The sequence below is a fragment of the Pseudomonas sp. MWU16-30317 genome, assembly GCF_020515695.1.
GTDB lineage: Bacteria > Pseudomonadota > Gammaproteobacteria > Pseudomonadales > Pseudomonadaceae > Aquipseudomonas.
On record NZ_JAIWJA010000004.1, the window covers coordinates 115,344 to 173,014 of the forward strand.

37 protein-coding genes are annotated in these 57,671 nt (G+C 64.1%); 23 read left to right on the plus strand and 14 right to left on the minus strand.

Annotated elements, in window-relative coordinates; genetic code table 11:
• The first annotated feature begins 80 nt into the window (after positions 1–80).
• From LIX93_RS13520 to LIX93_RS13530, 3 genes are read left to right on the plus strand one after another with little or no spacing between them, the layout of a single operon-like run.
• The gene (locus LIX93_RS13520; RefSeq protein WP_226504560.1) at positions 81–1,607 is read left to right on the plus strand and encodes an MFS transporter; all 1,527 of its coding nucleotides are present in this window, start codon (positions 81–83) and stop codon (positions 1,605–1,607) included.
• 11 nt (positions 1,608–1,618) lie between these two features.
• On the plus strand, positions 1,619–2,647 hold the full coding sequence (locus LIX93_RS13525) for an HlyD family secretion protein (protein WP_226504561.1): 1,029 nt from the start codon (positions 1,619–1,621) through the stop codon (positions 2,645–2,647).
• Between the two features lies 1 nt (position 2,648).
• Positions 2,649–4,052 carry an efflux transporter outer membrane subunit gene (locus LIX93_RS13530; protein ID WP_226504562.1) on the plus strand — a complete coding sequence of 468 codons (1,404 nt, stop codon included), beginning with the start codon at positions 2,649–2,651 and terminating at the stop codon, positions 4,050–4,052.
• A 28-nt stretch (positions 4,053–4,080) separates the two neighbouring features.
• On the opposite strand, the gene LIX93_RS13535 is transcribed toward LIX93_RS13530, so the two are convergent.
• Complete coding sequence (locus LIX93_RS13535; RefSeq protein ID WP_226504563.1) at positions 4,081–5,097, minus strand: LacI family DNA-binding transcriptional regulator; 1,017 nt, start codon at positions 5,095–5,097, stop codon at positions 4,081–4,083.
• A gap of 217 nt (positions 5,098–5,314) precedes the next feature.
• On the opposite strand from LIX93_RS13535, the gene LIX93_RS13540 reads away from it, so the two are divergent.
• Together LIX93_RS13540 and LIX93_RS13545 are read left to right on the plus strand one after the other, a co-directional pair.
• Positions 5,315–5,854 carry a gluconokinase gene (locus LIX93_RS13540; RefSeq protein WP_226504564.1) on the plus strand — a complete coding sequence of 180 codons (540 nt, stop codon included), beginning with the start codon at positions 5,315–5,317 and terminating at the stop codon, positions 5,852–5,854.
• A gap of 88 nt (positions 5,855–5,942) precedes the next feature.
• On the plus strand, positions 5,943–7,295 hold the full coding sequence (locus tag LIX93_RS13545; protein ID WP_226504565.1) for a GntP family permease: 1,353 nt from the start codon (positions 5,943–5,945) through the stop codon (positions 7,293–7,295).
• A gap of 79 nt (positions 7,296–7,374) precedes the next feature.
• On the opposite strand, the gene ilvA is transcribed toward LIX93_RS13545, so the two are convergent.
• The gene (gene ilvA, locus LIX93_RS13550) at positions 7,375–8,895 is read right to left on the minus strand and encodes a threonine ammonia-lyase, biosynthetic (protein ID WP_226504898.1); all 1,521 of its coding nucleotides are present in this window, start codon (positions 8,893–8,895) and stop codon (positions 7,375–7,377) included.
• Positions 8,896–9,238: 343 nt separating this feature from the next.
• On the opposite strand from ilvA, the gene LIX93_RS13555 reads away from it, so the two are divergent.
• The 3 genes from LIX93_RS13555 (at position 9,239) to LIX93_RS13565 (ending at position 10,635) form a co-directional block, all read left to right on the plus strand.
• On the plus strand, positions 9,239–9,565 hold the full coding sequence (locus tag LIX93_RS13555; protein ID WP_226504566.1) for a hypothetical protein: 327 nt from the start codon (positions 9,239–9,241) through the stop codon (positions 9,563–9,565).
• A gap of 17 nt (positions 9,566–9,582) precedes the next feature.
• Positions 9,583–9,831 (plus strand): hypothetical protein, encoded by a 249-nt coding sequence (locus LIX93_RS13560; RefSeq protein ID WP_226504567.1) that lies wholly within the window; start codon positions 9,583–9,585, stop codon positions 9,829–9,831.
• Between the two features lie 216 nt (positions 9,832–10,047).
• Positions 10,048–10,635 carry a LysE family translocator gene (locus LIX93_RS13565; protein ID WP_226504568.1) on the plus strand — a complete coding sequence of 196 codons (588 nt, stop codon included), beginning with the start codon at positions 10,048–10,050 and terminating at the stop codon, positions 10,633–10,635.
• 59 nt (positions 10,636–10,694) lie between these two features.
• Here LIX93_RS13565 and LIX93_RS13570 read toward each other — a convergent pair whose 3' ends face one another.
• Genes LIX93_RS13570 through LIX93_RS13585 form a run of 4 tightly spaced genes read right to left on the minus strand, consistent with a single transcriptional unit; the run spans position 10,695 to position 14,453 of the window.
• On the minus strand, positions 10,695–11,540 hold the full coding sequence (locus LIX93_RS13570) for an AraC family transcriptional regulator (protein WP_226504569.1): 846 nt from the start codon (positions 11,538–11,540) through the stop codon (positions 10,695–10,697).
• A gap of 48 nt (positions 11,541–11,588) precedes the next feature.
• Entirely contained in the window at positions 11,589–13,007 is a 1,419-nt protein-coding gene (locus LIX93_RS13575) for a TIGR00366 family protein (protein ID WP_226504570.1), read from the minus strand.
• Between the two features lie 60 nt (positions 13,008–13,067).
• Positions 13,068–13,724 (minus strand): CoA transferase subunit B, encoded by a 657-nt coding sequence (locus LIX93_RS13580; protein WP_226504571.1) that lies wholly within the window; start codon positions 13,722–13,724, stop codon positions 13,068–13,070.
• 30 nt (positions 13,725–13,754) lie between these two features.
• Positions 13,755–14,453, minus strand: coding sequence for a CoA transferase subunit A (locus LIX93_RS13585; RefSeq protein WP_226504572.1), 699 nt, complete (start codon positions 14,451–14,453; stop codon positions 13,755–13,757).
• A gap of 160 nt (positions 14,454–14,613) precedes the next feature.
• Here LIX93_RS13585 and LIX93_RS13590 point away from each other — a divergent pair, with 160 nt between their 5' ends.
• Together LIX93_RS13590 and LIX93_RS13595 are read left to right on the plus strand one after the other, a co-directional pair.
• Positions 14,614–15,498, plus strand: coding sequence for a LysR family transcriptional regulator (locus tag LIX93_RS13590; RefSeq protein WP_226504573.1), 885 nt, complete (start codon positions 14,614–14,616; stop codon positions 15,496–15,498).
• Between the two features lie 76 nt (positions 15,499–15,574).
• Positions 15,575–16,396 (plus strand): aldo/keto reductase, encoded by an 822-nt coding sequence (locus LIX93_RS13595; RefSeq protein ID WP_226504574.1) that lies wholly within the window; start codon positions 15,575–15,577, stop codon positions 16,394–16,396.
• Between the two features lie 14 nt (positions 16,397–16,410).
• On the opposite strand, the gene LIX93_RS13600 is transcribed toward LIX93_RS13595, so the two are convergent.
• Entirely contained in the window at positions 16,411–17,016 is a 606-nt protein-coding gene (locus LIX93_RS13600) for a LysE family translocator (RefSeq protein ID WP_226504575.1), read from the minus strand.
• 367 nt (positions 17,017–17,383) lie between these two features.
• Here LIX93_RS13600 and LIX93_RS13605 point away from each other — a divergent pair, with 367 nt between their 5' ends.
• The gene (locus LIX93_RS13605; RefSeq protein WP_226504576.1) at positions 17,384–18,385 is read left to right on the plus strand and encodes a spermidine/putrescine ABC transporter substrate-binding protein; all 1,002 of its coding nucleotides are present in this window, start codon (positions 17,384–17,386) and stop codon (positions 18,383–18,385) included.
• Here the strand turns inward: LIX93_RS13605 and LIX93_RS13610 are convergent, their stop codons facing one another.
• The 4 genes from LIX93_RS13610 to LIX93_RS13625 form a co-directional block, all read right to left on the minus strand.
• On the minus strand, positions 18,386–18,793 hold the full coding sequence (locus LIX93_RS13610; RefSeq protein WP_226504577.1) for a response regulator: 408 nt from the start codon (positions 18,791–18,793) through the stop codon (positions 18,386–18,388).
• Between the two features lie 131 nt (positions 18,794–18,924).
• The gene (locus tag LIX93_RS13615; RefSeq protein ID WP_226504578.1) at positions 18,925–19,596 is read right to left on the minus strand and encodes a class I SAM-dependent methyltransferase; all 672 of its coding nucleotides are present in this window, start codon (positions 19,594–19,596) and stop codon (positions 18,925–18,927) included.
• Between the two features lie 107 nt (positions 19,597–19,703).
• Complete coding sequence (locus LIX93_RS13620; RefSeq protein WP_226504579.1) at positions 19,704–21,002, minus strand: HAMP domain-containing sensor histidine kinase; 1,299 nt, start codon at positions 21,000–21,002, stop codon at positions 19,704–19,706.
• 104 nt (positions 21,003–21,106) lie between these two features.
• On the minus strand, positions 21,107–21,808 hold the full coding sequence (locus LIX93_RS13625) for a response regulator transcription factor (protein ID WP_226504580.1): 702 nt from the start codon (positions 21,806–21,808) through the stop codon (positions 21,107–21,109).
• 130 nt (positions 21,809–21,938) lie between these two features.
• Here LIX93_RS13625 and LIX93_RS13630 point away from each other — a divergent pair, with 130 nt between their 5' ends.
• The 3 genes from LIX93_RS13630 to LIX93_RS13640 all read left to right on the plus strand — a co-directional run bounded on the left by LIX93_RS13630 (position 21,939) and on the right by LIX93_RS13640 (position 24,624).
• Complete coding sequence (locus LIX93_RS13630; RefSeq protein WP_226504581.1) at positions 21,939–22,631, plus strand: response regulator transcription factor; 693 nt, start codon at positions 21,939–21,941, stop codon at positions 22,629–22,631.
• The gene (locus LIX93_RS13635; RefSeq protein WP_226504582.1) at positions 22,609–23,976 is read left to right on the plus strand and encodes a HAMP domain-containing sensor histidine kinase; all 1,368 of its coding nucleotides are present in this window, start codon (positions 22,609–22,611) and stop codon (positions 23,974–23,976) included. Before LIX93_RS13630 ends, LIX93_RS13635 begins: the two co-directional genes overlap by 23 nt.
• A 291-nt stretch (positions 23,977–24,267) precedes the next feature.
• On the plus strand, positions 24,268–24,624 hold the full coding sequence (locus tag LIX93_RS13640; protein ID WP_226504583.1) for an NUDIX domain-containing protein: 357 nt from the start codon (positions 24,268–24,270) through the stop codon (positions 24,622–24,624).
• A gap of 60 nt (positions 24,625–24,684) precedes the next feature.
• On the opposite strand, the gene LIX93_RS13645 is transcribed toward LIX93_RS13640, so the two are convergent.
• Complete coding sequence (locus LIX93_RS13645; protein WP_226504584.1) at positions 24,685–24,999, minus strand: EthD family reductase; 315 nt, start codon at positions 24,997–24,999, stop codon at positions 24,685–24,687.
• 362 nt (positions 25,000–25,361) lie between these two features.
• Between LIX93_RS13645 and LIX93_RS13650 the strand changes: the two genes are divergently transcribed.
• The 9 genes from LIX93_RS13650 (at position 25,362) to LIX93_RS13690 (ending at position 54,466) form a co-directional block, all read left to right on the plus strand.
• Positions 25,362–43,502, plus strand: a complete 18,141-nt coding sequence (locus tag LIX93_RS13650; RefSeq protein WP_226504585.1) for an Ig-like domain-containing protein — start codon at positions 25,362–25,364, stop codon at positions 43,500–43,502.
• Positions 43,503–43,916: 414 nt separating this feature from the next.
• A complete protein-coding gene (locus LIX93_RS13655; protein ID WP_226504586.1) occupies positions 43,917–45,500 on the plus strand; it encodes a TolC family protein in 1,584 nt (527 codons plus the stop codon).
• Positions 45,497–46,471, plus strand: coding sequence for an efflux RND transporter periplasmic adaptor subunit (locus LIX93_RS13660; protein ID WP_226504587.1), 975 nt, complete (start codon positions 45,497–45,499; stop codon positions 46,469–46,471). The genes LIX93_RS13655 and LIX93_RS13660 overlap by 4 nt, the downstream gene beginning before the upstream one ends.
• 7 nt (positions 46,472–46,478) lie before the next feature.
• A complete protein-coding gene (locus LIX93_RS13665; protein WP_226504588.1) occupies positions 46,479–47,858 on the plus strand; it encodes an HlyD family efflux transporter periplasmic adaptor subunit in 1,380 nt (459 codons plus the stop codon).
• A gap of 2 nt (positions 47,859–47,860) precedes the next feature.
• Positions 47,861–50,053: an efflux RND transporter periplasmic adaptor subunit gene (locus tag LIX93_RS13670; protein WP_226504589.1), complete on the plus strand. Its 2,193-nt coding sequence runs from the start codon at positions 47,861–47,863 to the stop codon at positions 50,051–50,053.
• A 60-nt stretch (positions 50,054–50,113) separates the two neighbouring features.
• A complete protein-coding gene (locus LIX93_RS13675) occupies positions 50,114–51,094 on the plus strand; it encodes a tripartite tricarboxylate transporter substrate-binding protein (protein ID WP_226504590.1) in 981 nt (326 codons plus the stop codon).
• A gap of 104 nt (positions 51,095–51,198) precedes the next feature.
• Positions 51,199–52,188 carry a tripartite tricarboxylate transporter substrate-binding protein gene (locus tag LIX93_RS13680; RefSeq protein WP_226504591.1) on the plus strand — a complete coding sequence of 330 codons (990 nt, stop codon included), beginning with the start codon at positions 51,199–51,201 and terminating at the stop codon, positions 52,186–52,188.
• A gap of 254 nt (positions 52,189–52,442) precedes the next feature.
• Complete coding sequence (locus LIX93_RS13685; RefSeq protein ID WP_226504592.1) at positions 52,443–53,423, plus strand: tripartite tricarboxylate transporter substrate-binding protein; 981 nt, start codon at positions 52,443–52,445, stop codon at positions 53,421–53,423.
• A gap of 53 nt (positions 53,424–53,476) precedes the next feature.
• Positions 53,477–54,466, plus strand: a complete 990-nt coding sequence (locus tag LIX93_RS13690; RefSeq protein WP_226504593.1) for a tripartite tricarboxylate transporter substrate-binding protein — start codon at positions 53,477–53,479, stop codon at positions 54,464–54,466.
• Positions 54,467–54,509: 43 nt separating this feature from the next.
• Here LIX93_RS13690 and LIX93_RS13695 read toward each other — a convergent pair whose 3' ends face one another.
• Complete coding sequence (locus LIX93_RS13695) at positions 54,510–56,474, minus strand: methyl-accepting chemotaxis protein (RefSeq protein ID WP_226504594.1); 1,965 nt, start codon at positions 56,472–56,474, stop codon at positions 54,510–54,512.
• A 288-nt stretch (positions 56,475–56,762) separates the two neighbouring features.
• Positions 56,763–57,659: a metal ABC transporter substrate-binding protein gene (locus tag LIX93_RS13700; RefSeq protein WP_226504595.1), complete on the minus strand. Its 897-nt coding sequence runs from the start codon at positions 57,657–57,659 to the stop codon at positions 56,763–56,765.
• Positions 57,660–57,671 lie beyond the last annotated feature (12 nt).

Consider the following 57,671-nt stretch of genomic DNA (forward strand, 5'->3'; position numbering starts at 1 on the left):
TCTAGCCCATTTTGTGTTCGGCACTGCCAGTTTATTTCAGCAGGCTGCCTGTCGAGCCCCCTTGCGATGAAACCCCTGTCATGAGTCCGCCCCCTGCTCCGCCCGCCCCTGCGCCTTTTACCTGGCGCCTGGCCCTTGGCCTTGTCGGGGTGCTGATCGCTGCCCTGACCTCAGGCATCAACGACCGCGTCACCGACATCGCGCTGATCGATCTGCTTGGCCATTTCGGCCTGGGCCATGACCAAGGCACGTGGATCAGCACCGCCTACGCCGCCGCTGAAGTCTCGGCGATGCTGCTGGCACCATGGTTTGCGGTGACCTTGTCGCTGCGCCGCTTCGCTATCGTCGTCACCTTGCTGTTCGTCACTTTCGGCATGCTCTGCCCCTTTGCTCCCAACGTCGCCAGCCTGGTGACCTTGCGCGTGCTGCAGGGCCTCGCCGGCGGCGCGCTGCCGCCGCTGTTGATGACGGTGGCGCTGCGCTTTCTGCCTTGGCATATCAAACTGTACGGTTTGTCGGCCTATGCGCTCACCGCCACCTTCGGCCCCAACCTGGCGCTGCCCTTGGCCGCACTGTGGACCGAAGGCGCCGACTGGCGCCTGGTGTTCTGGGAGATCGTACCGGCCGGTTTGCTGGGCGCCGCGTTGATCGCCTTCGGTTTGCCCCAGGACCCGGTCCGCTTTGAACGCTTCAAGCAGTTCGACTGGCGCGGTGCGCTGCTCGGCGCCGGTGGTTTGAGCATGCTGATCGTTGCCCTGACGCAAGGCGAACGCCTCGATTGGCTGGAGTCACCGCTGATCGCCTGGCTGCTGCTGGGAGCTGCGGCGTGCGTGCCACTGTTTGTGCTGAACGAGTGGTTCCATCCGCTGCCGATCTTCAAGATCCAGCTGCTGGAACGGCGCAACTTCGCCTACGGCGTACTGACCCTGATGCTGTTTTTGTTCGTGGGCCTGGCCGGCAGCGCAATTCCGACCGCCTACCTGACGAGCGTGCAGGGCTATCGACCGCTGCAAAGCATGCCGCTGGCACTGAGCATCGGCTTGCCGCAGTTATTGCTGGCGCCGCTGGTGGCGACGCTGATCAACCGCAACTGGGTCGACGCCCGCTACGTGATCGCCACCGGCCTGGTGCTGCTGACGGTCGCCTGCCTGGGCGGCGCGCAGTTGACCGATGACTGGAACCGCGACAATTTCTATTGGCTGCAGGCAATTCATGCGGTAGCGCAGCCCATGATCGTGGTGCCCTTGCTGATGCTGGCCACCGGCGTGATCCATCCGATGGAAGGACCGTTCGCCTCGGCCATGGTCAACAGCATGCGCGGCCTGGCCTCGGTACTGGCCAGCGTCGCCCTGGAAAACTTCATCACTGCCCGTGAACATTTTCATTCCAACGTGCTGCTCGACCAACTCGGTAACCGTCACAGCCTGGTCGCACCGTTGCTGGACAGCAACACCGCACAACTGGCCGCCCGGGTGCATCGCCAGGCCCTGGTGCTGACCTACGCCGACGCGTATATGGCCGTACTTGTAGTGATCGCCCTCCTGGCATTGGTGTTGTTGATCCTGCCCAAGCGCGCCCTTCCCCCGCAACCCCCGATTCCCACGTGAGCCCTCGTCTGATGAAACATAGAACCGCTGTCTCCCTGGTCAGCCTGGCCGTCGTCCTGTGCGTCGGCTATGGCGCCTTCCACCTGCTGCGCAGCGATGCCCGGCAAAGCACCGACGACGCCTATATCAGCGCCGACTCGGTATTGATTGCCCCGCGTATCGCCGGCCAGCTGAGCGAAGTGGCCGTCGAAGACAACCAGCGGGTCAAGGCCGGTGATCTGCTCGCACGCCTGGACGACGGCGATTACCTCGCAGCCCAGGCCGCTGCGGCGGCGACCCTGGCCGGGACCCGCGCCGAGCTCAAAAACCTCGACGCCAGCATTGCCCGTCAGGCCGCAATCATCGATCAGGCCGCGGCGGCCACCCGCGCCAGCAGCGCCTCGCTCAAATACGCCCAGGCCAACGCCCAGCGTTATCGCAACCTGTCGAGCAGCGGTGCCGGCACCCAGCAGGAAAGCCAGCGCTCGGATGCCGAACTGCAAGGCGCCGAAGCCGCCCGTGATCGCGACGCTGCGGCGCAGGTAGCAGCGGCGCGCAGCCTGGATGTGCTCAAGGCCCAGCGCGAAGTGGCCCAGGCCACCGTCGATCACGCTCAGGCCGCGCTGCGCCAGGCTGATCTGAACGTCGGCTACACGCGCATCACCGCGCCGCAGGACGGCATGATTGGCCAGCGCTCGGCCCGGGCGGGTGCCTACGTGCCGGTCGGCACGCCGCTCATGGCAGTGGTTCCGCTGGACGAGATCTACGTGGTGGCCAATTTCCGCGAAACCCAGCTGGCCGACATGCGCGCCAATCAAACCGTGAGCATCCATGCCGACAGCCATCCGGATCAGCTCTTCAAGGGCCATCTGCAAAGCCTGTCGCCTGCCACCGGTTTGAGCTTTTCGGCGATTGCCCCGGACAACGCCACGGGCAACTTCACCAAGATCGCTCAGCGCATTCCGGTGAAAATCATCTTCGAACCCGGTCAGCAGCATATGGATGCCCTGCGCGTGGGCATGTCGGTGGTGGTCGATGTCGACACTCGCGAGGGCCAGTGACATGCGTCGTCTTGCCCTGTTATTGAGTGTCGCCAGCCTCGCCGCGTGCAGCGTCGGGCCGGATTTCGTCAAGCCGACGCCCGCGCTGCCCAGCCAATGGCAGGCCGACAAGGCACAGGCCGCACCAGTGGATCGCCAGTGGTGGCAGCTGTTGGGCGATCCGCAGCTGACGGCGCTGATCGAGCGCGCGGCCAAGGCCAACCTCGATATTCGCACCGCCAGCAACCGCCTGGATCAGAGCCGCAACAGCCGCCAGATCAGCGCGGCGGCGCAGCTGCCAGGGGTGAGTGGCACGGGTAGCTATCAGCGGGCTCGCAACAGTGGGGTGGGCCTCAATGACCCGTCCTTCGAGGATGGCAAGGCGCCCTATGAACTGTGGAACAGCACCGTCGATGCCAGTTGGGAAGTCGATCTGTGGGGCCATGTGCGCCGCAGCCTGGAAGCCGCCGACGCCGAGATCGCCCTCACCCAGGCCGAGCGCGATGGCGTGGTGCTGAGCATTACCGCGCAGATGGCCGATGACTATGTGCGCCTGCGCGGGGTTCAAGCGCGCCTGGACGTGGCCCGGCAAAACCTCGAGATCGCCCGCCAGAACCAGACGCTGACCCAGACGCGCTTTGAAAACGGTGTGACCACCAACCTGGACACCGCCAACGCAGCGGCTGCGGTCGAAACCATCCAAGCGACGCTGCCGATGCTGGAGGCCGAACAAGCGCGCCTGATCAATGCCATGAGCTTCCTGCTGGGGGCCGAGCCCGGCGCCTTGCACGCCCAATTGCAGACCCCCAAGGCGATCCCCCATCCGGCGCCTGACGTGCCCTTGGGCCTGCCCTTGGAGCTGGCGCAGCGGCGCCCCGATATCCAGCGCGCCGAGGCAGCCCTGCACCGCGCCACAGCGGCCATCGGGGTGGCCAAGGCGGACTTCTATCCGCGCATCAGCCTGGGCGCCAGCGTCGGCTTTCAGGCGCTGGACGGCAGTGATCTGGGCGGCTGGAATTCCCGTGACTGGTCCTATGGACCCAGCTTGTATCTGCCGATCTTCCAGGGCGGCCGCCTGACCGGCACCCTGGCCTTGCGCGAGCATCAGCAGCAGGCCGCAGCGATCGATTACCAACGGACGGTCCTGGCCGCCTGGCATGAAGTGGACGACGCGCGCACCGACTACGCCGCCGAGCAGCAGCATTATGCGGCGTTGAATCGCGCGGTCGAGCAAAACCAGCTCGCACTGAGCACCGCTCGCCAGCGCTACAAGGAGGGCGCGATCGACTTTATCAACGTGCTGAATGTGCAACGGGCATTGCTGGAGACGCAAAGCGCACTGGTGGGCAGTGCGACCCAGGCGGCGCTGGATCGAGTGCAGTTGTACAGGGCGCTGGGTGGGGGCTGGCCGCAAGCGTTGCGCTGAGGCTGACGGCCTCTGCGCCACCACCCTCTCAGCTCTCGCGCACCATCAACTCGAACCCCAGGTCCTGCACCTGGGGCTCGCCGGGCTTGTGATCCAGCAGGTCCAGCAGCTTCTGCGCCGCGTGCCGGCCGATGGCGGCCCGCGGCGTACGGATCGAGGTCAGCCGTGGCACCACGTGGGCCGAGGCCGGCAAATCGTTGAAACCGATCATCGCCACCTGCTGCGGCACCGCAACGCCCTGACGCGAGGCTTCATAGATCGCCCCGTGTGCCAGGTCATCGTTGCAAAAGAACAGCCCATCGACCTGCGGGTGCTCGCGCAGCACCCTGGCGAACATCTCGCCGCCCAAGCCAATGGACGATGGCAACGGTGACATGAACTCCAGTGCCGGGTCATAACAGCCGGCATCGCGCAACGTCTGCCGGAAGCCCTCGGCGCGTTGCATCACGCGGGGATCCAGTTGCGCCGCGACGTAGCCGATATGCCGGCGCCCGCGCTCCAACAGATAGCTGGCGGCCACTTGCCCGGCCTGTTGCTGGGAAAACCCCACGCACGGCGCGTCGCTCTGGGCCTGCAACTCCATCATGTGCACACACGGCACCCCGCTGGCCGCCAGCATGCGCCGCGACGCCTCGGTGCGATCGAAGCCGGTCAGCAGAAAACCGCGAGGCTGATACGCCAGGTAGTTGCGGATGAGGTTTTCCTCGGCGCCGACATCGTAGTGGAAATTGCCGATCAGCACTTCCAGGCCACGGCCATGCATGACCTGGTGAATGGCTTCGAGGGTATCGATGAACAGCTGGTTGGACAGCGACGGGATGAGCACCACGATCGATTGGCTCTGGGCGCTGGCCAGCGCGCGCGCCGCCGTGTTGGCCACGTAACCCAGGCTGGCCGCGGCCTGCTGGACCTTGGCCACCAGCTCGGGCGCGACTGTAGGCACGCCACGCAAGGCGCGCGAAGCGGTGATGGGCGAAACGCCAGAGAGCTTGGCCACCTCGCTGAGCGTAGGACGACCGGTGGTACGGGTGCCGATTCGGGTCATGATTTTTGTTTTTTTCGACTTGCAAGGACGGGGAACGGGCACTAAGGTAGCGCTGTCTCAGCGTAGTGGCAATATTGCTTTGTAACGCGCTGCTACGCTGCGCGGATAATCGAATATAACAACGTTGCACAAACTACATTAATAAAATCAAGGGCATGGCGAATCTCGACACCTTTTGCGGTGATCGACGACGGCAATGACCCCCCTGGAGGTACCGATGGTTTCCCCTCTTTCCGCGATCGTGGTCATGGGCGTGTCAGGTTGCGGTAAAAGCAGCGTCGGCGCCGAAATTGCCAAAGTCAGCGGCGGTCACCTGATCGAAGGTGACAGCTTCCACCCTGCTGCCAATATCGAAAAAATGAGTGCTGGCCACCCGCTGGATGACACCGACCGTGCCGGTTGGCTCACCAAGCTGGGCGAAGAGCTCGCGCGCTGCGTCAAAGCCGGTGATCGCCCCATCCTGACCTGCTCGGCATTGAAGAAGTCCTACCGCAAGACACTGCGCGAAGCGGTGCCCAACCTGGGTTTCGTGTTCCTCGAGCTGACGCGCACCGATGCCGCCTACCGTGTGTCGCACCGCCCAGGCCATTTCATGCCCGCCAGCCTGATCGACAGCCAGTTCGCCACGCTCGAGTCACCGACCGGTGAACCCTTGACGCTGACCGTCGACGCGTCAGTGCCTATCCCCGAGATCGCCGTGCAGGTCGACCACTGGATCGACGACCTCGGTGCACCGACCCTGACCCGTACGGCTTGAAACGCGCATGTGTGGGGTTGCAAAGACAGCGCTACCCCACATTGATCGGCCTTGAAAAAAACCACAAACAAGATGAGGCATTGAGTCCATGTTTGGATTAGCGAACGACACGTACCTGCTGCTGGATGCACTGGTCACCATTATTGGCCTGATCCTGCTGATCACCTGGGCCAAGGTTCACCCTTTCGTGGCCTTGACCATCGCCGCCGGCTTTTTGGGCCTGACCTCCGGCATGCCGGTGGCCAAGGTGATGAAATCCTTCCAGGACGGCTTCGGCGGCGTACTGGGCTTTGTCGGTATCGTGCTGGCGCTGGGCACCATGCTCGGCAAGTTGATGGCCGACTCGGGCGGCGCCGACCAGATCGCGCAAACCCTGATCCGCAAGTTCGGCAAGCAGAACATCCATTGGGCAATGATGTTCTCGGCGTTCCTGGTGGGTATCCCGCTGTTCTTCGAAATCGGCTTCGTGCTGCTGATCCCGCTGGTGTTCATCGTCGCGCGGCGCTCAGGCGTATCGCTGGTGAAAATCGGCATTCCGCTGCTCGCCGGCCTTTCCGTAGTCCACGGCCTGGTGCCGCCGCACCCGGGGCCGCTGCTGGCCATCGGGGTGTTCGGTGCCGACATCGGCAAGACCATCCTCTACGGCCTGATCGTCGCCCTGCCGACTGCCATCGTCGCCGGCCCGATCTACGGTAACTGGATTTCCAAGCGCATTCCGGGCAACCCGTCCACCGAACTGATGGACCAGATCGCCAAGGAATCGACCCACGAAAACCTGCCAAGCTTCAGCATCACTCTGATCACCATTCTGTTGCCGGTGTTCCTGATGCTGCTCAAGACCTTCGCCGATATCATCCTGCCGGCCGATCATATCTTCCGGCAGTGGATGGACTTTCTCGGTCACCCGATCACCGCGCTGTTGGCGGCGTTGCTGTTGGCCTTCTACACCTTTGGTTCGGCGCGCGGGTTCAGCCGTCAGGCGATCATGAAGATGCTCGACCAGAGCCTGGCGCCTACCGCAGCCATCGTGCTGATCGTGGGTGCGGGTGGCGGCTTCAAGCAGATGCTGGTGGACACCGGGGTCGGTAACATCATCGGCCACATGGCGGTGCAGGCCGAGATTTCGCCGATCCTGCTGGCGTGGCTGGTGGCTGCGGTGATTCGCGTGGCCACCGGTTCGGCGACCGTAGCGACCATCACGGGCGCCGGTATCGTCGCCCCGGTGGTTGGTTTGATCCCGGGCGTCAACCGCGAACTGCTGGTACTGGCGACCGGCGCCGGCTCGGTGATCCTCTCCCACGTCAACGATGCGGGTTTCTGGCTGGTCAAGCAGTACTTCAACATGACCGTGGCCGAAACGTTCAAGACCTGGAGCATGATGGAGACCATCCTCTCGGTGGTGGGCATCATCCTGATCATGCTGTTGTCGCTGGTGGTCTGATACACCACATCCCCTGTCGGAGGGGGTTCTGCCTGCGAGACCGTTAAAGGCTTTGCAGGCAGAGCCGCTCTCACAGGCATCAGCTGAGAAACATCCGATACGCCGGGTTATCGCTCTCATCCCAATAGCGATAACCCAGTTGGCTCAGCGCCTGCAGCAATTGCCCCCGCGCCCCGGGCGCCACCTGTAACGCCACCAACACCCGCGCATCCGCCGAACCATGATTGCGATAGTGGAACAGGCTGATATTCCAGCGCTCGCCCAATGCCTGCAAGAACGTCAGCAAAGCCCCCGGCCGCTCGGCGAATTCGAAGCGCAGCAAACACTCCTCACCGTTGTGCAGGGCGTGGCCACCCACCGTATGGCGCAGGTGCGCCTTGGCCAGCTCGTCGTCGGTCATGTCCAGCACCGCAAAGCCCTGCTGGCCGAGGCTCTTGAGCAACTGCGCGCGGGGATCGTGCTGGGGGTGGGTCTGCACGCCGACGAACAGATGCGCGGCGCGATCACTGTGATAACGGTAATTGAACTCGGTGATCTGGCGTTTGCCCAACGCTTGGCAGAAGCGCTGGAAGCTGCCGGGGCGCTCGGGGATGGTCACGGCGATGATCGCCTCGCGCTGTTCGCCCACTTCGGCCCGTTCGGCCACATGCCGCAGGCGATCGAAATTGACGTTGGCGCCGGAATCGATAGCCACCAGCGTCCGGCCGGTTACCCCGTAACGCGCCACATAACGCTTGATGCCGGCCACACCCAGCGCGCCTGACGGCTCGGTGATCGAGCGGGTATCGTCATAGATGTCCTTGATGGCCGCGCACAGTTCATCGCTGCTGACCGTGATCACTTCATCCACCAGATGCCGACACAGCGCGAACGGGTGCTCGCCGATCTGCGCCACTGCCACGCCATCGGCAAAGCTGCCGACCTGAGGCAACACCACCCGCTCCCCTGCCGCCATCGCCATCTGCAGGCAATTGGAATCATGGGGCTCGACCCCGATCACTTTGACCTCCGGACGCAGATACTTGACGTACGCGGCGATGCCCGCGATCAAGCCGCCGCCACCCACCGGCACGAAGATCGCGTCCAGCGCGCCAGGCTGCTGGCGCAGGATCTCCATGGCCACGGTGCCCTGGCCGGCAATCACGTCGGCGTCATCGAAGGGCGCGACAAAGGTGTAGCCCTGTTCCGCCAGTTTGAGCGCGTGGGCCAACGCCTGAGGGAAGGCATCGCCTTCGAGCACCACTTGGCCACCGCGTGAACGCACGCCTTCGATCTTGAGCGATGGCGTGGTGGTGGGCATGACGATGATCGCCTCGATACCTAGCTCCCGTGCCGCGAGCGCCACGCCCTGGGCATGGTTACCGGCCGACGCAGTGACCACACCCTGCGCGCACTGCTCGGCGGTCAGTTGCGCCAACTTGTTGTAGGCGCCGCGAATCTTGAAGGAAAACGTGGGCTGCAGGTCTTCGCGCTTGAGCAGCACCTGATTGCCCAGACGTTCAGACAGCGCCGGGGCGGCGTGCAGCGGCGTTTGCACGGCAACGTCATAGACGGGCGCGGCGAGGGTTTTTTTCACGTATTCGGCAAGCAGCGGTGCCAGCGCCGCGGCCGGCACCAGCGCCGGGCGAAAAAGCGGCTGGGATGGCGTCTGGGTGGCGTCTGTGCGGGTGGCGAGGGTGGGCATGCAGGTCTCCGGGTTTCGGTACGCCCAGAGACAGAGAAAAAACCCGCCTCTTGGGCGGGTTGGGTGCAGATGAGCGCTAGCCCGCCAAGTGAGGAATGGCGGTAATAATAATGCTGGCGGCAAACATCGGCGTGTTCAGGTTCATGGCAGGGAAACTAACCCGCCGTATGGGCAGTCGTCAACCACTCGTCGCCTCAATGGCACCTGCGACGCGCGGCGGCAGCCCAACTGCAAGAGACCCTAATAACGGAGATCGACCATGATACGCACTTCGTTCACTGCCCTGACCTTCGCCCTGGTGATGGCGGGCTGCAGCATCGGCGCCCAGGCCGACGACAGCACCGGCCCGACCAATCCGGCGCCCAAGGGCACCAATCCGTCCACTGTCGGTGTGCCTGCCGGTACCAGCCAGGGCATGCCTAACGGTAATACTGATGGTTCGGCGACTACCGGCTCGGCCGGCAGCAGCGGTGCCAACATCACCCCGCAGAAATCCGGCAATCCGGAGGGCAGTTCGATGGGTGGCCAGACGAACAAAGCCAACAGCGCCGGCGATGATGACGACGACGATGACGACGCCAAATAACCGCACGGGAGATCAGCATGAGCACTCAAACGCCAACTCCGAATGAAGACACGCCACGTACGCCCTCCGATCCAGCGGCTGGGCGTAACGACCCGGCGATCGACCCGGATGGCAAGCTGCCTGAGGGTAGCGAGACCACCAGTGGCGCGGGCGACGACAAGGCCAAGGATAATGCCTTCAGCCCAGATTTCGCACCTGAACCCGATCCGGACAAGAGTAAGCCGGGTGTCGCCAAGGATGCCGATATCGATACAGACGGCGGTTAGCCCCAGCCCCCCCGGCTGTGCCCCCAGACCCTGTAGGGAGGGGGCAGCACCTGCGGCGCCGAAAAATCTTCGCCCCACCGGGAATTGCAGGGCGGCAGGGATTTTTCGGGTGTAGCCCCCGTTGCCACACTCTCAGGCACGTCAATTTCCTTCAATACTGCTCTCCTCTCACCTCGCTAAGGTCAGTCCTCCTCTGGCTATCTGGCGATCCCCCGCATGACTCTGTTGCTCTCGATGGCCGCCTTCGCGCTGGTCTCGTCCATCACCCCTGGCCCCGTCAATCTAGTCGCGCTCGGCAGCGGCGCTCGCCACGGCCTGCGCGCCACACTGGCGCATATCACCGGCGCCACGGCCGGGTTCACCTTGCTCTTGGTACTGATAGGTATGGGGCTGTACGAGGTACTCATCCGCTGGCCATTGCTGACTACCGGCATTCGCCTGGCCGGCGTGCTCTACCTGCTCTACCTGGCCTGGAGACTCGCCACTGACAACGGCCGGCTGCAGGCGCAAGGCACCTCGCCGCGCCCTACCTTGCTAGGCGGCGCAGCCATGCAATGGCTCAACCCCAAGGCCTGGCTGGCCAGCGTGGCGGGCATGGGCGCCTTCGCCGCCGATGGCGACAGTGGTACGGTGAGCCGCTTTGCGTTGATCTACTTTGTGGTGTGCTTTGCCTCGATCGCCTGCTGGGCGGTGGCCGGCACCTACCTGCAGCGTCACCTCGACAAGGCGGCGGGTGTGCGCCTGTTCAATCGGGTGATGGCGGTGCTGCTGACGCTGTGTGCGGCGGGGTTGCTGGTGGAGTAGCAGGCGTCCAGTGACAGTGTCGCTGGGTTTCAAGGTCTGTTCACCGCCAACATCGTCCCTCACCGTCCCTGCCGATAATGCCCAGGCGTCGTCGCCAGGCTGCGCTTGAACAACCGCTGCAAGTGCGCCTGGTCGGCAAACCCCGCGGCCTGCGCCGCGTCGGCAATCGCCACGCCATCGCGCAACTGCCGGCGCGCGTGCTGCAGGCGTGCATCGTTGAGCCAGGCATGGGGCGTCATGCCGTAGCGTTGCTTGAAGGCGCGAATCAGGTACGACGGCGACAGCCCCGCCACCTCGCTCATCTGCTCCAGGGTCAATGCCTCGGTGCACCGCGCGCGAATCAAGTCGACTACTCGCTGCAACCGCACACTACCGTCTTGCATCGTGTCATCCACCACGGCGAGCGTGCGCAGCATGACGGTAAAGAATTCCACCGCCATGCGCTCCTTCTCGGCATGGCTGCAGCCGGCGTCGACCAGGCAGGCGTACAGGTCCACCACCCCATCGAACAAAGCCCGATCGCTGGACAGCAACGGCGCCAGCGGCACCCAGTGCGTGCCATCGCCTATGCCCATGCGCCCCTGCAATGCCGCCAGCCAAGGGGTATCGACGTAGAGCATGTGATACGCCCAGGGCTGGTCATCGAGCGGATTACAGGCATGAGCGGCGCCGGGGTTCATCAACACCACGGTGCCCGCCTGGATGTCGCAGCGCAGGTCGCCATTGAGATAGGTGCTCTGCCCGGCTGTGACTGCGCCAATCGAGAAACTCTCGTGGGCATGCAGGGCATGGCTGATCCAGCGGCCGTCGCTGACGTCCCGCGCCTCGATAAACGGCAGCGCCGGGTCACGCCAGAAACGCGAAACAGCCTCGGCTTTCAGCGAGGCAGGCACGAACACGGACATGGCAGTTCCATCCCTAGGACACAGTGCCCAAAGCTTACCCCATCGCCGTCACGGTGACACCGGCGGCACGTAGGCCAACGTCGACCCCAGCGCCCACAGCAGGAACAGCACCAGCGGCGCGTGCACCAGCAGCTGGACGAACGAAAAACCGATCAAGTCCCGCGCCTTGAGCCCCAGCACACCCAGCAGCGGCAGCATATAGAACGGGTTGATCAGGTTGGGCAATGCCTCCGCGGCGTTGTAGATCTGCACCGCCCAGCCCAGGTGATATTGCAGATCCTTGGCCACTTGCATCACATAGGGCGCCTCGATGATCCATTTACCGCCACCGGACGGGATGAAAAAGCCCAGCACCGCCGAGTAGATGCCCATCAGCAAGGCGTAAGTATCGTGGGAGGCGATCTGTACGAAAAAGCTCGAAATGTGATGCGCCAAGGTCTGCCCGTCGCCGCCCTTGACCGTGGTCATGATCGCCGCGATCGAGCCGTACAACGGAAACTGGATCAACACCCCGGTGGTGGTCGGCACCGCACGCGCTACCGCATCGAGGAAGCTGCGCGGCCGCCAATGCAACAACGCCCCCAGCATGATGAATAGAAAGTTGTAGGTGTTGAGGCCCGAGATCGCGGTGATTGCCGGTTTGCTCGAGAACTCGTGGTAGAGCCATCCCGCCGCCATTAGCACCAGCAACAGGGTCAGCAGCGGGCTGTATTCCAGCCATTCGCCAGGGCGTGTGCGCGGCGTGATCGAGGCCACACTCACACCAGGATCGATACCGCAGGCCTTGGCGTCACGGGCACTCTGCGGCCCAGGTGCGGTGGCATAGGCGACCACCAGCGAAACCACCACCAGCACCAGCAGCATGGCCGCCGATTGCCAGAGGAAGATGGTCTGGGTGAACGGGATGACGCCGGTGATCGACAGGATCGACGGCGGCAAGCTCGCCGGGTTGGCCTGCAGCTGCGCGGCCGAAGACGACAGCCCCAGCGCCCAGACTGCGCCCAACCCCAGATAGGCTGCTGCACCGGCGGCGCGATAGTCCATTTTCAAATCGGTGCGGCGAGCCAGCGCCCGCACCAGCAAGCCGCCGAACACCAGCGACAGGCCCCAGTTGAGCAAGGAGGCGACCATCGAAATCACCGCCACCCACGCCACTGCCGAGCGGCCGTTGCGCGGCAGACGCGCGAGCTTGTCGATCAACCGCGCGGCGGGTGGTGAGCTGGCCACCACATAACCGCCAATTACCACAAAGGCCATCTGCAGGGTGAAGATGATCAGGCTCCAGTAGCCGTCACCAAAGGCCGTGGCCGTGGCGGTCGGCGTGCCACCGATGGCCAGGGCGCTGATGGCTACCACCAGCACCGCGACGGCGGCGAAGATATAGGAATCGGGAAACCAGCGTTCCGCCCAGTTGGAACAACGCAGGGCGAACAGGGCGTAACGGCTTTCCTGCAATGAAGCGGCCATCGGGTCATACCTTCGTTGGAATTATTATGGGTACAGCGAGTAAAGCCAGACAGCGTCCCGCTAAAACGTCATTTCCGGCACATGCTCCGGCACGATCAGCTTGCCGGCAGTCTTGGCGACTATCTCCTCGACACTGACCCCCGGCGCCCGCTCGCGCAGAATGAACGCACCGTCTTCGATCTCCAGATAGGCCAGGTCGGTCAGCACCTTGCGAATGCACCCGGCACCCGTCAGCGGCAGGCTGCATCGGCTGAGCAACTTGGACTCGCCATCCTTGGAGGCATGGGTCATGGTGACGATGATGTTATCGGCACCGGCCACCAGATCCATGGCGCCGCCCATGCCCTTGATCAGCTTGCCGGGTATCATCCAGGACGCGATATTGCCCTGCACGTCTACCTCGAAGGCGCCGAGCACGGTGAGGTCGACATGGCCGCCCCTGATCATCGCGAATGACTGCGCCGAATCGAAGATCGATGCACCTTTGCGCGCGGTGACCGTCTGCTTGCCGGCGTTGATCATGTCGGCGTCAATGGTCTGCTCGGTCGGGAACTCGCCCATGCCCAGCAGGCCGTTCTCCGACTGCAGCATGACGTCGATGCCCTCGGGCACATAATTGGCCACCAGGGTCGGAATACCGATGCCCAGGTTCACGTAATAACCGTCCTTGAGCTCGCGCGCCACACGCTGAGCCATCTGTTCGCGGGACAATGCCATGATGAAACCTCTTGTTGTCGTAGGCGGCGATCAGGCCTTGAGAGTACGTTTTTCGATGCGCTTCTCGAAGGTGCCGAGGATCACCCGATCGACGAAGATGCCTGGCGTATGGATCTGACTGGGCTCGAGTTCGCCGGGCTCGACGATCTCTTCGACTTCAACCACGGTGATCCGACCCGCGCTGGCCGCCAGCGGATTGAAGTTCTGCGCCGTGTGGCGGTACACCACGTTGCCGAAATGGTCGGCCTTCCAGCCCTTGACGATGGCAAAGTCGCCGATGATGGCTTCTTCGAGAATGTAGTGGCGACCGTTGAACTCGCGTACTTCCTTGCCGTCGGCCACCGGTGTGCCGTAGCCGGTGGCGGTGAAGAAGGCCGGGATACCGGCACCGCCGGCGCGCATCTTTTCCGCAAGGCTGCCTTGGGGGGTCAGCTCGACTTCCAGCTCGCCGTCGAGCAGCTGGCGCTCGAACAGCGCGTTCTCGCCTACATAGGAGGCAATCATCTTGCGGATCTGCCGGTCTTCCAGCAACACGCCAAGGCCGAAGCCGTCGACGCCGCAGTTGTTGGAGACCACGGTCAGGCCGCGCACGCCCTTGCGCTTGATCTCGGCGATGAGGTTTTCCGGGATGCCGCACAGGCCGAAGCCGCCGGACAGCACCGTCATGTTGTCGGTCAGGCCTTCCAGGGCTTGTTCGAGGGTTGCGACACGTTTGTCGAGTCCCGCCATGCTAAATCCGCCTTTTTGTCGTTATAGAGTCGGCCGCAGGTCGTCGGGGACCCGCGTCATAGAGCGTAGGGCTATATTCCCCTGCGCGCAGTCATTTGATAATTTTGTTTTTCTGATAGATTCATTTAAATACCTTATCAATAATTCATCGAGGCCACCCGTGAACCTCAAGCAATTGCGCGCCTTTCTGGCCGTGGCCCAGCACCTCAGCTTCGTGCAAGCCGGCGAACGCCTGCATTTGTCGCAGCCGGCCCTGAGCCTGGCGATCAAGAGCCTGGAGGATGATCTCGGCGGCGCGCTGCTGACCCGCACTACCCGTAGCGTCGCCCTCACACCCGAGGGAGAAACCCTGCTGCCCTTGGCGCGGCAACTGCTGGCCGACTGGGACAACACCGAGGAACTGCTGCGCCAGCATTTCACCTTGCAGCTGGGCAAGGTGTCGATCGCGGCCATGCCCTCCTTTGCCGGTAACCGCCTGCCCGAGGCACTCAAGCGATTTCGCGACCGTCACCCCAAGGTCAATGTCGCCGTGCACGACGTGATCAATGAACAGGTGCTGGAAATGGTCCGTCACCGCCGGGTCGAACTGGGCATCGGTTTCGAACCTGAATCCACCCAGTCGCTGGTGTTCATACCCTTCTATACCGACCGCTTCGTCGCGGTAGTACCAGCGGATTCGGCGCTGAGCGAGCGGCCACAGGTGACCTGGGCAGAACTGCTCGCGCACGATTTCATCACCCTGCAGCGGCCATCGGCGGTACGCTTGCTGCTGGAGGCCGACCTGCACGAGCAACATGGCAAGCTGGCGGTCGCCTTTGAAAGCCATCAACTGAGCACGGTCGGGCGCATGGTCGCCTGTGGCCTGGGGGTCAGCGCCGTGCCCTCGCTGTGCATCGAGCAGATGCAGGAACTCGGCGCCCGCTGCGTACCCCTTGAAGCCCCGCGCATCGAACGCCGCATTGGCCTGATGCACCTGGCCGATCACAAACTGTCCGCCGCCGCCCAAGCGCTGCAAGAGGTGCTGATCGCTTGCGCATCGGGCTGAACCCGCCCACGCTGCGGCTGCCCAATACAGGAACATTCAATTCGCCACTCATTTGCCAAACGGCAGGAGAACACTGATGAGAACCCTGCAACTCGCCGGCCAATCCGTCCCCGTCATCGGCCAGGGCACCTGGCGCATGGGAGAAGACCCCAGCCAGCGCGCCCAGGAAGTCCGTGCACTGCAACAAGGCCTGGAGCACGGTCTGAGCCTGATCGACACCGCTGAAATGTACGGCGAAGGCGGCGCCGAAGAAGTGGTCGGCCAGGCCATTCGCGGCCAGCGCGACAAGGTCTTTCTGGTCAGCAAGGTGTACCCCCACAACGGCAGCCGCCGAGGCGTGCGCGACGCTTGCGAGCGCAGCCTCAAGCGCCTGGGCACCGAGCACATCGAACTGTATCTGCTGCATTGGCCCGGCAGTGAACCGCTGGAAGAAACGGTCGCAGGCTTCGAATCACTGGTGGCCGACGGCAAGATCGGCCGTTGGGGGGTGTCGAACTTCGACGTTGCCGATATGGAGGAACTGGCCGACACCCGCTGCGCCACCAATCAGGTGCTTTACAACCCGCAAGCCCGCGGCATCGAGTTCGACCTGCTGCCTTGGGCGCAAAAGGCGCAACTGCCGATAATGGCCTACTGCCCGATCGCGCAGGGCGGCGGCGTGTTGCAGCATCCGGCCCTACGCCAGGTCGCCGAGCGCCACCGCATCACCCCGGCCCAGGCGTGCCTGGCCTGGGTGTTACGCCATCCTGGGATGATCGCGATCCCCAAGGCCAGCAGCAGCGCCCATATCACCGAAAACGCCGCTGCAGCGGATCTGCATCTGGACGCCGAAGACTTCGCCTTGATCGACGCGGCGTTCGCGGCGCCCAAGCGCAAGCAGCGCCTATCGATGGTGTAGAACCACGCCCCGGCCTACTTCAACAGCGGATACAACGACGCCACCAGCAGCGCCGCCATCAGGCCATTGAACAGCATCAGCCAGCGGCGCTCCTGCAACACTCGGCGCAAAGCGGTGCCGCAGCCCACCCAGACGCACACGCTGGGCAGGTTGACGACCGCGAACACCAGCGCCACTACAAACACATTAGCGATGTAACCATCGGCCGGCGTGTAGGTGGTAATGGCGCCGATCGCCATGACCCAGGCCTTGGGATTGACCCACTGGAAGGCCGCAGCCGCCAAAAAACTCATGGGCTGGCGCTCGCCGGTGCTACCGTCCGTGCTAATGGGCCCCGACGTGGCGATCCGATAGGCCAGATACAACAGGTACGCGGCCCCGGCGTAGCGCAATACTGTGTACGCCACGGGCACCGCCTTGAAGACTGCCCCCAGACCCAGCCCCACCGCGAGTACCATCACCATGAAACCGATGCTCACCCCGAGGGCGTGGGGGATGCTGCGGCGAAAACCAAAGTTGACCCCCGATGCCAGCAGCAGGGTGTTGTTCGGGCCCGGCGTGATCGAAGAAACGAACGCGAAAAGAGTAAAGGCAGCCAGCAGATCCACGGTAAACGACATCGCTACACATCCATGCTCAGGTTTCTGGTTATGCACTCACGGTAGCCATTCCGAGGCGCCAGAAACCCATACAGTCGAAACAAATTGTTACATCACACTTCGCTGTACTGGCACAGGCGCAATCCATCCTCGCGCAGCGGCGCGATCAGCCCGTAGCGTCTATGCTGCAACGCAACAGCAGTTCTCTTCGTCGGTGCACCTTGGGTGCCCCTACAGAAGCAACTTCCGGGGCCGATAGGATCGGTACCGCTTGAGGCTTTCGCCGCCGCCGGGAAAGTAGAGCCAATAAGACCATTTGTCGTACAGGGAAGCCGTAGACATGAAAAAAGCCAGCAGTCGCTTTGCCCGTCTTTCTCTTGCAATGCTGATGAGCGCCCCCCTCGCTCACGCCGCCGACCTGGTAGTTTCCAACTGGGATGGTTACATGGCCCCGGAGACCACCGACAACTTCGAAAAACTCACCGGTGCCAAGGTCATTACCGATATCCATGCCACCAACGAGGAAATCCTCGCCAAGGTACTGGCTAACGGCGGTGAAGGCTTCGACGTACTCTTCGTTTCCTCGCCCGCCGCGGAGATCCTGCACAAAAAAGGCCTGCTGGCTGAGATCGATCCCACCAAGGTACCCAACCTCAAGAATCTCTACCCCGAGGCCACACGCCTCGAGTATGACCCTGGCAATCACTTCTCTGTGCCCTACGCCTGGGGCACCACCGGCATCTGCTACCGCGCTGACAAAGTGTCACCCGCGCCCGACAGCTGGAAACAACTGCTCAATCCCAGCGACGCACTCAAGGGCAAGGTGACCTTGCTGAGTACCGAGCGCTGGCTGATGGCGGCGGGTTTTCTGGCTAACGGGTGGGATGTGAACGACAGCAATCCGGCGCATATCAAAGCGGTGCGCGATCAATTGCTGAAAGCGCGCACGCGCATTCTGGGCTTCGATGACACCACCTTTCACGCCAAACTGGTGTCCGGCGAAACCTACATGGCCCATGCGTTCGATGGCTGGTGCAACTACGGCACGGCGGAAAATCCCGACGTCAAGTTCGTAGTGCCCAAAGAGGGTTCCGACCTGTGGGTCGACACCATGGTGATCTTGAAGAACTCGAAGAATATCGATAAGGCCCAGGCCTTCGTCAACTTCATCCTGACGCCGAAAAATCACGTCTGGGTGGTCGAGAATGTCGACTACAAGATCCCCAACAGGGTCGCGATGGACGGTGTCGATCCGGCGTTGCTGGCCAAGTTTCCCAACTTGACCACAACACCGGCAGAACTTTTGAAGATGCATTTGCTACGCGATGTCAGTGATGCGACGCACCAGGCCTATACCGCAGCGGTGCGGGACGTGGTGACCGCGCCCTGATCAACTGGGATGCTGAATGCCAAGCGCCTTGTCGACTCCGTCGAGCATTTGCCCGATGGTCCAGGGTTTGCGCAGGAAAGTCACCGGATGCACGACCCCGGAGCTTTCCGGCGTTTCATGGCCGGACATTACCAGGATCGGCAACTCGGGCCATTTGTCGTGGCTGACATTGGCGAGCCCGGCACCGTCGATGCTGCCCGGCATGCGAATGTCGGTCAGCAGCAAGTCGAACTCTGCAGAACGTCTATTCAGTTCCTCGAGCGCCAAGTCTGCATTTTCCACCGCAAAGGTAGAAAACTTCTCCAACTCCAGCATCTCGCACACGAAGTCCCGAATGATCGGCTCGTCTTCAACGACCAATACCAATCCCCGGTGTTCGGGGGAGCGTTCCTTCAAGATTGCATTCACGTTCAGTTACCCGTAGTCAGTGGCGCCATCGAGCATTTTCAACAGCCTGTGCAAGATGTGAGCGACTAAGAGCGACAAGATTCACTTTTGATACAACCGATTGTCTATTTGGCGATGGAAAAACTTGATTTTCAGGCTTTGCACAGGACGTAGACGCGCCACAAGGCGTAAAGCGGGAAGGCATCCAGACGCTCCTGCACGCGAAAACCGGCCTGGCGGAACTCGTCTTCGACCGTGGCACGGGGGATCACGAAACGGTGATGCTCGTCACGCTGCGGGCCCAGCAAGTGTCGGCGCTGCTCCAGACGCTTGCGTTTCCAAGACTTGAAGTTGCCATCGATCCACAGCGACACGATGAGCGTTTCGCGGGTTACACGGTGGAATTCCTTGAGCATTTTCAGGCGTTGTGCGGCATCGCCAACGCGATGCAGCATGCGCATGCTGAAGATGCTGTCGACGGCGTTGTCCGGCAGGTCGATGGCAAACGCCGAGGTCTGCAATGGCCGAATGCGCGCTGCCAGTTCGGCGGGCTGCAGGGCGCTGGCGGCCTCGATGCTGGCCGCCGAGCTGCCGGCAGCGATGATCACGCGGTTGGGTTTTTCGCCGAGCATGGGCCAGAAACGGCCATTACCGCAGGGCAGATCGAGGATCAGCCCCGGATCGCCCGCTCGCGACAGCGCTTTGCGGGCCAGTTGTTCGTCGCGGTGCTGCGACAGTCTGCGTGAGAGCGTTGCCTGATCTTTCATAAAATCGCGCGAGGCATGTTCCTGATCGTTTTGACGAGGTGTGATCGGGCCGCTCATGGCGCTCTCCGGTTATGCATGAGCGATAGATTACCGCGTAAGTTGGCGCAGCATGGCCAACCATTTGTGAAAAAACTGTCATGTTTTCTGGGGCTTGGGCGGTCGGATCAGCCTTTTGCCAATGCCGGCAGATGAACGGCGCCCCATTCCACGCTAAAGCGACAGCCATGGGGCTCACGGCTGGTGAGCGTCACATGCCAACCCTGGCTGTTACAGATCCGCTGCACCAGGGACAAGCCCAGGCCCAGGCCCTCGCCGCGCCGCTCGTCGCCGCGCACGAAAGGCTGGAACATGGCATTGCGTTTTTCCTCGGGGATGCCGATGCCGCTGTCCTCGACCATAAAGCCATGGGGTTGCAGCGTCAGGCGCACGAAGCCCTGGTCAGTGTAATGCCAGGCGTTGCGCAACAGGTTGCCCATCACCGAATACAGACAGGTGTGGTTGAACAGCGTGGGGCTGTCGACTTCGCACTCGTAGGAAAACTCCAGGCCCTTTTCGTTGATCTGCCGTCCCCAGATTTCCACCAGATCGTCGGCCACCTGATGCAGGGTCGCTTGCTGGCCGGAGCCGGCGGCAGGGTCGCTGGCGCGGGCCAATAGCAAAAAGGTTTCGATCAACTGGTGCATTTCGGCACTGGCGCGGGCGATACGTACCACCTGGCGCTGGGCACGAGGATCGATGTCAGGGTTATCGAGCAACGAGGTGCAGGCGTGCTGCAGGCCTTGCAGCGGGGTGCGCAATTCGTGGCTGACGTCGGCGGTGAACTGCTGCTCGCGGCCCAGCGCGGCGCGTAGTTTGCCCAGCGTCTGATCGAAGGCCACCGCCAGCTCGCCCACTTCATCGGCGGCGTAGTCGGTCGACAGCGGCGACGCCAACGCAATGGTTTCGTCGCGCTGACGGATCTGCCGCGCCAGCAGGATCACCGGTGCCATGACTCGCCGGGCGAGCAAACGGCCGAGGACCATCGCCAGCACCACGCTCAGGGCAAAACCGCCGACCACCACGGCAATCAGCAACTGCTCGCGATGCTCGACGCTCTGGCGATCGCGCAACAGCACGTATTTGCGCCCGTCGACCTCGCCGACCATGGCGAAATACGGGTCCTGATTGAACACCGCGTCCTGAAAACCGATCGGCAGCGCGCGCAATTCGTCGGTCAGGGCCAGGTCCCGCGGACCGTTGTCGGCGAAGAACAGCTCGTCCTTCTCCGGGCGATGCACCCAGTCCTGCGCGTTGTCGACCTTGAGCAGGCGATTGAGGTTGCCGCCCATGCTGGCATCGGTCAGGCGGCGCTCGACCACGTGCACGGCGGCCACGATCCCGATAGCGAAAATACCCGCCACCACGGTGCTCATCAGCGCGAAGACAATGACAATGCGCTGCGCCAGGCTTTGTTTGAAATCCATGGTGATTCGGTGTTCCTTATGACAGACCAGAGGCAAAGCGTTGCAGAAGATAACCAGTTGTAGCGTGCAAGTCTTGCGACACGTACAGAAAGTCTCGCGCCTCGCTACGGGGTTGTTGATTTTCCGCCGTCGAAGCAGTAACCCGCGCCCGCTATGGTGCGGATCAACGAATACTCAAAGCCTTCGTCAAGTTTGCGCCGCAAACGGTGGATGTGCTTGTCGATGACGTTGTCATTCGGGTCGAAGGCATAGTTCCACGCGCTGTCGAGCAGCATATCGCGCGTCACCACCTGGCCGCTGTGGCGCATGAGTTTCTCCAACAGCAGGGTCTCGCGATGCTGCAAGGTTATGACTCGGCCCTGACGCGTGGCCACCCGCGTGGCGCAATCCAGGCTCAACTCGCCCACCGTCAGGCGCCGAGGCTGATCCAGCGACTGGCCCTGTTGCTGGCGCCCCCGACACAACGCATCCAGGCGTGCCAGTACCTCGGCGAAGGCATACGGCTTGGCCAGGTAATCGTCACAGCCGGCCCGCAAGCCCTCGACGCGGTCCTGGGTCGAGCCTTGGGCACTGAGCATCAACACCGGCGTCGCCACCCCCTGCTCACGCAACCGCGCGATCACCTGCAGACCGTCGAGCCCCGGCAAGCGCCGATCCACCACCAGCACGTCGTGGATCGCCTCCAGCGCCATGGCCAGCCCGCCGTGGCCATCCACGGCGACATCCACCACATGGCCACCTTCAGTCAACCCGCGCAACAGGTAATGGGCTGTCGGACCATCGTCTTCTATCACCAGCACGCGCAACCCGCACCTCCGCCACCGCGTGGCTAAACTTTTGTTTAGGCGACGACGACATCTGCCACCCCCACCCCGTGGCACACTATGCCATGCAACTTCATTGTTAAAGCGCATCGTCAAGGAGGGGTGCACCGCCATGACCCACGTTCTGGTCGTCGAAGATGACTTCACCACCGCCCGCGAAATCGAGGCCGCCCTGCAGGATCACGGTTTCAGCGTCAGCCAGGTCGACAACGGCCGCGACGCGCTGGTCAGGGCTCTGAGTGAAAGTTTCGACCTCATCGTCCTTGATCGCATGCTCCACGGCGCCCTCGATGGCCTGGCCGTGCTCACCGCCCTGCGCGCTGCCGGGGTGGCCACCCCGGTGCTGATCCTCAGTGCCCTCAGCGCGCTGGACGAACGCGTGCGCGGTCTGCGTGCCGGCGGCGACGACTACCTGACCAAGCCGTTCGAGTTCATCGAGCTCACCGCGCGGTTGGACGCCCTCAACCGCCGCCGCATCGGCCCGCTGGCAACGCACAGTGAAAGCCGCCTGAAAGTCGGCCCGTTGGAGGTCGACCTGCTCAAGCGCAGCGTGCGCCGCGGCGAGCGAGTCATCGAATTGGTCCCGCGCGAGTACGCCCTGCTCGAGCACCTGATGCGCAACCCGGACCAGGTGGTGACCCGCACCATGCTGTTCGAAGCGGTGTGGAATTACAGCTACGACGAACGCACCAACGTCATCGAGGTGCACATCGGCCGCCTGCGCCGCAAGATCGATGCCGAGCAAGAGCCGCCCATGTTGCACACGGTCAGGGGAGCCGGCTATGTACTCCGTGCGCCTGAGTGATATCCCGCGCACCATCAGTTTCCGCACTGGGTTGATGTTCCTGGGCCTGTTCCTGTTCTCCTTTCTGGCGCTGTTCGGCTACATCTACTGGCAGACCACCGTGTACCTGCGCGCCGAAGCCGACGCCGCGCTGCATCGCCAGGCCGACAACCGCAGCCGCCTGAGCAGCGTCGACCGCCTGCAGGAAATCCTCGTGCACAACCGCCAGGACGCCGATCAACGCACCCCGCACTCGCTGTTCGATGCCGAAGGCAACCACTTGGCGGGGGCCGTCAAACAGCTGCCCGACACCAAGGTCTTCGATCGCCCCTCCGACTACAACTGGCACAAGGCCGACGACCGCCACCGCCCGCTGCGCTTCATGCTGCACCGTCTGGACGACGGCAACATCCTCATGGTCGCCCAGGATGCCCACGACATTCATGAATTCAACGAGCTGCTGGTGCGCGCGATGATTTCCGGCGGTGTGCTGTTGCTGCTGGTCGGCCTGGTGGGGTCGATCGCCTTGGGCTATTTCGCCCGTCGCCGCCTCGATTCACTCAGCCACTCGATCAGCGAAATCGTCAAAGGCGACCTGTCACGCCGGCTGCCCACCCGCGGCAACAACGATGACGTCGACCGTATCGCCATGGTGGTCAACGGCATGCTCGACGAGCTCGAACGCCTCATGAGCGAAGTCAAAGGCGTGTGCGACGACATCGCCCACGATCTGCGCACGCCCTTGACCCGGCTGATGGCCGGCCTCGAGCGCGCCCAGCGCCGCGGGGTGACGGCCGACGACTATGCGCGCACCATCGATGCGGCGCTGAGCGAGGCCGGCGCGCTGCTGTCGACCTTCCGCGCACTGCTGCGCATATCCGAGATAGAGGACAGCGCCCGCCGCAGCCACTTCGCACCGGTGGACCTTAATCTTGTCGCTGCGGACGCCGCCGAGTTGTTCGAGCCCCTGGCCGAAGAGCGCGGCATCAGCCTCACCTATGCACCCTCGCCCAACACGCCGATGATCTCCGGCGACGCCCAGCTGTTGTTCGATGCGACCTGCAACCTGCTGGACAACGCCATCAAGTTCTCCCCGGACCAGGGCGCAGTGCACTTGAGCATCAGCGACGGCCCCGAGGGCGTCAGCCTGCACGTCAGCGATAACGGCCCGGGCATTGCCGAGGCCGAGCGCGAGGCCGTGCTGCGCCGCCTGTACCGCGCCGAAGCCAGCCGCCACACCCCTGGCAATGGCCTGGGCTTGAGCATGGTCGCGGCGGTGGCGCGCCTGCATGACATGAGCCTGCGCATCGGCGACGCGCAACCCGGCTGCCTGGTTGAATTGCGGCTCAGGCCTGCACGCGGCTGATCAGCGGCCCCCATCGTCTTGTTGATGGCGCATCAACAGGGTGCAGAACGACCACAACCGGTGCAGCGCCTCGTCGGCCACCGGTCATCGAGCGCGATTACATTGAACGAATCGCCGCCAACCCCTCTCAACCACCTGAATATCGCCGACCGTCACGCTGAAATGAGCGCCTTTTGCCCTACGGAAAGCGCCTGACCGGCCGATCTAGGGTTATGACGTGGGCGATGGCAAGTTTGGCTTGCGCCTTGCATATGACAGATTGATGAAGGTTTTATGACAGCAGGTGCACCCATGAAGCAACGCGCCACTATTCTCTGCAAGCGCGATCAGGAAATCCTCTTTGTGCGCAAGCCCAAGGCCAAGTGGAACCTGCCCGGCGGCAAGGTCGAAGACGGCGAAACCCCCTTCGAAGCCGCATTGCGCGAACTCGCCGAAGAAACCGGCGTACTGGCGCCCAACCTTGACTTCATCGCCCTCTACGAAGGCAACAAGGTGTTGCATCACGTCTTCGCCATCGACGTGCCGAAATCCACCAAGGCCTCGGCGCAGAACGAAATCGCCAACTGCAAATGGCTGACCTGGAAAGAGCTAAACGACCGCGACCTCAATCCGTCGATCAAGGGCCTGGTGAAAGCGCTCGGGCGCTGACCAAGGCGCCCTCCTGGCTGACGACCCAGCCAGCCGGAGTGCACCGGCCCTGACGAGCCCCTACGCCACCACCACCTCACTCATCTGAATCAACGGCACCAGGTCGGTATAGTTCTTGATATCGCCATTGACGATATCGGAGTGTGGCCCCATGCCCGCCTGGAACGATTCCACCGAATCGCAATACAGATGGCAGGCCGCGATGTAGATCGGTGGCTCGCCGGCAATACCGTTGCCCAGGCCCTTCTCGATGCTGTAGCGCAACAGGCTGGCGCCCATGTACTGCTTGACCAGCGGCAAGTGGCTGTCTCGGTAATAGTCGTGGTCGAAACGGGCATCGGCCTGGTAGGGGTACAGCACGCTGACTTTGATCACGAAGCGGGTCCTCGACGTTTAAATTAGCGGCCAGTATGCAGCGACGCCATGCAGCACGCCAACTCCCTCCCCCCATATAGCCAATACATAGACCTGAGCGTAGCCAAATAGCCAATCAGTCTTGCGGCACCGTGCAGCTCATCCCCGCTGCCTTGACGCGTCACAGTGCCACTACTAGATTTGACGTCAACAAACAGTCAAAAAACGCTGTTTCGTCGGGCGCCAATGTTTCGTCGGACGGGCGGCGTCATCTTCCCGTTGTCATTGCCGATGGATAAGCAATGCCCTGGATAAAGTGCGTGAGAGCAAGCGCACCCAGAGGCGGGGAATATCAAGTCGTACGGCCGGAGGCCTGCCCGCACATGAACAAACGTCATTCGCATAGTTCTTCCATCCGCATCGCACTGGAAACCCGAATGATGTTCGACGGCGCGGCCGTCGTCACCGCGGATGCCGCTGCCCACGCCCCTGCCGCCGCCGTGGCTGCTGCGGCGGCCGCACCGGCGGTGGACGCCCACGCCACCGCACCGGCGGACGCGCATACCACGGCACCCAGCGACGCGACCCACACCGATCCGACGCTGGCCGCTACCGGCAGCCAATCCGCCGTGCACAGCAGCGACGCGCCTGCGGCCGCCGACACCAGCCATGCCACCGCTGACGCAGATCAGCACCACGCCAGCGCCACCGATGCCCTGCACGATGCGCTGACCGCCACCGCGCCTGTGGATCTGGCGCCGGCCCGGCAAGAGATATTCTTCGTCGACTCCAGCCTGCCCGACCTCAACACTCTGGTCGCCAACCTCCCGGCCCACGCCGACATCGTCTACCTCGACAGCCACAGCGACGGCCTGACGCAAATAGCCGCAGCCCTGCAAGGCCGGGAAAACGTCGACGCGATCCATATCATCACCCACGCCACCGAAGGCGCCGTGATCATCGGCGACAGCATCGTCGATACCGCCACCATCGAAGGCCAGTACCACGCGTTGCTGGCCGAGATCGGCTCGCACATGAGCAAGACCGGCGATGTGCTGATCTACGGTTGCGACTTCGCCGCCGGCTCCGATGGCGCCGCCACGGTCGTCGCGCTGGCCAGTGCCCTGAATGCCGACGTCGCGGCCTCCTCCAACACTACCGGGGTGGATGGCGACTGGGTGCTGGAAGACCACGTCGGCAACATCGAGACCACCGCCATCCAGGCCACCGACTGGCATCACGATCTGCTGCTGGCCACCAACGATACGGCCACGGTCTATTACGGCACCGGCAACGTCATCAATATATTGGCCAACGATACCCTCGGCGGCTTGCTGCAAGGCGTGACCATTACCACTGCCCCGTCCCATGGCACCGTGGTGATCAACGCCGACAATACCGTGACCTACACGCCGACGGCTGGCGCCAGCACCGCCGACAGCTTCGGCTACAAGCTCACCTTGCTGGGCGGTCTGGTGACCTCCACCGCCACCGTATCGCTGACCCTCGATCACCCCCCAACCGTCACCGCGCCCAGCGTGGTCAATGGCACCGAAGACACCTCGATCGTGCTGTCCGGCGCTGGCAAGCTGATCACCATCGCCGACACCGACAACAGCACCACCACCGTCACCCTCAGCGTGCCGACCGGCACCCTGGCGCTGTCCACCGCCACGGGCCTGACCTTCACCCAAGGCAGCGCCAGCGGCACCTCGACAGTCACGTTCAGCGGCACCGTCGCCGCCGTCAATACCGCACTCAACGGCCTCGTCTACACACCGGTCGCCGATGCCAACAGCACCGCCGCCGCGCCGATCAACCTCAGCGTCACCGCTGTCGACTCGCTGGGCGGCACCGCCACGTCCACCGTCGGCTTGGTACTGGCGCCGGTGGCCGACGTGGTCGCCGATACGGTGACCACCAAACAAAGCACCCCGGCGAGCTTCAACGTGCTGAGCAACGACACCTTCTCCAACGCCGGTCGGGTAGTGTCCAGTTTCACCAACCCTGCCCATGGCGTGGTCACCATCGACGCCCAGGGCAATGCGGTCTACACCCCGACCGCCGGCTATGCCGGCACCGACACCTTCACCTATACCGTGACCTCCGGCGGCAGCAGCGAAACCGGTACCGTCACCGTCACCACCCTGCTCAACTACGCGCCGACCATCACCGTGCCGGCCGCCACCCAGACGTTCAACGAAGACACCAGCCGGGTGTTTTCCAGCACCAACAGCAACGCCATCACCGTGGCCGACGCCAACAACGACATCCTCACCGTCACCCTCGCCTCGACCCACGGCACCCTGACCCTGTCGCAAACCACCGGGCTGACCTTCACCACCGGCGACGGCACTGCCGACAGCAGCATGGTGGTGCGCGGCACGGCAGCGGCGATCAACGCCGCCCTCAATGGCCTGCAGTTCATCCCGGTCGCCGACTACAACGGCACGGCGAATATTTCGGTGCAAGCCAGCGACGGCATCGCCGCGGTGCAGAGCGCCAGCGTGGCGTTGAGCCTGACCCCGGTCGCCGATGGCGTCACCGACAACGTCAGTACCTCAATTCTGACCGGTGTGACCTTCACGCCCCTGACCAACGACACCTTCGCGGCAGGAGCCAGCATCACCTCCATCAGTTCGCCGTCTCATGGTGTGGCGCTGCTGGTAGGCAACAGCGTCACCTACACCCCGGCGATCGGTTATTCCGGCACCGACACCTTCAGCTACACCGTCACCTCGGGCGGCGTCACCGAAACCATCCCGATTACCGTCACGGTCGGTGATACCGCGCCCACAGCACCCGCCACCCTGGGCACCCTGGCGACAGTCGACAAAGGCGTGGTGCTGGTCCTCGCCGGCGCGGGATTCCATGACGCCGACCTGCTCGACGTCTTGCATTACACCGCCACCGGTCTGCCTGCCGGGCTGACCATCGATCCGCTGCTCGGCACCATCAGCGGGGTCGTCGACGGCCACGCCTCGGTCAATGGCGTGAACGGCACCGGTACCTACAACGTGGTGGTCACCGCCACTGACCTGGCGGGTCAAAGCGCCAGCTCGACTGGCACCATCACCGTCACCAACCCTGCGCCTGTTCCGTTGCTGGGGCTGCAGGTCGGCGGTACCGAAAACGCTCTGCTTGGTATTGGCGTCAGCGCGCTGGCGATCGTCGATCCCGATGGCGACGCCTTCAGCATCACCAGCGCCACCGCCGCGCACGGCACCGTGACCATCAACAACGACGGCTCGCTGAGCTATCAACCCAACGCCAACTACTACGGCCTCGACTCCATCACCTACACCGTCAAGGACGTCGACGGTGGTCAGGCCACCGGCTATGTCGCCGTGGTCCTGGCGGCGATACCGCACATTCCGGTGCTGAGCCTGCCATCGATTCCGCTCTTGCTCGAAGACACCCCGCTGATCTTCGCCAACCTGCTCGGCCTGCAACTGAGCGTCGGCAATATCGACGGCGATGCCGTGGCCATCAACCTCGATCTGCCCGTGGGCGTCGGTGCGTTGAGCATCGCCAACCTTACCAACCACACCGCCGTATCGCTGACCCAGACCAGCGACACCCTCGGCACGCATCTGCGCATCACCGGGCTGTCGGCCGACGTCAACGCCGCGCTCAACGACCTGGTCTATACCCCGGCCGCCGACTACAACGGCCCGCTGAACATCACCATCGGCCTGGGCAAGTTGCTGGGCGGCATCATCAGCGTCAACGCCACTTTGCCGATCAGTATCGCGCCGGTGGCCGACATCGTCGACGACAACGTCACCGCCACGCTCGATACGCCCGCATCCTTCAATGTCCTGGCCAACGACACCTTCGAAAATCCCGGCCGCGTAGTCGACAGCTACACCACGCCGCTACACGGCACCGTGACCATCGATGCCCAAGGCAACGCCATCTACACCCCCACGACCGGCTATACAGGCAGCGACAGCTTCACCTACACCGTCAAATCCAATGGCACGTACGAGACGGCTACCGTCCACATCAATGCCATCTTGCCCAACTACGCGCCGACCATCAGCGCTCCGGCCTCGCTGACCTTCAATGAGGACATCTCCCAGGTATTCTCGAGCGCCAACGGCAATGCCGTGACGGTGGCCGATCAGAACAACGACATTCTGACCGTCACCCTCAGCACCAACCACGGCGCCCTGACGCTGCACCAGACCACCGGCCTGACCTTCACCAGTGGCGACGGCAACGCCGATGGCAGCATGACCTTCTCCGGCAGTTCCGCCGCGATCAACGCCGCACTCAATGGCATGAGTTTCGTCCCCACTGCCGATTACAACGGCAGCGCTACCATCAGCGTGCAGGCCAGCGACGGTATCGCCGCGGTGCAAAGCTCGAGCATCGCCCTGACCATCAATCCGGTGGCCGACGGCGTTGCCGACACCATTACCACAGGTCCATTGGCGCCCGTGACGTTCTTCCCGCTGGCCAACGATACGTTCTCCGGCACTCCGGTGATCACCGGCATCAGCCAGGGCGCTCACGGCCTGGTGGTGCTGGGTCTCAATGGCGCGGTCACCTACACCCCGGCGTTGGGCTACCTGGGCGCGGACACGTTCACCTATACCGTAACTTCCGGCGGCGTCACCGAGGCCGTCGCGGTCAATGTCAGCGTCGGCGACCACGCCCCCACGTCCAATGGCAACCTCGGCACCGTGCCGCTGCTCGACAGCCAACTGACCGTCGCGCTGTCCACCGCCCAGGCCTTCACCGATGTCGATCCGCTGGATGTGTTGCACTATACGGCGACCAACTTGCCTGCCGGTCTGACCATCAATTCCTTGACCGGGTTGATCAGCGGCCAGGTCGACGGCCACGCCTCTGTCAATGGCCTCAATGGCACCGGCACTTACAATGTCGTGGTCACCGCCACCGATCTGGCGGGCGCCAGCGCCACCAGCAACCTGGTGATTCAGGTCACCAACCCGGCCCCGATCCCCCTGATCGGGCTGCAAGTGACCGGCAACGAAGACACGCCCATCGACATCACCGCCGCAGCGCTGGGCGTGGTCGACCCCGATGGCGATACCATCACCGTGACGGGCGCCACCGCGCTGCACGGCACCGTGACCATCAACAACGACGGCTCGCTGCGCTACACCCCGACCGCCAACTACAACGGCATCGACACCATCACCTACCAGGTCAAGGACGCCGATGGCGCCACGGCCACCGGTTACGTTGCGGTGGTGGTGGTGCCGGTGGTCGATCTACCAACCATTCAGGTGCCGTCGATTCCGCTGCTGGCTGAAGACACCCCACTGATATTCGCCAATATCGTCGGCCAGCACCTGACGGTCGGCAACGTCGATGGCGACATTCTGGACCTGCGCATCAGCGTGCCGCTGGGGCAGTTGAGCCTCACCAACACCACCGGCATTTCGTTGTCCGAGGGCAGCAGCACAGGGTCTTCGGTGTTGCATTTTTCCGGCACCACCGCGGCCATCAATGCGGCGCTCAACAGCCTGGTCTACACCCCCGGCGCCGATTACAACGGCCCGCTCAATATCACCCTGGCGCTCGGTCATCTGACAGGCGGCATTCTCAACGTCAATGTCGACCTGCCGATCACCATCACCCCGGTTGCCGACATCGTCCCGGACTACGCCACCACCACGACCAACAACCCGGTGACCTTCAACGTCCTGGCCAACGACACCTTCGAGAACGCTGGGCGCGTGGTCGAAAGCCACACCAACCCCACCAACGGCACCGTCACCATCGATGCCCAGGGCAACACCACCTATACCCCGGCGACGGGTTTTACCGGCACCGACACCTTCACCTACACCGTGCTGTCCAACAGCACCCATGAGACCGCCACAGTCACCATCACCGTCAACGCCGCGGCGGATATTGCGCCAGTGGGCACCACCATCGCCAACCAGACCGGTACCGACGGCCAGCCGGTGAGCATCAGCGTCAGCAGTCACTTCAGCGATGCCGACAACGATCCCCTGACCTACACCGCCACCGGCCTGCCCGCTGGCGTGACCATCGATGCCAATAGCGGGTTGATCAGCGGCACCCTCGGCGGCCATGCATCGACGGCGGTGACCAGTGGCGCCTACGCCATCGTGGTCACCGCCAGCGATGGCCGAGGCGGCCTGGTCAGCGAGAGCTTCGTGCTCACAGTCAGCAACCCCGCCCCGATTGGCAACCCTGACACCTTCAACGGCACTGAAGGCACTGCCATCACGGGCAATGTGAAGACTAACGATACCGACCCCGATGGCGACACGCTGCAGATCAGCACCACGCCGGTACAAGGTCCGGCCAACGGGACTCTGGTGCTCAACAGCGACGGCAGTTTCGTCTACACCCCCAATGCGCGCTTCCATGGCACGGACACCTTCCAGTATCAGGTGGTCGACGCCGACGGCGGCACCGCCACGGCCACCGTTACCCTCAACATCGCCGCCGTCAACGAAGCGCCGGTGACCACCGGTGCAATCGGCAACCAGACCGCCAACGACAGCGCCACCGTCACCCTCAATGTCGCCGGGCAATTCAGCGACCCGGATGGCGACGCCCTGACCTACACCGCCACCGGCCTGCCCGCCGGCCTGGGCATCAGCGCCAACGGCCTGATCACCGGCACGCTGGGCAGCAGCGCTTCCCAGGGCGGTAATCAAGGCGCCTACACGGTGGTCGTCACCGCCACTGACGGCAGCGGTGCCTCGGTCAACCAGACCTTCACCTTCAACGTCATCAACCCGGTGCCGACCACCGCCGACAGCACCAACACCACGCCTGAAGACACTGCGGTCACCGGCACCCTGGCGGCCAACGACGTCGACCACGACACCCTGACCTTCAGCGCCACCACGCAACCCGCCCACGGCACGCTGGCACTCGACAGCGCTACCGGGGTGTACACCTACACCCCGGCTGCCAATTTCAATGGCACCGACAGCTTCACCTACAAGGTGGTCGATGCCGATGGCGGTGTCGCCACCGCCACCGTGACCCTCACCGTGACGCCGGTCAACGACGCCCCCACCGCCGTAGGCAGCATCGGCGCGCAAACCGGTATCGATGCCGCACCGTTCAGCCTCAGCGTCGCCAACCGCTTCAGCGATGTCGACGGCGATACCCTCAGCTACAGCGCCAGCGGCCTGCCGACGGGTCTGAGCATCGATGCCAACGGCTTGATCAGCGGCAACCTCGCCAGCAGTGCATCGCAAGGCGGCAACCATGGCCTCTACAGCGTCGCCATCACCGCCGATGACGGCCATGGCGGCACCGTGGTGCAAAGCTTCACCCTGAACGTCAGCAACCCGGTACCGGTGACTGCCAACAGCGCTGTCACCACTGCCGAAGACACAGCGGTGTCCGCCACGCTGGTGGCCACCGACGATGACACCGTCACCTTCGCTCCGGCCACCGGCCCGAGCCACGGCAGCCTGGTGCTCAACGCCACCACGGGCGTGTACACCTATACCCCGGCCGCCAACTTCAACGGCACCGACAGTTTCACCTACACCGTGACCGACGCCGACGGCGCCAGCACCACAGCCACCGTCACCCTCACAGTCACCCCGGTCAATGACGCGCCCAGCACCACGCCGGGCTCCATCGGCACCCAGACCGGCGTCGACAGCACGGCGTTCAACCTCGACATCGCCAACAAATTCAGCGATGTCGACGGCGACACCCTGAGCTTCAGCGCCACCGGTCTGCCCAGTGGCCTGAGCGTCGATCCGGCCACCGGCCTGATCACCGGCACGCTGGGCAGCAGCGCCTCCACCGGCGGCCTCAACGGCACCGGCGCCTACAGCATCACCGTCACCGCCAACGACGGCCACGGCGCCACCGCCGCCCAGACCTTCACCCTCAATGTCAGCAACCCAGCGCCCACGGCGGCCAACAGCACCTTGGTCATCAACGAGGACAACGTCGCCACCGGCAACCTGCTGACCGACGCCAACGCCAGCGATCCGGACGGCGATGCGCTGCACATCGACACCACCCCGGTGACCGGCCCTGCCCATGGCGTGCTCACGCTCAACGCCAACGGCACCTACATCTACACGCCTGCCGCCAACTACAACGGCAGCGACAGCTTCAGCTACCGGGTGGTCGACGCCGATGGCGGTTCAGTCACCGCGACCGTCGCCATTACCATCAACCCGGTCAACGACGCACCGGTCACCAACGGCACCATCAGCGCCCAGGCCGCCAACGACGGCAGTGCGTTCAGCCTCAACGTCGCCAACAATTTCACCGATGTCGACAGCACCCTGACCTACACCGCCACCGGCCTGCCGCCAGGCCTGAACCTCGATCCGGCCACCGGGCTGATCAGCGGCACCTTGGGCACCAGCGCCTCGCAAGCCGGCAGCAACGGTACCGGCGGTGCCGGCAACCTCTACAACGTGGTGATTACCGCCAGCGACGGCAGCGCCAGCGCATCGCTAGCCTTCACCTTCACGGTCAGCAACCCGGCGCCGGTCGCCAACAACAGCACCCTGACCATCAACGAAGACAGCGTCGCCACCGGCAATGTGCTGGTCAACGCCAGCGATCCGGACGGCGATGCCCTGCATGTCGACACCACACCCGTGACCGCACCACAACACGGGGTCTTGAGCCTCAATGCCAACGGCACCTATACCTACACGCCGGCGGCCAATTTCAATGGCACTGACAGCTTCAGCTACCGGGTTATCGACGCTGACGGCGCCAGCACCACCGCGACGCTGACGTTCAATATCACCCCTGTCTACGATGCCCCGGTTGCCAGTGGCACGATCCAGGCGGTCACGGCCAACGACCACACCAGCGTCAACGTCAATGCCGCGGCGGCCTTCACCGATGCCGACAACACCGCCCTGAGCTACAGCGCGACCGGTCTGCCCATCGGCTTGAGCATCGACGCCAACACCGGCCTGATCACCGGCACCCTGAACAGCAGCGCCTCCACCGAAGGCCCTGGTGGCCATGGCGTGTACACCGTGCAGGTCAGCGCCAGCGACGGCCTGGGTGGCATTGCCACGCAAACCTTCACTCTGACCGCCGTCAACACCGTACCGACCGCCAGCAACGCTACCATCACGCTGGCTGAAGACACCTCGGCCAGCGGCACCTTGCTGAGCAACGCCAGTGACGCCGACCAGGATGCCCTGACCTTCGCGGCCACCAGCCAGCCCACCCACGGCACCTTGGTGCTCAATGCCAACGGCAGCTACACCTACACTCCGGCGGCCAACTACAACGGCAGCGACAGCTTCAACTACCGGGTCACCGATGCCGACGGCGCCAGCACCACCGCGACCCTCACGTTCAGTGTCACGCCGGTCTACGATGCGCCCACCGTCGGCGCACCGGTGGCCAACGTCACCGCCAACGATCACACCTCGGTCAACCTCAACCTGGCCGGCAACTTCAACAACCCCGACAACGCCACCCTGACCTACAGCGCCACCGGCTTGCCCAATGGCCTGAGCATCAACGCCGGCACCGGCGTGATCACCGGCACGTTGGACAGCAGCGCCTCCACCGAAGGCAGCAACGGCGCAGGCGGCCCTGGCGGCAATTACACCGTCAACGTCAGCGTCAGCGATGGCCTGGGCGGCACCGCTACCCAGACCTTCATCTTCACCGCCGTCAACACGCTGCCGGTGGCCAGCAATGCCACCGTGACCCTGGCCGAAGACACTCCGGCTACCGGCACCCTGCTCAGCAATGCCAGCGACGCCGACCAGGATGCCCTCACCTTCGTCGCCACCAGCCAGCCCGTTCATGGCACCCTGGCGCTGAACGCCAACGGCACCTACACCTATACCCCGGCCGCCAACTTCAACGGCAGCGACAGCTTCAACTACCAGGTGACCGACGCCGACGGCGCCACCAGCACCGCGACCCTCACCTTCAACGTCACCCCGGTGTACGACGCGCCTACCGCCGGCACGCCCGTTGCCACCCAGACCGCCTTCGATCACAGCAGCGTCAGCCTCAACGTGGCCGGCAACTTCAACAACCCCGACAACGCCACCCTGACCTACAGCGCCACCGGCCTGCCCAACGGCCTGAGCATCAACGCCTCCACCGGCCTGATCACCGGCACCCTCGACAGCAGCGCCTCCACCGAGGGCAGTAATGGTGCGGGCGGAGCAGGCGGCAATTACACGGTCAACGTCAGCGTCGCCGATGGCCTGGGCGGCACCGCCACCCAGACGTTCACCTTCACGGCGGTCAACACCCTTCCGGTGGCCGGCAATGCCACCGTCACCCTGGCCGAAGACACCTCGGCGCCGATCAACCTCAACACCACCGCCACCGATGCCGACGGCGATGCCCTGACCTTCGCCATCACCACCGGGCCGGCCCACGGCACCCTGACCGTCGCTGCCAACGGCCAATACACCTACACCCCGGCCGCCAACTTCAATGGCGCCGACAGTTTCACCTACTCGGTGACCGACGCCGATGGCGCGGTGAGCAGCGCGGTCATCACCCTCAACGTCACTCCGGTGTATGACGCGCCAGTGGCCGGTGCGCCCATCGGCACCCAAAGTGCCAACGACAGCAGCACCGTCAGCCTCAACGTGGCCGGCAATTTCAGCGATGCCGACAACCACGCCCTGACCTACAGTGCCACCGGCCTGCCGAATGGCCTGAACATCGACCCTAACACCGGCCTGATCACCGGCACTCTCAACAGCAGCGCCTCGACCCAGGGCAGCAATGGCGCGGGTGGCCCCGGCGGCAACTACACCGTGGTCGTCACCGCCACCGACGGCACCACTCCAGTCACTCAGACCTTCACCTTTACCGCCGTCAACACCCTTCCCGTGGCCAGCAACGCCACCGTGACCCTGGCCGAAGACACCTCGGCGCCGATCAACCTCAACACCAGCGCCACCGATGCCGACGGCGATGCCCTGACGTTCGCCATCACCACGGGCCCTAGCCACGGCACCTTGACCCTCGCCGCCAACGGCCAGTACACCTACACCCCGGCCGCCAACTACAACGGCGCCGACAGCTTCAGCTACTCGGTCACCGATGCCGATGGCGCGGTCAGCACGGCCGTGATCAGCCTCAACGTCACCCCGGTGTACGACGCCCCGGCCAGCAACGGCAACTTGCCGGCGCTGACCGCCAACGACAGCAGCACGGTCAACCTCAACGTCACCGGCAGCTTCACCGACGCCGACAACCGCGCCCTGACCTACACCGCCACCGGTCTGCCTGCCGGCCTGAGCATCGACGCCAACACCGGCCTGCTCAGCGGTACGCTCAACAGCAGCGCCTCGACCCAAGGCAGCAATGGCGCCGGCGGCCCTGGCGGTCTGTACAGCGTGGTCATCACCGCCAGCGATGGCCTGGGCAGCAGCGCTACCCAGAGCTTCACCCTGACCGCGGTCAACACCTTGCCAGTGGCGGGCGGCACCAGCCTCACCCTGGCCGAGGACACCCCGACACCGATCAACCTCAACGCCCTGGCCAGCGACGCCGACCACGACGCGCTGACCTTCAGCATCACCCAGGGCCCTGCCAACGGCACACTGCAGCTCAACAGCAACGGCAACTACACCTACGTCCCCAACGCCAACTTCAATGGCAGCGACAGCTTCACCTATCAGGTCACCGACGCCGACGGTGCCACCAGCACCGCGACCATCGCACTGACCATTACTCCGGTCTACGATGCGCCGACCACCATCGGCCAGATCCCGACGCAACAGGCCAACGACGCCAGCGCCGTCAACCTCGCCGTGGCCAACAACTTCACCGACGCCGATGGCGCGCACCTGACCTACAGCGCCACCGGCCTGCCAGCAGGAGTCACCATCGATGCCAACAGCGGCCTGATCACCGGCATCCTCAACAGCAGCGCCTCGACCCAGGGCAGCAATGGCAGCGGCGGCCCCGGTGGCAACTACAACGTGGTCGTCACCGCCACCGACGGCACCACGGCGGTGACCCAGAGCTTCACCCTGACCGCCGTCAACACGGTTCCGACCGCCGCCAACGCAACCATCTCGCTGACCGAAGATGGCAGCACCAGCGGCAGCCTCGCCAACTACGCCAGCGATGCCGACCACGACGCGCTCACCTATGCGATCACCACCCAGCCCACCCACGGCACCCTGACGCTCGGCGCCAACGGCACGTTCATCTACACCCCAACCGCCGGCTTCGTCGGCAGTGACAGCCTCACCTACAGCGTCAGCGACCCGGATGGCGGCGCCACCACGGCGGTGCTCAACTTCAACGTGCTGGCCGACACGGGCGGCCCGGTGGCGGCCGGCACCATCAACACCCAGGTGGCCAACGACCACACCCCCCTCAACTTCAACGTGGCTGGCAACTTCAGCGACAGCACCCCAGGTGCGACACTCAGCTACAGCGCCACCGGCCTGCCCGCCGGCATCGCCATCGACCCCGCCACCGGCCTGATTTTCGGCACCTTGAACAGCAGCGCCTCGGTGCAGGGCAGCGATGGCAACGGCGGCCCTGGGGGCAACTACACGGTGGTGATCACCGCCAGCGATGGCGTGGGCGGCACCGCTACCCAGACCTTCACCATCACTGCGGTCAACACCATTCCTGTGGCCAACAGCGCGACCCTCAACCTCAACGAGGACGGCGTCGCCACAGGCGATCTGCACACCTACGCCAGCGATGCCGACGGCGATGCCCTGACCTTCAGCGTGGCCCAGGCGCCTGCGCACGGCACCTTGCTACTCAATGCCAACGGCACCTACTCCTACACGCCGAACGCCAACTTCAACGGCACCGACAGCTTCATCTACCAGGTCAGCGATCCGGATGGCGGCAACAGCCGCTCGACACTGGTCACCATCGTCGCGCCGGTGTACGACGGCCCAGTGGCGGTCGGCACCCTGCCGACCCTCACCGCCAACGATCACACCAGCGTGACCCTCAACGCCGCCAACGCCTTCAGCGATGCCGACGGGACCCCATTGACCTACAACGTCACCGGCCTGCCAAACGGGCTGACGTTCAACACCAGTACCGGCCTGATCACGGGCACCCTGGACAGCAGCGCCTCGACCCAGGGCAGCAATGGCGCTGGCGGCGCAGGCGGCCTGTACACCGTGGTCGTCACCGCCAGCGATGGCCTGGGCGGCACCGCCACTCAGACCTTCACCCTGACCGCCGTCAACACCCTGCCGGTAGCCAGCAACGCCACCGTGACGATTGCCGAAGACACCGTCGCCACCGGCGACTTGCACAACAGCGCCAGCGATGCCGACCTGGACGCCTTGACCTTCGCCGTCACCACCCAGCCAAGCCATGGCAGCCTGGTCTTCAACGCCGCCGCGGGCACCTACACCTACACGCCGAACGCCAACTTCAACGGTGCCGACAGCTTCAGCTACAGCGTCACCGACGCCGATGGCGCAGTCAGCAATGCAGTGATCAGCTTCAACGTCACGCCGGTCTACGACGCACCGGTGCCCACGGCGTCGATCAACACCGTCACCGCCAACGACCACAGCAGCGTCAGCCTCAATGTCACCGGCAACTTCAGCAGCCCCGACAACCTGCCGCTGACCTACAGCGCCACCGGTCTGCCCAACGGCCTGACCCTCGACCCGAACACCGGCCTGCTCAGCGGCACCCTCGACAGCCGCGCCTCCACCGAGGGCCTCAATGGCGGCGGCAGCTACACGATTCGCGTCACCGCCAACGATGGCACCACCAGCGTGTTCCAGGACTTCACCCTGACGGCGGTCAACACCGTACCGGTAGCCAGCAGCGCCACCGTGACGCTCGCCGAGGACAGCAGCCACAGCGGCGACCTGCACACCACCGCCAGCGACGCCGACCAGGACACCCTGAGCTTTGCGGTCACCACGCCGCCCGCCCACGGCACCTTGACCCTCGACTCCGCAACTGGCGTCTACACCTACACGCCCACCGCCAACTTCAATGGCGCCGACAGCTTCAGCTATCGGGTCAGCGACCTGGATGGCGGCAACAGCACCACCGCCACCATCACCTTCAACGTCACCCCGGTGTATGACGCGCCCACCGCCAACGGCACCATCGCCGCGCAGTCGGCCAACGATGGCGCCGCCGTCAACGTCAACGTCGCGGGCAATTTCAGCGATGTCGACAACACCGCACTGACCTACAGCGCCAGCGGCCTGCCGACCGGCGTCAGCATCGACCCGGCCACCGGCCTGATCACCGGCACCCTGGGCAGCAGCGCCTCGCAAGGCAGCAGCAACGGCGGCGCCGCCGGCCAGTACAACATCGTTGTCAGCGCCACCGATGGCACCAGCATCGTGACCCAGGCCTTCACCCTGACCGCTGTCAACACCGTGCCGACTGCCGCCAGCGCGACCGTCAACCTGGCCGAAGACAGCGTCACCAACGGCAACCTCAACACCCTTGCCGGCGATATCGACGGCGATGCGCTGACCTTCAGCGCCAGTACCCAACCGCTGCACGGCGTGCTGGCACTCAACGCCAATGGCACCTACAGCTACACCCCGGTGGCCAACTTCAACGGCACCGACAGCTTCAACTACACCGTCACCGATGCCGACGGCGCCAGCCGCAGCGCCACGCTGACCTTCAACGTCACACCGGTGTACGACGCGCCCACCGCCACAGCGCCGATCAACAACCTGACGGCCAACGATCACACCAGCGTCAACCTCAACGTCACTGGCAACTTCACCAGCGTCGACAACCTGCCCCTGACCTACACCGCCACTGGTTTGCCCAACGGCATCACTCTGGACCCAGGCACCGGCCTGCTCAGCGGCACCCTCGACAGCAGCGCCTCCCACCAAGGCCCCAATGCCGCCGGCGTCTACACCATTCGGGTGACCGCCAGCGATGGCACCAGCAGTGCGTTCCAGGACTTCACCCTGACCGCCGTCAACACGCAGCCGGTCGCCAGCAACGCCACCCTGACCTTGAACGAGGACAGCAGCACCCCGGTTGACCTGCGCACTTACGCCAGCGACGCCGACGCTGATGCCCTGACCTTCACCGCCACCACCCAACCGGCCCACGGCACCCTGACTCAACTCGCCAACGGCCAGTACACCTACACCCCGGCCGCCAACTTCAATGGCACCGACAGCTTCACCTACACCGTCACCGACGCCGATGGCGCCGTCACCAGCGCCACCCTGACCTTCAACGTCGCGCCGCAGTACGACGCACCGAGCGCCGCAGCACCGATCGCCACGGTTACCGCCAATGACCACAGCAGTGTCAACGTCAACGTGGCTGGCAACTTCAACAACGTCGACAACGCCACCCTCACCTACACCGCCACGGGCCTGCCTGCTGGCCTGAGCATCGATCCAAGCACCGGCCTGATCAGCGGCACCTTGAACAGCAGCGCCTCGACCCAGGGCAGCAATGGCAGCGGCGGCCCCGTCGGCTCCGGTGGCAACTACACCGTGACCGTCAGTGCCAGCGACGGCCAGGGCGGGGTCGCCGACCAGACCTTCACCCTGACGGCGGTCAACACCGTGCCGACTGCCAGCAACGCGACGATCACCTTGCCAACGGGCAGCAACGTCAGTGCCAGCCTGCTCAACTACGCTCAGGACGCCGACGGTGACGTGCTGACCTTCGCGGCCACCACCGCACCGACCCACGGCACCTTGGTACTCGGTGCGAACGGCGCCTTCACCTACACGCCTGACGCCGGCTACAACGGCACCGACACCCTGACCTACCAGGTGACCGACGCCGACGGCGGTACCACCAGCGCGACCCTGACCTTCAATATCGCCGCCAACTACCAGTCACCGGCCGCCACCGGCAGCATCACGCCGCTGAGCGCCAACGACCACACCACGGTCAACCTCAACGTCGCGGGCAACTTCACCGACAGCAACAACATCCCGTTGACCTACACCGCCACCGGTCTGCCTGCCGGCGTCACCCTCGACCCGAACTCCGGGTTGATCAGCGGCCTGCTGGGCACCAGCGCCTCCACCCAGGGCATCGGCGGCAGCGGCACCTACACGGTGGTCATCACTGCCAGCGATGGCGTGGGCGGCACCGCGACCCAGAGCTTCACCCTCACGGCGGTCAACACCGTGCCGGTGGCCAACGGTGCCACGGTCAACACCAGCGAAGACAGCCCCGTCAGCGGTGATCTGCACGCCAACGCCAGCGACACCGATGGTGACGCCCTGAGTTTTACCGCTGTCACCCAGCCGGCCCACGGCACCTTGACGCTCGCCGCCAACGGCCAGTACACCTACACCCCGGCCGCCAACTTCAATGGCGCCGACAGCTTTACCTATCAGGTCACCGATGCCGATGGCGGCGCCAGCACCGCCACCCTCGTGATCAACGTGGCACCGGTGTACGACGCGCCTAGTGTCACCACGCCGATCGCCACGGTCACCGCCAATGACCACAGCGCTGTCAATGTCAACGTCGCCGGCAACTTCATCAGCGTCGACAACCTGCCACTGACCTACAGCGCCACCGGTCTGCCCGCCGGCCTGACGCTGGACCCGACCACCGGCCTGCTCAGCGGCACCTTGAACAGCAGCGCCTCGACCCAGGGCAGCAATGGCAGCGGCGGCCCTGGCGGCAACTACAGCGTGACCGTCAGTGCCAACGACGGTACCTCGAGCGTCAGCCAGACCTTCACCCTGACCGCCGTCAACACCCTGCCGAGCGCGAGCAACGTCAGCGTCACCGTACAACAAGGCACCGCGTTGAACGGCACCTTGGCAAACTACGCCAGCGATGCCGACGGCGATGCGCTGACCTTCAGTGCCGCCAGCCAACCCGGCAACGGCCTGGTCACGGTAGGCGCCAATGGCAGCTACACCTACACCCCGGCCAGCGGTTTCGTCGGCCAGGACAGCTTCACTTATCAGGTGCGCGATGCCGACGGTGGCGTGACCGTGGCGACCATCACCTTCAACGTATCGACCCAACCGGATCAGGCTCCGATCGTCACCACCCCGGTGCCGGCCCAGACGGCCACCGATGGCGGCGCCTTCAATCTCAATGTCGCGGGCTCGTTCAGCGATCCGGATGGCGACACGCTCACTTACAGCGTCAGCGGCCTGCCCGCAGGCCTGACCTTGAACCCGCAGACCGGCGAAATCACCGGCACCCTGTCCAACAACGCGTCCAGCCAAGGCAGCAATGGCAGCGGCGGCGCGGGGGGCCTCTACACCCTCACTCTCACGGCCAGCGATGGTACCGACTCGGTCAGCCAGCAGATCCAGTTGGTGGTCAACAACCCAGCGCCGGTGACCACCGGTGCCGCCTACACCCTGCCCGAGGACAGCTCGATCAGCGGCGTGCTGGTGGCCACCGATCCGGATGGCGACGCCATCAGCTTCGGCATCGCTCAGGGCCCAAGCCACGGCAGCCTGACGCTCAACGCCAACGGCAGCTTCACCTACGTGCCCAACCCCGACTTCAATGGCGCCGACAGCTTCACCTACCAGGTCCGCGACAGTGACGGCGGCACCACCAACGCGGTGGTGACCTTTACCGTGACGCCGGTCAACGATGCACCTGTCGCCACCCCCGGCACGGTCACGGTAGTGACGGGTGCGCCGAGCGTGATCGATGTGGTGGGCAATGTCAGCGATGCCGATGGCGATCCACTGAGCGTCACTGGCGCCGGTGCCGATCACGGCACCGTGGTGGTCAACCCCAACGGCACCGTCACTTACACGCCAACTTCTGGCTACACCGGCAGCGACACCCTGACCTACACCGTCAGCGATGGTGCCGGCGGCTCGGTCACCTCGACCATCGCCGTGACAGTCAGCACCAATGCCGGTACCGGCAATGGCAGTGGAACGGGAACCGGCACGGGGACTGGTACAGGCACAGGTAATGGAACAGGCACAGGTAATGGAACAGGCACAGGCACCGGTAATGGAACGGGCACTGGCGACGGGACCGGGACAGGTACCGTTACCACGACACCGGACGGCTTCGTCGGCGTCACCAGCACCCAGCGCATCACTGATGGTCTGGTCGGCATTCCGCCCAGCTACAACTCACCGCAGTCGAGTACCTACACCCGGATCACGCATTACGATCCGGTGCTGCTCGACGCGGTCAACGGCGTCAAGCGCCTGGACGGCCTGACCCAGCTCAGCGAAGACCGCCCCATGCAGGAAGTCGCCACCGGCATGGCGCCGCTGGCCACCACCACCGAGATCAGCAACAACGCGGCGCCGGTAGCCCAGGCCACTGGCGACCTGCAAGAGCAGAATCGCCAGCAACTGGATGTCGACGCGCTGCGTCCAGGCGCCCCCGGGACCACTCAGGAAGCGCCCACTCAGGCGCCACCTGCCGCTACTGAACCGGCCACCGCGCCTGGCGCGGCAACCCCCGAGGCAGCACCGCAACAGGCCCCCGGCACCGGCGACGGCAATCCACAGGCCAGCAATGTGACGCCGCTGCCGTTGACCCTCAACGAGCAACTGCAAGCCGCCAGCCAGGCCCGCCTGGCCGAACGCGATGCGCTGGCACGGCTGTTGGCGAGCTGAGGTCGGTGACGCGCGGCTACACAGATACGAACAGCGTCATAAGCGGCGTGGCGCACATATATTCGCGCCATTGCATTGCTTAATCGCCGGAGACTGCTTCACTGAGGAAAGAAGTTCCTGATTCGCCCCGGATACCGCAACTGTTCCGGGGGCAAGGTTTCACCTGTACCACCCCAACGCGTCATCATTCGTCGGCCAGGCCCTCCCTGCCGACAGGACGCCGGTCCAGCCGACACAGACAGGAGTCGATCGTGAGTCATACCACCGCAATCCATACGTTGACCTTTCGGACAGAATGCCTGCAGCGATGCCTGCCGGTGCCGATGGCAGGGTAATGAAAATAAGGGTCGCATCCCGGCGCTCGTGCTACGCCAGGGTCGCAAGCCACACCACGGTCATTGACGCAGAGAACTTATGGACAAGCCAATTCCCATTGCGCTGGGATCAGCAGTACGCCAATGCCTGTTGGTGATGGTGGGCTGCCTGTATCTGTCGGCCTGCACCATCGTTCCACAACCCATCGACGTCGATCAGCAGGCCCTCGATCAGAAAGCCAAGATCGATGCCACGATCGCCGCCGAAGAGCCGGTCACCCACCCGTTAAGTCTCTATGAGGCCATGGCCCGCGCGCTCAAGTACAACCTCGATCAAAAAATCGAAGTGCTTGACGAAGCCCTGCGCCAGAAGCAACTGGAGCTCAACCGCACCGGCATGCTGCCTGAATTGTCCCTGGGTGGCGGCATCGCCAATCGCAGCAACGAGGCCGGTTCCAGCAGCCGCTCGTTGCTGTCCGGCAACCAGTCATTGGAGCCCTCGACCTCCAGCGAGCGCACCACCGAAAACGCCAACCTTACCGCCAGCTGGGACATCCTCGATTTCGGCCTGTCGTACGTGCGCGGCCTGCAGGACGCCGACGAACAGCTGATTTCCGCAGAGCGCCGGCGCAAGGTAGTCAACCGTATCCAGGAGGACGTGCGCACCGCCTACTGGCGCGCGGTGAGTGCCGACCGCACCTACAAGAAGCTGGTCGACCTCGAAGCCCTCGCGCAAAAGGCCCTGCTGCAAACCCAGCAACTCGAATCCCGGCGCCTGGTGCCACCGCTCACTGTGCTCGACTACCAGCGCAACCTGCTGCAGGTGCAAGGCGACGTGCAAAAACTGCAACGCGAACTCTCGCTGGCCAAGAACCAGCTGGCGGCGCTGATCAACCTCAAGCCCGATACGCGCTTCACGCTGGAACTGCCTGACCGCACCGACGTAGTGCCCGAGCTGCCCGGCTCGGCCGATGAAATGGTCATGGTCGGCCTGCGCTTTCGCTCCGAACTGCGCGAAGGCAGCTACCGCGCGCGCATCAACAAGAACGAAATGAACGCCGCGCTGATCCGTGCCCTGCCCAGCCTCAAGGGCGTGATTGGCCTCAACTACGACTCCAACAGCTACCTGTACAACCAGAGCTGGGCCAACGCCGGCGCGCAGATGACCTGGAACCTGATGAACGTGTTCCGCTATCCGGCGCAAAAACGCGCACTGGTGGCCGAAGGCGCAGTGATCGATCAACGCCAGCTCGCACTGACGCTCGCGGTGATGACCCAGATCCACGTCTCGCGGGTGCGCTTCATTCGTTTCTCGCAAGAACTGGGCACCATCCGCAGCTCCGAAGAAGTCCAGGAGCGCATCCTCGCGCTGTCCCGCGGTGGCTTCCAGGCGCACACCGTCAGCCAGCAGGACCTGGTGCGCGAAGAGATGAACTCGGTACTCGCCGAGATCAAATACGACGCCGCCTACGCCGACGTGCAGAACGCCTACGCCAACCTCTATGCGTCGATGGGCCTGGACAACTTCGACATCGACATCCAGCCCGATACGCCCATCGCCGAGATCGCCGGCAAGTTGCAGCAACACTGGACCGAACGCGCCAGCAGCCTGCCGCCGATGCCGGAGCCTCCGGCCGCTGATGACACGTCCAATACCGCGACGCAAGGGAGCACGCCACAATGAGCCGCAAGTCACTAGGCTTGATCATGCTGTCCGGGACGGGCTTGCTGATCGCCGCGATGTATCACGCCAACCCTTTCACCCCCGCAGCCACCGCAGCTGCGCCGCCCCTTATGCTGATTGGCAGCGCCCAGGCCGCCGAAGGCCCGGCCGTGGCCAAACCGTTGGTGGCATTGCCCCCGGCAGCACCGGGTACACCCGCCACCGCCTCGCCGCTGGTCTCGCCCCTGCCCGCCGCCATGAACGGCCCCGGCCCCGCTGACCTGCAAAAGCCCCCTTCCGACCCCAACTCCCAGGCCGACGCCAACGGCGGCAAGGCCCGCGGCGTGGTGCGCGCCGTCAATGAGGCGACCCTGTCATCGTCGATGGTGGCGCAGATCACCCAGATGAATTTCAGCGAAGGCACCGCCTTCAAGAAGGGTGACCTGCTGGTGGCGTTCAACTGTGATCGGGCCCAGGCCGACTTGCGCGCGGCCCAGGCCGGGTTGCAGGTGGAACAGAAAACCGTCGAGACCAACCAGGAGCTCGAACACTTCAATTCGGTGGGCAAGTTCGACGTGCTGATCTCGCAATCCAAGCGCAACAAGGCCAAGGCCGAAGTCGAAGCGCTGCAGGCGCAGATCAAGGAATGCAAGGTCTACGCGCCCTTCGATGGCCGGGTGATCGAGCGCATGAAGCATGTCCACGAATCGGTGGCGGTGAGCGAGGCCATGCTCAAGATCGTCGACACCAGCAAGCTGGAGCTGGACCTGATCGTGCCGTCCAAATGGCTGCAGTGGCTCAAGCCCGGCTCGCCCTTCACCTTCGCCGTCGACGAGACGGGCAAGAGCAGCGGTGCGGTGGTCGATCGCCTGTTGCCCGAGGTCGATCCGGTCAGCAAGACCCTGAAGATCATTGGCCGCTTCAACTCCAGCGACAACGGTCAGACCATCCCCGGCATGAGCGGCACCGCCACCTTCAAGGCGGGGGGCTAACCGCGCCATGAGCATCAACATCCAGCTGCCGCCGCAGCCGCCGACGGATGACAGCAAGGCGCACATGGCCGCGCTGCACCTGCTCACCCTGGAAGCCGAGATCCGCCGCCAGCCGTCGCGCCAGGACGTGCTGTTCCATCTGGTCAACGCCGTGCAGGACATGGTGCCTTACGGCCAGGCCATGGCCTGGCGGCGCACCCACAAGGGCGGCAAGTTCCAGCTGAAGATGGTCTCGGGCATCCCGGTGGCCGACCGTCACACGCCCCTGGCCGAAGCGCTGCAAGGGGTGCTGAGCGAACACGATAAAGCCGGCTTCCTCAGCGCTCAGGTGGCCTTCGAATTGCGTGCACCCGCAGGCGCCGCGGCAGTGCGCTCGCCCCTCGCCGACTTCGCCCTGAGCCATGCGTTGTGGGTCCCCCTGCGCGACTACGACGGCGCGGTGAACACCGGCGCGCTGCTGCTGCGCGACACGCCGTTCAGCCCGCGCGAACAGACTCTGATGCAGCGCCTGGGGGAAACCTACGCCCACTCGCTGCGGGTGTTCGGTCGTCAGCGCCGGCTGATCGACCGCCTGCCGCTGAACAAGCGTGCCCTGGGCATCGGCGTGGCTATCGTGGTCGCGGCGGCGTTCATTCCGGTGCGTTTGAGCGTCATGGCGCCGGTCGAGGTGATCGCCGATCAACCCTACATCCTCACTGCGCCTATCAATGGCGTGATCCGCAACATCCTCGTCGCGCCCAATACCCAAGTGGCAGTCAATCAGGCGCTGGTGCAGTTCGAAGACATCCAGCCGCGCAACGAAATGGTCCTCGCCCAGCAGCAACTGGCCGTGGCCCAGGCCAAGGACAGCCGCACCTCGGCAGCCGCGTTCAACGACGCCGAGGCGGCGCACGAACTGGCCATCGCCGCCGCCGAGCATGATCTGGCGCGGGTCAATTACGAGTACACGATGGAAGTCCTGCAGCGCACCCTGATCCATACCCCGAGCGCTGGCCTGGCGGTGTACAGCGACCGGCGCGACTGGGAAGGCCGCTCGGTACAGGTGGGTGAAGAAATCATGCAGGTCGCCGACCCGCAGCGCATCGCCTATCGCATCGACCTGTCGACCGGCAACGCCATCGAACTCAAGCCTGGCAACCCGGTGGGGATCTATCTGGAGAGCTCGCCACTGGGGGGCATCGATGCCGATCTCAAGTCGGTCAGCTACACGCCCAAGACCACCGGCGGCAACCTCACCAGCTACACCGCCATCGCCATGCCGGCGGGTGATCAACGCCCGCGTATCGGTTCGCGCGGCACCGCGCGGGTCTACGGTGAATACGCGCCGTTGGCGATTCAGTTGTTGCGTCGGCCGATCGCCGCCGTGCGCCAGTTCCTGGGGGTATAGACATGGCGGTTGCAGGATTGGCAGCGGCAGGCAACGTCCGGGCGGGCGGGTTGTTGGCCGATGACGTCGGCCTCCCGCCATTGCGCCAGGAGCTGCGCCTGGAGCAGGCAGCGCCGAGCCCGGAAGGCATCCCGCGCTGGCGCCTGTACGACCCCCTGCAGCACCGGTTTTTCATGATCGGCGAAGACGATGTCAGGCTGCTCGCGCTGTGGTCGTGCGGCAGCGTCGGCAACTTGCGCAAGGCCTTGGCTCAGCAGGCCCGCGCCCTGGATGACGAACGCTTCGAAGACGGCACGCTGGACGAAGAATCGCTGGAGGGGCTGTTGCGTTTTCTTAACACCCATCATCTGCTGCAGACCTCAGGCAAGCAGGCCTATCAGCTGCTCGCCGACCAGGCCAAGCGCATGCGCGGCCACGGCCTGCGCGGGCTGATCAACCGGGTGTTGGCCATGCGCCTGCCGGTGTGGAGCCCCCACGCGTTTATCGAGTATTTCATCCCTACCGTCAAAGCCATCGGTCATCGCTCGGTGCTGACGGTGTGGTGCGTGCTGACCCTGCTGGGGATCTACCTGACGACCCGCCAATGGGACCAGTTCATCGGCACTTTCAGCGACTTCTTTTCGCCCTCCGGCATGCTCGCCTACGGCGTCGCGCTGGCCGGCCTGAAGATCGTCCACGAGCTGGGCCACGCCTATATGGCGACCATTCGCGGTGTACGGGTGGGCAACATGGGCGTGTCGATCTTCATGGGCATGCCCATGCTCTATACCGAACTCGGTGACGTCGCGAGGCTCAACAATCCGCGCCAGCGCATGTGGATCGCCGCCGGCGGCGTGCTCGCGGAAAGCTTCGTCGCGGGCCTGGCGACCCTGGCCTGGGCGGTGCTGCCAGAAGGCAGCCTGCGCAGCGTGGCCTTCGTGATCGCCACCACCAGCTGGCTGACCAGCCTGCTGGTCAACCTCAACCCGCTGTCGCGCTTCGACGGCTACTATTTTCTCGCCGACGCCCTGCGCCTCGACAATCTGCAACCGCGCGCGCTGGCCTACAACCAATGGCTGATCGGGCGGATGCTGCTGGGGCCGGTGGAGCCAGCGCCAGAACCGGTATCGCGCCGCCGGGCGGCGTTATTCGTGACCTATGGGACGCTGTCCTGGTGTTACCAGATCACTCTCAGCTGCGGCATCGCCTGGCTGGCCTACAAGACCCTGTTCAAGACCGCCGGGGTGATGCTGCTGGCCTATGCGCTATGGCAGTTCGTCGGCCGGCGCATCCTGCGTTCGGTGCAACACTGGTGGAGCCTGCGCGACCGTGTCGGCAACCGTCGACGCCTCGGCCTGGGTGTGTTCGCTGCCCTGGTGCTGTTGCTGGTGGTGCTGCCGCTCGACCGCCGTGTGGAGATCCCGGCCATGGTCGGCTGGCAGTCCGAGACCCCCATCCAGGCGCCCGAGAACGCCCGCATCGAGGAGCTGCCGATGCGCCCGGACAGCCAGGTAAAAAAAGGCGACCTGCTGGTGCGCTTCTACTCGCCAGAGCTCGACAGCAAACGCGCCACCGCGCAGCTCAACCTGACCATCGCCAGCGAGCGTCTCGATCGCATCGGCGGCGACGACCGCGACCGCGCCGAAACCATGGTCCTGCATCAGCAACAGTTGCAGGCCCAGGCCGACCTCGCCGGCCTGGCCGACCGTGCGCGCATGCTCGAATGGCGCGCACCGCAAGATGGCTTGCTGGTGGATGTGCCGGCCAACCTGCAGGTCGGCCAATGGGTCAAACCCAGCGCTACCCTCGGCCGCCTGCTGCACGGCGATGCGCTGGACGCCATCGGCTTCGTCAATGAAAAGGAACTGGCCCGCCTGCACACCGGCGCCACCGGCGTGTTCGTCGCCGACGAACCGAGCCTGCCGCGCCATCGGGTCAGCCTCAAGGCCATCGACAACAACGCCAGCGAATTCATCAGCCCCGACAGCCTCAGTTCCCGCTACGGTGGCCCCATCGCCACTCAACCCAACGATCAAGGCAAATCGGTTCCGGTGGTGGGCCAGCACCGGGTCAATTTCGATGTCAATGAAGGCAATCCCCTGGGCTTGCCGTTACGCGTGCGCGGCGAGATCCAGCTCGCCGCCACCCCGCAAAGCCTTGCCGAACAAACCATCCGCCGGGTCTGGCAGTTGTTGATTGCAGAGCTACGGGATTGAGCGCTCTACACGTCGTTGCGTGAAGGATTTTTCGAGCAGTTTCATGCATGAGTATCGAACATGATCAAACGTAGAACATTCATCAAGGGCGCCGCTGCGATGGCGGCCAGCGGCCTGTTGCGTACCCCCTGGGCGCAGGCTGCCGGCGGCGGGAGTCTGCTGTATGGCTACCCGCTGGGTGCGGTTGGCGATCAACTGGCCAACGCCGTGTTGCCGCTGCTGGCTGCGGGGGGCGGCCCCCATTACAACCTCCAGATCGTCGAAGGACGCAATACACGCCTGGCGTCGTTGCAAGCCAAGGCCGCCCCTGCCGACGGCTCGACCCTGCTGCAGGTGCTGTCGTCCTCCTTCACCCTGCAACCGCATATCTACAACAGGCTCGACTTCGATCCACGCAAGGATTTCGAGCCCATCGCCACGTGGGGCGACGTCACCTACGCCCTGACACTTGGCCCTGCAGTGCCGACAACGGTGAACTCGGTGCCGAGCTTTTTCGCCTGGCTGCGAGACAATCCCGAATACCGCAATATCGGCGTGTCGATCTACGGCACCTTGGGTCATCTGGCGTTGCGTATCCTCACCCGCAAAAGCGACGTGCCACTGCGCGGCCAGCCCTACAAAGGTACTGCGGCCATGCTTGGCGATCTCAACAACCAGAGCCTCGCCGCCGCCTTTAGCGTGGCCAGCAACTTCAGCGACAAGAACGCCCACATGAACTTGCGCCCGATCGCCATTACCAGTCGCGAACGCCTCAAGTACTGGCCCGATGTGCCGACTTTATATGAACAAGGATTCAGCGATCTGGACATCACCGGCTGGTTCGGTTGGTTCGCTGCGACGGGTACGCCGACTGCGGTCACCGGGCCGTTGCGCGAACGCATCAAGGGCCTGCAGGCCAGTGTGCCGTTCGCCGCAGTGCAGGAGCGGTTGCTGATGGTGCAGGGCTCGACGGATCCGGTGCAGATCGCAACGCGTATTCGCGACGAAAGCGCCCGCTACGCAAGACTGCTGGAAACCTACTCGCTGGGCAAGATCGACTGACACGCCGACAGCAAGCGACCAGCAGGCGCCGTACAACAACAATATCAATCCATCGGCGACAAGGGTCGCTGCAAGCGAGGCCTTTACCTCGCAGGGAGTCGAAGATGATCAATCGCAGACGTTTTCTGGCCAGCTCCGGCGTTTTGCTGGCCGGTGCCTCGATTGGCGCGCGCAGCAGCTGGGCGCAAGATACCGGCGAGCGGCGCATGCTGTTCGGCTATCCGCCAGGCGCCCTGGGCACCGTAGTGGGTACCAGGATGTTGGAGCTACTGGCCAGCAGCGGTGGCCCCAGCTACCGGCTGGACAACGTCGAAGGCCGCAACACCCGTGTCGCCTGCGAAACAGCCAAAGTCGCACCGGGCGACGGCATGACGCTCTTGCAGGCGCAGTCGACTACCATGTGCCTGCTGCCCAACGTCTACAAGACCGCAAGCTACGACCCGCTCAAGGACTTCATCCCCCTGACCACCGTCGGCGAGATGACGTTGTCGCTGACCGTCGGGCCTGCGGTGCCGAAATCCGTCGTCACCCTGGCGCACTATTTCGACTGGGTATCGAGCAACCCTGAATTCAACAACGTCGGTTTTTCGATCTATGGTTCCGATGGCCACCTGGCGACCTTGATCCTGGCGCGCACCAAAGGCGTGAACATCAAAGCGCAGCCCTACAAAGGCTCATTGATGATGATCAAGGACCTGCTCGGCGGCCAGCTAGCGGCAATCGTCACCGCCGCTGGCAACGGCCCACCCGAGAACTGGGCCAGCGGCAAAATGCGCTCGCTGGGCGTGACCACCGCCGAACGCCTGAGCTATTGGCCCTCTATACCGAGCCTGGCCGAGCAGGGTGTCAGCGACATGGACCTCAGAGCCTGGTATGGCTGGTTCGCACCGAGCGCGACACCGGCATCGGTGACGGGGCCGCTGATGGAGAAGATCGCCATCATGCAAGCCGCGCCTGCCTATACCGAGCTGCAAAAACAGCTGCTGCTCGGCCAGAGGAAACTCACGCCAGACGGCATCCGTGAGCGCATTCGCACGGAAACCGCTCGCTACGCAGGGCTGGTAGAAAAGTACGGACTGGCCCGGATCGATTAATAGCGATATGCCAGTCGTCGGCCTGCACGCTGCCGATGGCAGGCCTTACGGAAAGTAGTCAAGCGCTGGCTATACTGGTATTACCGTTCACTTGAGCAGGCCGGCGCGACCTGAGCCGGCCTGGTTGGAATCAGGCGAATCGGGAGGGCCCCGCCACTGCGCATGCGCGAACACGTGGCGCCTCGCCAGGACATCAAGACGTATTCAACGGTGACGGATTACCAAGGCCTTCGAGCCTTGAAGGGAGTCAGAAAATGATCAGCCGTAGAAGCTTTCTCGGTAGCGCCAGCCTGTTGGCGATCGCTGCTTCACTGCCCGCAATCGTGCGTGCCAATGACACCGCCAAAGGCCGTCTGGTATTCGGGATCGCCCCGGGTGCCGTCGGCAACCAACTGGCCGGGACGACCCTGGACATCCTGGCCAAGCAATTCAATACCGACTACCGCCTCGACATCCTCGATGCCCGCAACACTTTGCAGGCTTCGGAGACGGTGAAACTCGCGCCCGCCGACGGCTCCACGCTGCTGCAAACCCAGTCCAGCTCGATGGTGCTGTTCCCCAGCCTCTATCGCAGCCTGGCCTACGACCCGATGAAGGATTTCACCCCACTGGCCTTGATGGGCGACTATTCGTTCGCCCTCACCGTCGGCCCGGTGGTACCGGCCAGCGTCACCACCGTCGACCAGTACCTGGCGTGGGTCAAGGAGAACCCTGATTTCCGCGATATCGGTTTCTCGGTCTATGGCTCTCAGAGCCATCTGATCAGCATGGTGCTGGGTCGCAGCAAGGAAATTGCCATCCGCCCTCAGTCGTACAAATCGATTCCGGCCATGCTGGGTGACTTGCAGGGACAAACGATCGCGGCGGCGATCACCGTCGCGGGCAATACCGCCCTGACCAACGCCAAGGGGCTACGCTCTCTGGCCGTCACCGGTCGCGAGCGCCTGCAAGGCTGGCCGAACGTGCCGACCTTCGCCGAGTCCGGGGTCAAGGACATGGAGATCCAGGGCTGGTACGCGTGGTTCGCCCCCGCCAATCTGCCCGCCGCCACGGCCCAGCAGTGGCGCGAAAAATTGACCGCCGTGCAGGCCACCCCGGCCTACGCCACGCTGCAGCAGCGCCTGCTGCTCAAGCAAGTGTCGATGTCGCCCGAGCAGATCCACGCGCGCATGCGCACCGAAATGGCCAGCTACGCCAAGTTGGTCGAAAGTTACAGCTTGAGTCAGATCACCTGACGGTCAGTCAGGCGCAACGTCATTATTTGCGAGACCACTAAAAGGAGCTTCAAGTGATCGATCGCAGAACATTCTTGTCCAGCAGCGCCCTGTTGCTGCTGGGTGCGGCGTTGCCGCAGAGCAGTATTGCCGCGCCTGCTGGCGGGCGCCTGGTTTGGGGCGTGGCCTCCGGCAACCAGGGCAGCAGCATCGGCACACGGCTAGCCGTTGGAGTGCTGGATCTACTCACCACGCAATTCAACCTGCGCTATCAGTTGGATATCCTTGCCGCTCGCGACACCCAGCAAGCCAGCGAAACCGTCAAGCTGGCGCCTCCCGACGGCGCCACTTTGCTACAGGTGCAGTCGGGTTCGATGGTGCTGTTCCCGGCCATGTACAAGTCCCTGCAGTATGACCCGCAGAAGGACTTCACCCCGGTGGCTTCGCTGGGCGATTTCGGCTATGCGTTCAGCGTCGGGCCGGTCGTACCGGCGAGCGTCACCAACATCAATCAATACCTGGCGTGGGTCAAAGACAACCCGGACCTGCGCGACATCGGTTTTTCGGTGTATGGCTCTCACAACCACTTGATCGCCTTGATGCTGGCGCGGGAGAAGGAGGCTGCCCTGCGTGCGCAGTCATACAACTATCCCGAATCCATCCTCGCTGACATGAAAAACAACCAGCTGGCGGCAGCGGTCACCACGGCCGGTAATGCGCCCTTGCTCAAAGCCATCGGCGCTCGGGTGCTGGCGGTCAGCAGCAGCTCGCGCCTGGCGGCCTTGCCAGATGTCCCGACCTTCAAGGAGCAAGGGCTCGACAAGATCGTGATCGATGGCTGGTACGGTTGGTTTGCGCCCGCACGCACCCCACCTGCGACCCTCCAGGCGCTGATCGGAACGATCAACGCCATGGTCGCTCTGCCGCAATTTGCCGAACTGCAGAAAAAGAATTTCCTGACGCCCAACCCCATGACCCCGGCACAGATCACTGATCGCATGAAAAAAGAGATCGTCAGCAATCAGAATCTGGTCAGCAGCTACAACCTGAGCAAGATCGGCTGATCGGTCCTGGCTGCGCCCGCGAGAGTGCAGCCGAGCCCTGAGCTCAGACCCCCAGCGTCCCCAGCCGCCGCGACAACGCCTGCATGCCCTGACTCAACTCGCTCAGCGCCGAGGCATCACGCGCGCCCTCCTCGCTGGCGGCATGTATACGTAACGCCAGCTCGTTGATCTCGTGAGTCACGTGGCTTTGCTGCTGCGCGGCCACGGCGATCTGTTGCGAGCGCTGCACGATGTCGTCGAAGCCCACCACCGTGCTGCCCAGCGACTGCGCCAGGAGGTCGGCCTGCTCGACCACCGTGCGGGTACGGCCTTCGCCGGCGACCATGGTGTTCACCGCTACTTCCGAAGCCTGGCGCAGGGCACCCATCATTTCCTGGATCTTGTCCGCTGAGGTCTGGGTACGCCCCGCCAGGGTGCGCACCTCATCCGCCACCACGGCAAAGCCGCGGCCTTGTTCACCGGCGCGGGCGGCCTCGATCGCGGCGTTGAGCGCCAGCAGGTTGGTCTGCGCCGAAATCGCCTTGATCACCTCGAGCACTTCGCTGACGTTCTCGATGTCCGAACCCAGGCGGGTAATGGCCTTGGCCACGCTGCCGATATCGCCGGTCAGCGAGTTGATCGCCTGGCTGTTCTGCTCGACGTGGGTCTGACTCTCACGTGCGGTGGTCAGCGATTGCTGGGCGGTGCCAGAGCAGTCCTGGGTATTTTTCGCGACCTCTTCGGCGCTGGCCGACATCTGCGTCACGGCGGTGGCCAGCAGGGTATTGTCCTGACTCTGCAACTGCGCCCGCTCGGCCATCAATACCGACAGGCGCGCAACATCGTCGGACTGCTGCTGCAACTGGCGCGATTCGTCGGCGATGATCCGCAGCATGCCGCGCAGGCTGCCGGCGTAGCGGTTGACGGCATGACGCAAGCCGCCGATCTCGTCTTCGCGGGCGATCTCGAGTTCGGCGCTGCTGCTGCCGCCCTGCTCGCTGAGCTTGTCGATCTGCGCGGTCGTCTCGTCCAGCTGCTTGAGCAGCACCTTGCCGCCCCACCAGGCCAGGGCGAACATCAGCACCAGCACCGGCAGCAGTGTGGTCAGGATATCCACGGTGAGTTTGCTGGCGATGGCCGTCATCTGCGCCTTGGGCGTAACCAGGCCGATCACCCAGCCGGTGCTGTCGATGCGGGTCAGGCTCACATAGCCGGCGCTGCCGAGGCGGCTGTCGGTATCGAAGGCGAACGTCTGCGCAGCGCCGCTGCCCTTCTGCCGCCATTGCGAGACCTGGGCGAACCAGGGTGCCGAAGCTGTCAGGCCGGCTTCGTCTGCAGCGGGTGCGCCGTTGCCGGCAGGGAAATACAAGACCTTGCCCGAGGCATCCACCGCGAAGGCATAGCCGCCAGTGACCTTGCCGTTGGCCTTGAGAAAATCGGCCAGGCCCGTGAGGGTCAAGTCGATAGTGGCCACGCCAGCGAACTGGCCGCCACGCAGGTAGGGAATGGTGCAGGTGGTCATGAGGATCTTGCTGACCGGATCTTCATAGGCATCCGACCAGCCACAATGGCCGGGCGTGGAGCGCTTGCCTTGCTGGTACCAGTCGGCGCTCTGATAGGCGTCGGCCTTGGGGTCGTTATATTCTTGCGAGAAACTCAAGCCGCCTGGCGTGCGCGCCCAGTAGAAGCTGCGGCGCTCCACGCCCGGGGTGAACGCGTTGGGCTCGGGCCACAGGCCGCCACCGGCCACGGCGCTGTCGCCCTGGGAGTCGATGATCGGTGCCAGGCTCGCCTGCACCTGCTCGGGGTCGGCCGGCAGCGTTGCCCCGAGGCTGGCCAGAGCGGCGACCCGACCTTCCACCTCGGCCAGTTTGATCGACAGCTGCCGCGCAATTGCCGTGGCCGATTGCTCGGCACTCTGGGTGTTGGACTGGATGAGCTTGGGCTCGCCGCTGAGGACCATGACGGTGTAGATCGCCAAGGCGCTGACGACCACGATCAAGGCCATCGCCAGGCTGAAACGGGACATGATTTTTACTGGTAGCAGGCGCACGGCGGCCCCCTCGGTCAGGCAGATGATGCCTGCCTATCGACGCCACCACTGAAACCTTTAAGCCACCGGTCGTTTAAGGGCTGGATGATGTCGTTTTCGGCGAGTCATGCGGCGCTGCCGATGGCCTCTTCGCGAGCAAGCTTGGCTCCCACAGTGTTCAACCGATGTCGCGTCTTCGACGTGTGGGAGCAGGGTTGCGCGTTCGGTGGCGAAGGGGCCGATAAGAACGCCATGCCCGCGAGCCGTACTCGGTATCAATCAGAGTCAGTGCGAAGCCTTCATCGCCTTGACCAGTTGATCGACGTTGTAACGGAACATCTGCGCATAGCTCGCCGCCGGGCCGTCCGCCGGTGACAACGCTTCGACATACAGTTCACCACCAGGCTGCGCGCCGCTGGCCGCGGCGATCTGCTTGACCAGGCGCGGGTCGCCGGAGTTCTCGAAGAAATACGCGCTGACGCGCTCGCGCTTGATCTGAGTGATCAGGCGCGCGACGTCGGCCGCCGAAGGCTCGGCCTCGGTCGAAAAGCCCAGCGGCGCGAGGAAGGTCACGCCATACGCATCACCGAAGTAGCCAAAGGCGTCGTGAGAGGTGAGTACCTTGCGCTGTGCCTGGGGAACGCTCTGCACCTGAGCACGGGCATAGGCATCCAGTGCCTGCAACTGAGTGATATACCGGTCGCCGTTGGCCTGGTACTCGGCGGCACCACTCGGGTCGACACGCTTGAGCGCGGCAACGATGTTGCGCACGTAGATCACCGCGTTGGCTGCGCTGTTCCACGCATGCGGATCAGTAACGCGCTCGCCGTCTTCTTCCATGCTGCGGGTCTTGATGCCGTCGGACAGCACCACCGGTTGCCCTTGATAACCCGAGGCGACGATCAGCCGATCCAGCCAGCCTTCCAGATGCAGCCCGCTGACGAACGCCAGGTCAGCCTGCTTGAGCGCCTGGGCATCGCTGGGGGTGGGTTCGTAGACATGCGGATCGCCATTGGGGCCGATCAGCGACGTCACATGCACGCGATCGCCACCGACGTTATGGACCATGTCGGCGATCACCGTAAACGAGGCCACGGCTTCCAGCGGTTTGGCCTGGGCGATGAGAGAAAACGCAGACAATGCAACGGCTGCCATGGCGCCCAGTAACAGGGATGGTTTCATGATGCTCCTCGG

Coding starts and splice junctions, on each gene's coding strand:
- LIX93_RS13520 (WP_226504560.1), top strand. CDS start 81: ATGAGTCCGCCCCCTGCTCCGCCCGCCCCTGCGCCTTTTACCTGGCGC.
- LIX93_RS13525 (WP_226504561.1), top strand. CDS start 1,619: ATGAAACATAGAACCGCTGTCTCCCTGGTCAGCCTGGCCGTCGTCCTG.
- LIX93_RS13530 (WP_226504562.1), top strand. CDS start 2,649: ATGCGTCGTCTTGCCCTGTTATTGAGTGTCGCCAGCCTCGCCGCGTGC.
- LIX93_RS13535 (WP_226504563.1), bottom strand. CDS start 5,097: ATGACCCGAATCGGCACCCGTACCACCGGTCGTCCTACGCTCAGCGAG.
- LIX93_RS13540 (WP_226504564.1), top strand. CDS start 5,315: ATGGTTTCCCCTCTTTCCGCGATCGTGGTCATGGGCGTGTCAGGTTGC.
- LIX93_RS13545 (WP_226504565.1), top strand. CDS start 5,943: ATGTTTGGATTAGCGAACGACACGTACCTGCTGCTGGATGCACTGGTC.
- LIX93_RS13555 (WP_226504566.1), top strand. CDS start 9,239: ATGATACGCACTTCGTTCACTGCCCTGACCTTCGCCCTGGTGATGGCG.
- LIX93_RS13560 (WP_226504567.1), top strand. CDS start 9,583: ATGAGCACTCAAACGCCAACTCCGAATGAAGACACGCCACGTACGCCC.
- LIX93_RS13565 (WP_226504568.1), top strand. CDS start 10,048: ATGACTCTGTTGCTCTCGATGGCCGCCTTCGCGCTGGTCTCGTCCATC.
- LIX93_RS13570 (WP_226504569.1), bottom strand. CDS start 11,540: ATGTCCGTGTTCGTGCCTGCCTCGCTGAAAGCCGAGGCTGTTTCGCGT.
- LIX93_RS13575 (WP_226504570.1), bottom strand. CDS start 13,007: ATGGCCGCTTCATTGCAGGAAAGCCGTTACGCCCTGTTCGCCCTGCGT.
- LIX93_RS13580 (WP_226504571.1), bottom strand. CDS start 13,724: ATGGCATTGTCCCGCGAACAGATGGCTCAGCGTGTGGCGCGCGAGCTC.
- LIX93_RS13585 (WP_226504572.1), bottom strand. CDS start 14,453: ATGGCGGGACTCGACAAACGTGTCGCAACCCTCGAACAAGCCCTGGAA.
- LIX93_RS13595 (WP_226504574.1), top strand. CDS start 15,575: ATGAGAACCCTGCAACTCGCCGGCCAATCCGTCCCCGTCATCGGCCAG.
- LIX93_RS13600 (WP_226504575.1), bottom strand. CDS start 17,016: ATGTCGTTTACCGTGGATCTGCTGGCTGCCTTTACTCTTTTCGCGTTC.
- LIX93_RS13605 (WP_226504576.1), top strand. CDS start 17,384: ATGAGCGCCCCCCTCGCTCACGCCGCCGACCTGGTAGTTTCCAACTGG.
- LIX93_RS13615 (WP_226504578.1), bottom strand. CDS start 19,596: ATGAGCGGCCCGATCACACCTCGTCAAAACGATCAGGAACATGCCTCG.
- LIX93_RS13620 (WP_226504579.1), bottom strand. CDS start 21,002: ATGGATTTCAAACAAAGCCTGGCGCAGCGCATTGTCATTGTCTTCGCG.
- LIX93_RS13630 (WP_226504581.1), top strand. CDS start 21,939: ATGACCCACGTTCTGGTCGTCGAAGATGACTTCACCACCGCCCGCGAA.
- LIX93_RS13635 (WP_226504582.1), top strand. CDS start 22,609: ATGTACTCCGTGCGCCTGAGTGATATCCCGCGCACCATCAGTTTCCGC.
- LIX93_RS13640 (WP_226504583.1), top strand. CDS start 24,268: ATGAAGCAACGCGCCACTATTCTCTGCAAGCGCGATCAGGAAATCCTC.
- LIX93_RS13650 (WP_226504585.1), top strand. CDS start 25,362: ATGAACAAACGTCATTCGCATAGTTCTTCCATCCGCATCGCACTGGAA.
- LIX93_RS13655 (WP_226504586.1), top strand. CDS start 43,917: ATGGACAAGCCAATTCCCATTGCGCTGGGATCAGCAGTACGCCAATGC.
- LIX93_RS13660 (WP_226504587.1), top strand. CDS start 45,497: ATGAGCCGCAAGTCACTAGGCTTGATCATGCTGTCCGGGACGGGCTTG.
- LIX93_RS13665 (WP_226504588.1), top strand. CDS start 46,479: ATGAGCATCAACATCCAGCTGCCGCCGCAGCCGCCGACGGATGACAGC.
- LIX93_RS13670 (WP_226504589.1), top strand. CDS start 47,861: ATGGCGGTTGCAGGATTGGCAGCGGCAGGCAACGTCCGGGCGGGCGGG.
- LIX93_RS13675 (WP_226504590.1), top strand. CDS start 50,114: ATGATCAAACGTAGAACATTCATCAAGGGCGCCGCTGCGATGGCGGCC.
- LIX93_RS13680 (WP_226504591.1), top strand. CDS start 51,199: ATGATCAATCGCAGACGTTTTCTGGCCAGCTCCGGCGTTTTGCTGGCC.
- LIX93_RS13685 (WP_226504592.1), top strand. CDS start 52,443: ATGATCAGCCGTAGAAGCTTTCTCGGTAGCGCCAGCCTGTTGGCGATC.
- LIX93_RS13695 (WP_226504594.1), bottom strand. CDS start 56,474: ATGTCCCGTTTCAGCCTGGCGATGGCCTTGATCGTGGTCGTCAGCGCC.
- LIX93_RS13700 (WP_226504595.1), bottom strand. CDS start 57,659: ATGAAACCATCCCTGTTACTGGGCGCCATGGCAGCCGTTGCATTGTCT.